This window comes from Paraburkholderia sp. RL17-368-BIF-A (assembly GCF_046054045.1).
Classification (GTDB): Bacteria; Pseudomonadota; Gammaproteobacteria; order Burkholderiales; family Burkholderiaceae; genus Paraburkholderia; species Paraburkholderia graminis.
Genome location: NZ_JARESN010000017.1, coordinates 57,672 through 115,342 on the forward strand (window position 1 = coordinate 57,672; position 57,671 = coordinate 115,342).

General features: G+C 62.7%; 53 protein-coding genes (2 of these 53 cut by a window edge). 36 read left to right on the top strand and 17 right to left on the bottom strand.

All coding sequences use genetic code 11. From position 1 onward, the window contains the following. A protein-coding gene (locus tag P0D87_RS25045; RefSeq protein WP_053857771.1) for a LysR substrate-binding domain-containing protein crosses the window boundary here: on the top strand, positions 1–116 show its 3' portion. It extends 859 nt beyond the left edge of the window; 116 of the gene's 975 nt are visible here — the last part of the coding sequence; the start codon falls outside the window, past its left edge; the stop codon is at positions 114–116. A gap of 32 nt (positions 117–148) precedes the next feature. On the opposite strand, the gene P0D87_RS25050 is transcribed toward P0D87_RS25045, so the two are convergent. After that, positions 149–889, bottom strand: coding sequence for an ABC transporter substrate-binding protein (locus P0D87_RS25050; protein ID WP_053857772.1), 741 nt, complete (start codon positions 887–889; stop codon positions 149–151). A 492-nt stretch (positions 890–1,381) separates the two neighbouring features. Here P0D87_RS25050 and P0D87_RS25055 point away from each other — a divergent pair, with 492 nt between their 5' ends. The 3 genes from P0D87_RS25055 (at position 1,382) to P0D87_RS25065 (ending at position 3,182) form a co-directional block, all read left to right on the top strand. After that, positions 1,382–1,969, top strand: a complete 588-nt coding sequence (locus P0D87_RS25055; protein ID WP_082367046.1) for a GNAT family N-acetyltransferase — start codon at positions 1,382–1,384, stop codon at positions 1,967–1,969. A gap of 106 nt (positions 1,970–2,075) precedes the next feature. Next, on the top strand, positions 2,076–2,693 hold the full coding sequence (locus P0D87_RS25060; protein WP_082366957.1) for a GNAT family N-acetyltransferase: 618 nt from the start codon (positions 2,076–2,078) through the stop codon (positions 2,691–2,693). Positions 2,694–2,894: 201 nt separating this feature from the next. After that, complete coding sequence (locus P0D87_RS25065; protein ID WP_029969905.1) at positions 2,895–3,182, top strand: DUF1330 domain-containing protein; 288 nt, start codon at positions 2,895–2,897, stop codon at positions 3,180–3,182. Positions 3,183–3,240: 58 nt separating this feature from the next. Here P0D87_RS25065 and P0D87_RS25070 read toward each other — a convergent pair whose 3' ends face one another. Continuing rightward, positions 3,241–4,008 carry a transposase gene (locus P0D87_RS25070; protein ID WP_053857773.1) on the bottom strand — a complete coding sequence of 256 codons (768 nt, stop codon included), beginning with the start codon at positions 4,006–4,008 and terminating at the stop codon, positions 3,241–3,243. A gap of 541 nt (positions 4,009–4,549) precedes the next feature. Between P0D87_RS25070 and P0D87_RS25075 the strand changes: the two genes are divergently transcribed. The 16 genes from P0D87_RS25075 (at position 4,550) to P0D87_RS25150 (ending at position 21,492) form a co-directional block, all read left to right on the top strand. Continuing rightward, on the top strand, positions 4,550–5,716 hold the full coding sequence (locus tag P0D87_RS25075; protein WP_321175793.1) for an MFS transporter: 1,167 nt from the start codon (positions 4,550–4,552) through the stop codon (positions 5,714–5,716). A gap of 316 nt (positions 5,717–6,032) precedes the next feature. After that, positions 6,033–6,758, top strand: a complete 726-nt coding sequence (locus tag P0D87_RS25080; protein ID WP_029969901.1) for an ABC transporter permease — start codon at positions 6,033–6,035, stop codon at positions 6,756–6,758. Positions 6,759–6,760: 2 nt separating this feature from the next. Further along, entirely contained in the window at positions 6,761–7,879 is a 1,119-nt protein-coding gene (locus P0D87_RS25085) for an ABC transporter ATP-binding protein (protein WP_006048304.1), read from the top strand. After that, on the top strand, positions 7,876–8,613 hold the full coding sequence (locus P0D87_RS25090; RefSeq protein WP_371026874.1) for an ABC transporter permease: 738 nt from the start codon (positions 7,876–7,878) through the stop codon (positions 8,611–8,613). Before P0D87_RS25085 ends, P0D87_RS25090 begins: the two co-directional genes overlap by 4 nt. Positions 8,614–8,648: 35 nt before the next feature. After that, positions 8,649–9,545 (top strand): glycine betaine ABC transporter substrate-binding protein, encoded by an 897-nt coding sequence (locus P0D87_RS25095; RefSeq protein ID WP_006048302.1) that lies wholly within the window; start codon positions 8,649–8,651, stop codon positions 9,543–9,545. 35 nt (positions 9,546–9,580) lie between these two features. Beyond that, on the top strand, positions 9,581–10,459 hold the full coding sequence (locus P0D87_RS25100) for a nitrilase-related carbon-nitrogen hydrolase (protein ID WP_053857775.1): 879 nt from the start codon (positions 9,581–9,583) through the stop codon (positions 10,457–10,459). A 13-nt stretch (positions 10,460–10,472) separates the two neighbouring features. Continuing rightward, positions 10,473–11,663 (top strand): acyl-CoA dehydrogenase family protein, encoded by a 1,191-nt coding sequence (locus P0D87_RS25105; RefSeq protein WP_053857776.1) that lies wholly within the window; start codon positions 10,473–10,475, stop codon positions 11,661–11,663. Between the two features lie 18 nt (positions 11,664–11,681). Continuing rightward, positions 11,682–13,283, top strand: a complete 1,602-nt coding sequence (locus tag P0D87_RS25110) for a class I adenylate-forming enzyme family protein (protein WP_053857777.1) — start codon at positions 11,682–11,684, stop codon at positions 13,281–13,283. Between the two features lie 2 nt (positions 13,284–13,285). Beyond that, a complete protein-coding gene (locus P0D87_RS25115) occupies positions 13,286–14,086 on the top strand; it encodes a crotonase/enoyl-CoA hydratase family protein (RefSeq protein ID WP_029969891.1) in 801 nt (266 codons plus the stop codon). A gap of 106 nt (positions 14,087–14,192) precedes the next feature. Further along, positions 14,193–15,275, top strand: a complete 1,083-nt coding sequence (locus tag P0D87_RS25120) for a GlxA family transcriptional regulator (RefSeq protein WP_307253051.1) — start codon at positions 14,193–14,195, stop codon at positions 15,273–15,275. 64 nt (positions 15,276–15,339) lie between these two features. Next, a complete protein-coding gene (locus tag P0D87_RS25125; RefSeq protein WP_053857779.1) occupies positions 15,340–15,741 on the top strand; it encodes a hypothetical protein in 402 nt (133 codons plus the stop codon). 140 nt (positions 15,742–15,881) lie between these two features. Then, on the top strand, positions 15,882–16,262 hold the full coding sequence (locus tag P0D87_RS25130; RefSeq protein ID WP_006048295.1) for a response regulator transcription factor: 381 nt from the start codon (positions 15,882–15,884) through the stop codon (positions 16,260–16,262). 228 nt (positions 16,263–16,490) lie between these two features. Then, the gene (locus P0D87_RS25135; RefSeq protein ID WP_053857780.1) at positions 16,491–18,692 is read left to right on the top strand and encodes a sensor histidine kinase; all 2,202 of its coding nucleotides are present in this window, start codon (positions 16,491–16,493) and stop codon (positions 18,690–18,692) included. Next, complete coding sequence (locus P0D87_RS25140) at positions 18,682–19,353, top strand: response regulator transcription factor (protein ID WP_006048293.1); 672 nt, start codon at positions 18,682–18,684, stop codon at positions 19,351–19,353. Before P0D87_RS25135 ends, P0D87_RS25140 begins: the two co-directional genes overlap by 11 nt. A 46-nt stretch (positions 19,354–19,399) precedes the next feature. Beyond that, complete coding sequence (locus P0D87_RS25145) at positions 19,400–20,077, top strand: heavy metal response regulator transcription factor (protein WP_029969886.1); 678 nt, start codon at positions 19,400–19,402, stop codon at positions 20,075–20,077. Continuing rightward, on the top strand, positions 20,077–21,492 hold the full coding sequence (locus tag P0D87_RS25150) for a heavy metal sensor histidine kinase (protein WP_053857781.1): 1,416 nt from the start codon (positions 20,077–20,079) through the stop codon (positions 21,490–21,492). The genes P0D87_RS25145 and P0D87_RS25150 overlap by 1 nt, the downstream gene beginning before the upstream one ends. On the opposite strand, the gene P0D87_RS25155 is transcribed toward P0D87_RS25150, so the two are convergent. The 3 genes from P0D87_RS25155 to P0D87_RS25165 are packed head-to-tail and all read right to left on the bottom strand — an operon-like array spanning position 21,467 to position 27,382. Further along, entirely contained in the window at positions 21,467–22,921 is a 1,455-nt protein-coding gene (locus P0D87_RS25155; RefSeq protein ID WP_053858983.1) for an efflux transporter outer membrane subunit, read from the bottom strand. The genes P0D87_RS25150 and P0D87_RS25155 overlap by 26 nt on opposite strands. 15 nt (positions 22,922–22,936) lie before the next feature. Then, positions 22,937–24,178: an efflux RND transporter periplasmic adaptor subunit gene (locus P0D87_RS25160; RefSeq protein ID WP_053857782.1), complete on the bottom strand. Its 1,242-nt coding sequence runs from the start codon at positions 24,176–24,178 to the stop codon at positions 22,937–22,939. Between the two features lie 9 nt (positions 24,179–24,187). Next, complete coding sequence (locus P0D87_RS25165) at positions 24,188–27,382, bottom strand: efflux RND transporter permease subunit (protein ID WP_053857783.1); 3,195 nt, start codon at positions 27,380–27,382, stop codon at positions 24,188–24,190. 345 nt (positions 27,383–27,727) lie between these two features. Here P0D87_RS25165 and P0D87_RS25170 point away from each other — a divergent pair, with 345 nt between their 5' ends. Continuing rightward, entirely contained in the window at positions 27,728–28,090 is a 363-nt protein-coding gene (locus P0D87_RS25170) for a DUF4148 domain-containing protein (protein WP_053857784.1), read from the top strand. Positions 28,091–28,149: 59 nt separating this feature from the next. On the opposite strand, the gene P0D87_RS25175 is transcribed toward P0D87_RS25170, so the two are convergent. The 6 genes from P0D87_RS25175 to P0D87_RS25200 all read right to left on the bottom strand — a co-directional run bounded on the left by P0D87_RS25175 (position 28,150) and on the right by P0D87_RS25200 (position 34,867). Then, a complete protein-coding gene (locus tag P0D87_RS25175) occupies positions 28,150–28,977 on the bottom strand; it encodes an ABC transporter permease (protein WP_006048286.1) in 828 nt (275 codons plus the stop codon). A 61-nt stretch (positions 28,978–29,038) separates the two neighbouring features. After that, complete coding sequence (locus P0D87_RS25180) at positions 29,039–30,292, bottom strand: ABC transporter permease (protein WP_053857785.1); 1,254 nt, start codon at positions 30,290–30,292, stop codon at positions 29,039–29,041. A 42-nt stretch (positions 30,293–30,334) separates the two neighbouring features. Beyond that, positions 30,335–31,381 (bottom strand): ABC transporter substrate-binding protein, encoded by a 1,047-nt coding sequence (locus P0D87_RS25185; protein WP_006048284.1) that lies wholly within the window; start codon positions 31,379–31,381, stop codon positions 30,335–30,337. 1 nt (position 31,382) lies between these two features. Beyond that, entirely contained in the window at positions 31,383–32,564 is a 1,182-nt protein-coding gene (locus P0D87_RS25190) for an ABC transporter ATP-binding protein (RefSeq protein WP_053858984.1), read from the bottom strand. Between the two features lie 32 nt (positions 32,565–32,596). Then, entirely contained in the window at positions 32,597–33,757 is a 1,161-nt protein-coding gene (locus P0D87_RS25195; RefSeq protein WP_006048281.1) for an SRPBCC family protein, read from the bottom strand. 183 nt (positions 33,758–33,940) lie between these two features. Continuing rightward, the gene (locus P0D87_RS25200) at positions 33,941–34,867 is read right to left on the bottom strand and encodes a LysR family transcriptional regulator (protein WP_029969870.1); all 927 of its coding nucleotides are present in this window, start codon (positions 34,865–34,867) and stop codon (positions 33,941–33,943) included. Positions 34,868–35,036: 169 nt separating this feature from the next. Between P0D87_RS25200 and P0D87_RS25205 the strand changes: the two genes are divergently transcribed. From P0D87_RS25205 to P0D87_RS25265, 13 genes are all read left to right on the top strand, one after another. After that, positions 35,037–36,395 (top strand): flavin-containing monooxygenase, encoded by a 1,359-nt coding sequence (locus P0D87_RS25205; protein WP_053857786.1) that lies wholly within the window; start codon positions 35,037–35,039, stop codon positions 36,393–36,395. Positions 36,396–36,460: 65 nt separating this feature from the next. Further along, positions 36,461–36,898, top strand: a complete 438-nt coding sequence (locus tag P0D87_RS25210; RefSeq protein WP_006048278.1) for a RidA family protein — start codon at positions 36,461–36,463, stop codon at positions 36,896–36,898. 10 nt (positions 36,899–36,908) lie between these two features. Next, positions 36,909–37,586 carry a DUF1028 domain-containing protein gene (locus P0D87_RS25215; protein ID WP_053857787.1) on the top strand — a complete coding sequence of 226 codons (678 nt, stop codon included), beginning with the start codon at positions 36,909–36,911 and terminating at the stop codon, positions 37,584–37,586. Beyond that, the gene (gene argE, locus P0D87_RS25220) at positions 37,579–38,739 is read left to right on the top strand and encodes an acetylornithine deacetylase (RefSeq protein ID WP_053857788.1); all 1,161 of its coding nucleotides are present in this window, start codon (positions 37,579–37,581) and stop codon (positions 38,737–38,739) included. Before P0D87_RS25215 ends, argE begins: the two co-directional genes overlap by 8 nt. 9 nt (positions 38,740–38,748) lie before the next feature. After that, on the top strand, positions 38,749–40,197 hold the full coding sequence (locus tag P0D87_RS25225; RefSeq protein ID WP_053857789.1) for a purine-cytosine permease family protein: 1,449 nt from the start codon (positions 38,749–38,751) through the stop codon (positions 40,195–40,197). 115 nt (positions 40,198–40,312) lie between these two features. Beyond that, positions 40,313–41,059 (top strand): GntR family transcriptional regulator, encoded by a 747-nt coding sequence (locus tag P0D87_RS25230; protein WP_053857790.1) that lies wholly within the window; start codon positions 40,313–40,315, stop codon positions 41,057–41,059. A 138-nt stretch (positions 41,060–41,197) separates the two neighbouring features. After that, positions 41,198–42,808: a gamma-glutamyltransferase family protein gene (locus P0D87_RS25235; RefSeq protein ID WP_053857791.1), complete on the top strand. Its 1,611-nt coding sequence runs from the start codon at positions 41,198–41,200 to the stop codon at positions 42,806–42,808. Between the two features lie 107 nt (positions 42,809–42,915). Further along, positions 42,916–44,211 carry an oxalate/formate MFS antiporter gene (gene oxlT / locus P0D87_RS25240; protein WP_053857792.1) on the top strand — a complete coding sequence of 432 codons (1,296 nt, stop codon included), beginning with the start codon at positions 42,916–42,918 and terminating at the stop codon, positions 44,209–44,211. 54 nt (positions 44,212–44,265) lie between these two features. Continuing rightward, positions 44,266–45,042 carry an ABC transporter ATP-binding protein gene (locus P0D87_RS25245; RefSeq protein ID WP_006048271.1) on the top strand — a complete coding sequence of 259 codons (777 nt, stop codon included), beginning with the start codon at positions 44,266–44,268 and terminating at the stop codon, positions 45,040–45,042. Then, the gene (locus P0D87_RS25250) at positions 45,039–45,896 is read left to right on the top strand and encodes an ABC transporter permease (RefSeq protein WP_006048270.1); all 858 of its coding nucleotides are present in this window, start codon (positions 45,039–45,041) and stop codon (positions 45,894–45,896) included. Before P0D87_RS25245 ends, P0D87_RS25250 begins: the two co-directional genes overlap by 4 nt. Positions 45,897–45,939: 43 nt before the next feature. Further along, a complete protein-coding gene (locus P0D87_RS25255; RefSeq protein ID WP_053857793.1) occupies positions 45,940–46,920 on the top strand; it encodes an ABC transporter substrate-binding protein in 981 nt (326 codons plus the stop codon). Positions 46,921–46,939: 19 nt separating this feature from the next. Next, the gene (locus tag P0D87_RS25260) at positions 46,940–48,265 is read left to right on the top strand and encodes an amidase (RefSeq protein ID WP_053857794.1); all 1,326 of its coding nucleotides are present in this window, start codon (positions 46,940–46,942) and stop codon (positions 48,263–48,265) included. Between the two features lie 123 nt (positions 48,266–48,388). Further along, positions 48,389–48,970 (top strand): c-type cytochrome, encoded by a 582-nt coding sequence (locus P0D87_RS25265; protein ID WP_053857795.1) that lies wholly within the window; start codon positions 48,389–48,391, stop codon positions 48,968–48,970. Positions 48,971–49,982: 1,012 nt separating this feature from the next. On the opposite strand, the gene P0D87_RS25270 is transcribed toward P0D87_RS25265, so the two are convergent. Both P0D87_RS25270 and P0D87_RS25275 read right to left on the bottom strand, forming a co-directional pair. After that, positions 49,983–50,300: a hypothetical protein gene (locus tag P0D87_RS25270; RefSeq protein WP_006048264.1), complete on the bottom strand. Its 318-nt coding sequence runs from the start codon at positions 50,298–50,300 to the stop codon at positions 49,983–49,985. A gap of 203 nt (positions 50,301–50,503) precedes the next feature. Further along, positions 50,504–51,418, bottom strand: coding sequence for a LysR family transcriptional regulator (locus P0D87_RS25275; protein ID WP_006048263.1), 915 nt, complete (start codon positions 51,416–51,418; stop codon positions 50,504–50,506). Between the two features lie 96 nt (positions 51,419–51,514). Here P0D87_RS25275 and P0D87_RS25280 point away from each other — a divergent pair, with 96 nt between their 5' ends. Then, the gene (locus tag P0D87_RS25280) at positions 51,515–52,273 is read left to right on the top strand and encodes an SDR family NAD(P)-dependent oxidoreductase (protein WP_053857796.1); all 759 of its coding nucleotides are present in this window, start codon (positions 51,515–51,517) and stop codon (positions 52,271–52,273) included. Between the two features lie 132 nt (positions 52,274–52,405). Here P0D87_RS25280 and P0D87_RS25285 read toward each other — a convergent pair whose 3' ends face one another. Continuing rightward, positions 52,406–53,695 (bottom strand): MFS transporter, encoded by a 1,290-nt coding sequence (locus P0D87_RS25285; protein WP_053857797.1) that lies wholly within the window; start codon positions 53,693–53,695, stop codon positions 52,406–52,408. Between the two features lie 79 nt (positions 53,696–53,774). Beyond that, positions 53,775–55,049 carry a glucarate dehydratase family protein gene (locus P0D87_RS25290; protein ID WP_053858985.1) on the bottom strand — a complete coding sequence of 425 codons (1,275 nt, stop codon included), beginning with the start codon at positions 55,047–55,049 and terminating at the stop codon, positions 53,775–53,777. 217 nt (positions 55,050–55,266) lie between these two features. Here P0D87_RS25290 and P0D87_RS25295 point away from each other — a divergent pair, with 217 nt between their 5' ends. Then, the gene (locus P0D87_RS25295; protein ID WP_029969844.1) at positions 55,267–55,971 is read left to right on the top strand and encodes a GntR family transcriptional regulator; all 705 of its coding nucleotides are present in this window, start codon (positions 55,267–55,269) and stop codon (positions 55,969–55,971) included. A gap of 122 nt (positions 55,972–56,093) precedes the next feature. Here P0D87_RS25295 and rng read toward each other — a convergent pair whose 3' ends face one another. Together rng and P0D87_RS25305 are read right to left on the bottom strand one after the other, a co-directional pair. Further along, a complete protein-coding gene (rng, locus tag P0D87_RS25300; protein ID WP_029969842.1) occupies positions 56,094–57,563 on the bottom strand; it encodes a ribonuclease G in 1,470 nt (489 codons plus the stop codon). 9 nt (positions 57,564–57,572) lie between these two features. Continuing rightward, on the bottom strand, positions 57,573–57,671 hold the final stretch of the coding sequence (locus P0D87_RS25305; protein WP_029969840.1) for a Maf family protein. Its footprint extends 531 nt past the window's final position; only the last 99 of its 630 coding nucleotides appear in the window; the start codon falls outside the window, past its right edge — the gene reads right to left on this strand; the stop codon is at positions 57,573–57,575.

A 57,671-nucleotide genomic window follows, 5' to 3' on the forward strand; every position in this document is an offset into this window, starting at 1 on the left:
ACCGGGCCCGCGACGACGCGGTCATCGCATTCGAGAAATGGATTCTCGCGGCCGCGGCGCGCAGTTCGGTGGTGCCGGCTCGACGCACATCGCGCAGGAAAGGGGCGCGGCGCTAGTTACTTCGCCACGCGACGCCCCGACTTATCGATCAATCCGGCGATGCCGGCGCGACCGACGCTCCCGCAATCCGATGTCGCGCCAGTGCTTCGGCGACGAACCCGGACGCTTTCATTTCCTCGACGAAGCTGCGCAGCGCGGCTGCGGCCGCTTCGCCGCGGCTTTTCGGCGTGCCCATCGCCTGTTGAATCACCATGAAGCGCTCGTCGAGCAGGCGCAGGCCGGAAGCGGCTCGCGCATCGGCTTCAAGTTGCTGCTTCACGCCCGCGGCGACTTCCAGCCCCTGTTCGAGGAACGTTTGCACGACCGTCGGCGACGTCGGCGCGCGAACGATTTGCGCGGCCTTCAACTCTCGCGTGAGAAAGAGATCGTAAGCGCTGCCTTTGCCGACCGCGACGCGGTTATGCTGCTGATCGACGTCCGCGTTGGTCCGCACAGGCGAGTCGTCGCGCACCAGATAGAAACCTTCGATCAGCACATACGGCGCCGTGAATGCGATGGTCTCGCCACGCAACGGATCGACGGCGAAAAAGCCGAAGTCGGCGCGCTCTTCGCTGACGGCCTGCACCGATTTGCCCGCGGCGTCGAACACCACCAGTTCGAGCTCGACGCCGAGCTGCCTCGCGAACGCTCGCGCGAGATCGACGGAAACGCCGAACGGCTCGCCGGTTTGCGGGTCCTTGTTGGCGAGGATCGGATTGCCTAGGTTGATCGACGCGCGTAGTTTGCCGGTTGGGGTGAATGCGGAAATGACGGGTTGGGTGAGGGTCATGGTGTTGTCTCGCGGGAAGATGAGCGCCGGCGTGAAGTCGTTCGGTTTGAACTACATCAGCACAATATCGTACTGTTTGGTTTTGGGCACTGTAGTCGCTGTCGGACGAAGGTTGGCGGGTGATTGTTGGAAGAGGGTCAGGTGGGTTGACGTCTTAGGCTGAGATCGGGCCAGTTGGAGACACTCGACCTTAGTGCCCAGATCGCTAACAATCTATTGGAGTGTGCGGCGCTTGTTCCGCTCCCCGAGAGTGAGCCTTGGCCGCCAAGACACGTCGATCGGTTCACAAATTAAATTTAATGTGCCAATATAAGCCGCATGGAACTCCGTAACGTCCCGAGCCAGTCTCATCACCATCACTGTCGCAAGCCATTGCGCCGTGGTTCGTTACGTCCATAGCATCGAATTCGACCTCACTGGTCCAACTCCATGTGCAAACGACCAAGGCGCCTAAGGCGCCTTTTTTTGTTTCTCCACCATCAAGAGCTGAAGATGACCGACCCGATAAGCTATCGACGCGCGACTATCGACGACATTTTGACGATCTGCGAACTGGGTCAAATCTTGAACGCGGTCCACCACCTGGCGCGCCCCGACATTTATGCCGATGCCACTACGGAGTTCGGTCGGGACAAACCACACTGGCTTTCTAGCCTTCAGGAAGAAGATCGAGCGACGTTTCTTGCCGAGCTTGGCAGCAAAGCGGTCGGCTTCATTACGGTTCAGGTGGTGAAGCCGATAAGCCCAATGTTGCAGCCGATGGTCGTTGGTCGCATAGGCTCCGTCGCTGTTTCGGAACAAATGAGGGGGCGCGGGGTCGGCAGCGCCCTCATGAAGCTCGCAGAAGAGTGGGCGCTGAAGCACGGTGCCGCCGACATGAGACTGGCCGTTTGGGAGTTCAACGAACAGGCCGTCGATTTGTACCAGGAACTTGGCTATGAGATTCGTGCGTTCGAGATGGGAAAGCGGGTTCAGACTTCGGCGGATATGGCCGCCAATGGATTTGGTGAGGCAACTGAAACGCCCTTAGCGCGCGCTTATCGTGCGACATCCAATGGTATCAATGGCCGCGTTCGCTGATCGGCCATGATCGGACCTTCGACAACCGCGCGGCAATCGTCGGCAGTCTCTTAAACTCTAATGCCACGTCTATGCAAACAGCATCGCAAACAAATTCACAATTCAAATGACCATCGAAAATCGATTTCCGACACTGGAAACTGCTAGATTGCTGTTGCGTGAGATAGTGCCGTCAGATTCAAACGCTCTATTTGCGATACATGGAGATGTTGAACACATGCGTTGGTTTGGCGCTGATGCCCCTGCTACTGTTGAAGATGCTGCCAAACTCATCGATATCTTTGCCGGGTGGAGAAATCTGCCGAACCCGGGCACACGCTGGGGCATTGAACGTCAATCAGACGGTGTATTTATTGGCACATGCGGGTTATTTAAGTGGAACAAAGGTTGGAGTAGTTGCACGATAGGCTACGAACTAGCCCCTACGGCGCAGGGATGTGGCTATATGCAAGAAGCATTACTCGCTGTCTTGGCTTATGGCTTTGATGAAATGGACTTACATCGTATCGATGCATCCGTTTCCCCAGAAAACGTTCGTTCAATCAATGTCCTGACCAGACTCGGTTTTTTGCAAGAGGGGCGATCCAGAGAAGCCGGGTATTGGGCTGGCAGCCATCATGACCTTTTGCAGTTCGGCCTACTGCGGCGCGACTTTACAAAACAATCTGATGAACCGGCTGTGCATGTTGAGCGACCGCTATCGGAAAACTTGACTGGCCGCTGAGGGTCGATATGCGTCCGCCGCCAGCACAGACATCGTATGACGCCTCACCTCTTACCGCCTCACGACCATCCGTCTACGAACCCCCGGCATCCCTCCACCCCAACCACCACCACCGCCACCACCCCCACCACCCCCCGAGCCCCGCCACAATTTCATGGCATCATCGTATCCGCCTCTATTCCACGCTCAGGAGCGTACGCCATGCCGACTTATATTGTCTTCACGAAGGAAAGCACGCAGGCTCAGGACGAGCTCGACATCTACCAAAGCAAGGTGGGCGAGACCTTCAAAGGTCATCCTGTGAAGATTCTCGCTGCATACGGACCTCAGCAGGTCCTCGAGGGTGACGCGCCGGAGGGCGTCGTGATTGTCGAGTTTCCGTCGACTGAGACCGCGCGTGCGTGGTACGACAGCCCTGCGTATCAGGAAGTCGCACAGCATCGATTCAAGGGCGCCAAGTATCGCGCCGTTCTCGTGGAAGGCGTGTAAGAAAGGGCGGCGACGCGCGGGTCGTGGACCTCAGCGGGCGATCACCACAATCGCGGCCTCACGTTGGCTGCGATAGTTCGACGCTCGCTCCTCGCTCCTGTTTCTTTTCATTCGTCCGATGCGCGACGGCGCGCGTCGCGCGCACCTTCGGCTGCCGGTCGCGTAGCAACAGCGGCATCAAACGCCGATTCGCGGTCTGCGCCGCCCACTCGCAGTACGCGGCGCCGCCGAGCACCCAGCCTTCGAGGGTCGACTGCATCAGGTTATCGACCTCGTGATCGTCAAGACACTGCTCGGCCAGATTGCGGTAAGCCTCGTGGCGCTCGATCGGCGTATCGCCGAGCGCCCGGTAGACCGGATGCTCCTTGATGAACCTGTCGATACGCAGCCCGACGTGGTGCGCATAGCTCGACCACGGGTATTGTCCTGGCTCAGTCACAAGGCACTTGCGCACCGGCGCATGATCGATGACGTGGCTCGCGAGCAGAAAGTATCGCTCGGGCTCGATCACTGTCGCCGAGTACCCGCCACGCCAGATCATGCCGCGGCGTCCGTGGCGTCGGTTGAAGGTCTCGGCATAGCGGCGGCTGACCGCTTGCATCGCCATGGCCAGGCTCGACTCATAGGAAGGCGTGACGAGCAGTTGTACCGCGTCGGGCATCAGGACCCACGCGTGGACGGCCAGACCGGCGACGCGCGCTGCGTCTGCGAGGCAGGCGATAAAGTACAGATAGTCGCCTTCGTCCAGGAACGCGTGCCCTGTGAACCCCTGCAAGATAACGTGCTGCGGTTGTTCTGGGACGTAGTGCCGTGCAAGCCGTGTCATGCTGAATTAACCGGAAATCCGATGTGAAAAAGCGATCCGACCGGAGTCGAACGTGTGGCGGTGTGTAACTGCCTATAGGACGAAATTCTATCGGCGGTGTGCGCGCGTTACGTGGCGAACAGGCCTTTTTTCCGGCCTCTTTTCATTGATTTGCCGATCGCAGCCAGTGTCCCTTTTGTGCCAACGTGCAAGAGCGGCGCCGCGTTTCACACCGCTTGACGCTCCGGTGTTTGGACCCGAAGGCGCGCAGCGCGATGAAGCGCGAAACATAATGTCGTTATGCTGCTAACCGACGTCGCATTCGCGATATGCCGGCGAGGCGGCGGACCGCTACATTCGGAACTCGAAAGCCCCAACGTCGCTAAACGGTGCCGCGCAGGACGAACGAGACTCAGCACGAATGAAACAGGCACCGGAACCGGCTGTGTGTCAACCAACGGGCACGTCCTCTTTAACGGACTTGCTACCGCTCGCCGATTGCGGAGAAAGGGCCGCGCCCCTTGCTGCCGCTGTCGAGTCACGCGAGCCGGCCTTTGGAAGCTTGCGCTCCACCGCGGTCCTGCTTCTCGGCTACGCTATTCTCATCACCGGGAACGGCCTGCTTGGCACGCTCATCTCGCTGCGCCTCTCGCAGCAGCAGGCGCCGTCGATCGTGATGGGCGTGGTGCAGTCGGCGTATTACGTTGGCTTCCTGTTCGGCGCCCTATACGGCGGCGCGCTCATCGCGCGGGTCGGTCATCATCGCGCGTTCGTGACATTGGCTGCGTCGTCGGCATGCTGCGCGCTCGGGTACGCGGTGTGGAGCGCGGCCTCGATGTGGGTGGCCTTGCGCTTCGTAACGGGCTTCTGTCTCGTCGGCATCTTTACGATCGTTGAAAGCTGGCTGCATCAGGTCGCGACGAACGCTCAACGCGGCCGCGTATTTTCGGCTTATCTGATCACCAATTATCTCGGCGTCGGCACCGGACAGTTCCTGATCGGGCTCGCGGACCCCGGCGGCTTCGAACTCTTCAGCGCGGTCGCCGCTTTGTTCGCGGCGTCCCTGATTCCCGTCGCGCTGGCAGGCACCGCGCCCGCACCCGGCCACGCGCTCGAGGCGGCCGCTGCGTCCTGCGGCTCTCGCCTCGCGCGCGGACTGTCGGGGCTGCAGACCATCTACCGTTGGGCGCCGCTCGGCGTGCTCGCGTGCCTGTCGGCGGGTGTGCTCAATAGCGCGTTCTATACGATGCAGCCGGTGTTCATGCGGCGCCTCGGCTATCCGGTGCCGGAGGTGTCGCATTTCATGGGCTTCGCGCTGCTGGCCGCGCTGGTGCCGCAATGGCCCGTCGCACGGCTCGCCGACCGCTTCGATCGACGCAAGGTGTTGTTGTGTCTCGCGGTCATCGCCGGATTGCTGAGCGTGCTGTTGTTTCTGCTGCGCGACGGCGCTCTGGTCCGGGCCTTCGGCTATCTCTATGTGGCGGTGGCTTTTTCCATGTACGGCGTCGTGACCTCGTACGTGAACGACTGCATTCCCGCCGATCAGCGCATCGCCGTGAGCGCCGGCCTTCTGCTGATCTTCTCCGTTGGCGCGAGCGCCGGCCCGACGCTCGCTTCCGCGATGATGGCGCTCGCGGGTCCGGCGGGGCTTTATCTGTTCACCGCGCTCGTCACAGGCGCGCTTGCCACGTTCACGCTACGCAGCGTCTTGCGCCGGCAGGAAAACTGACGCAAAGTCGCGACCTGATCGCAGGCGACCTTGCCAACCATGCGCTTAGTTGCCCGCCGGTTTGCCCGCCGCCAGCGCCTCTTCTCGCTTCTTCCTGATTCAGTCACCGCACCGACCTGTCGCTTAAAGGACGGGGATAACCCTTAGCGATGCATAGCCCGTTCCCCGTGCCGCAAGGGAAACGCACCACGGCTCAATCGCGATGTCGCTTCCGTGACAAACGACGTCGAATGCAGATGAAGGGTTCCGGGTTTTGTCCAGATATCTTTGCCCGGTGGCGAAGCACACGGACACGCAACAGCGGAACGGAGACAACGTGGATACCCTTGCTTTCATGATCGACAACCTTGCGTCGATCATCAGGCTCACCGTTGAGCACATCGAGATCGTCGGGGTGGGCGTCGGTTTTGCCATCCTCACCGGCGTGCCGCTCGGCATCGCGATCACGGCCAATGAGCGCGCCGCGAGAGTGGTCTTGTACCTCGCGGCGATTCTGATGACTATTCCGTCAGTCGCGCTATTCGGTCTGATGATTCCGGTCCTGTCGTTGATCGGCCAGGGCATCGGCTTTCTGCCGACGGTCATCGCGCTCTTCCTTTATTCGCAACTGCCGATCGTGCGCAACACGTACACGGCCATCACCAACATCGATCCGGCGCTGCGCGAAGCCGCGCGCGGCATCGGCATGACCACGCGCCAGCGTCTGTGGAAGGTCGAGATCCCGATTGCGCTGCCGATCATCATGGCGGGCGTGCGCATGGCCGTGGTGATCAACGTGGGCATTGCCGCCGTCGCCGCCTATATCGGCGCGGGCGGCCTCGGCAAGCTGATCAGCCGCGGCATCTCGCAGTCGGACCCGCGTCAGCTGATTGCCGGCGCGATTCTCGTGAGCGTTCTGGCGATCGCCGCCGACTATGGCCTCGGCTGGGTGCAGCGTCTGTTGACGCCGAAGGGCCTTCGCAGCCCGTCGCGTACCGGCAGGCTTGCAGTGCGTCTCGGCGCGTGGGCGTCGTTCCGTAAATCTCCTCATCACGCGCAATAACCATGATCAAGCTCTCCAGCATCTCGAAGCGCTATGAAGGCGCCAGCGCCCCGGTGGTCGACGGCATCGACATGGAAGTCGGCGCGGGTGAAATCTGCGTTTTGCTCGGCCCGTCGGGCTGCGGCAAGACGACCACGCTGAAAATGATCAACCGTCTGATCCAGCCGACTTCGGGAAAGATTTTCATCGACGGCCGCGATACGGACGAGTTCGAAGTCGTCGAATTGCGCCGCCAGATCGGCTATGTGATCCAGCAGATCGGTCTCTTTCCCAACATGACGGTCGAGGAAAACATCAGCGTCGTGCCGCGTCTGCTGGGCTGGGACAAGACGAAAGCGAAGCGCCGCGCGGCCGAATTGCTGGAGATCGTCGCACTCGATCCGTCGATCTATTTGTCGCGCTATCCGAAGGACCTGTCCGGCGGGCAGCAGCAGCGCGTCGGCGTCGCGCGCGCACTGGCAACCGATCCGCCCGTCATGCTGATGGACGAACCGTTCGGCGCGATCGACCCGATCAATCGGGAGCTGATCCAGGACGAGTTTCTGCGCATCCAGCAGCAGGTGAAGAAGACGATCATGTTCGTGAGCCACGACATCGACGAAGCCGTGAAGATGGCCGACCGCATCGCGATCTTTCGCGCAGGCCGGCTCGAACAGTTCGATACGCCGGACACGATTCTCGCGAGGCCCGCGAGTCCGTTCGTCGCCGGCTTCGTCGGCGCGGACCGGGCATTGAAGCGGCTGCGCCTCGTGCGTGCAAAAGACGCTTTGTCCGCCTGCGAGTGCGCCGCGCGGGTAGGCGACAGCAGCGTGCGAGCGCGGGCGCTGCTCGAGCGGCACGGCGTCGAGCAGATCGTGTTGCTCGATGCCGCGGGCAAGCCGCAAGGGTATTTCGGCGCGGCGGAACTCGCGGCAATAGACGGCACGCTGACGGCGGCGCATGCCAGGCCCATGCGCGGCGTGGCGCGCGATTGCGACGATCTGCGCAGCGTGATTTCGTCGATGTTCGCGCTCGGACAAGCATGGCTGCCCACCGTCGACGACGAGGGCCGCTTCGTCGGCTACGTGAACCAGGCGCACATCGTCGACATGTTGCGTTTGCCCGCGGAGGTCTGCGCATGAAAAACATGAGAACACTGCTTTCACGCTGCGCAGTCCTCTTCGCGTGCGCTGCGCCGCTGCAGGCCCGCGCGGAGAACTGGCACAACTGGCTCGCGTCGATCGCGCAATATCGCAGCGATATCGTCTACCAGTCCATCGCGCAGATGACGATGGTCGCCATCGCGGGCAGCCTCGCGATCGTCGTCGCAGTGCCGCTCGGCATCTATCTGAGCCGCGAGTCGGGCAAACAGGCTCGCGTCGCTCAGGCGCTGATGCAGACGCTGAACATGGGGCAGGCCGTGCCCAAACTCGCGCTGCTCGCGCTCGCCATGAGCGTGCTCGGCATTGGACGATGGCCGTCCATCTTCGCGCTGTGGGTGGCGACGTTGCTGCCCATCGTGCTCAACACGCTCGAAGGTCTGCGCGCGGTTCCGCGTGCGCTGATCGAAGCGGCCACCGGCATGGGCATGACGCCTGCGCAGGTTCTATGGCAGGTGGAATTGCCCAATGCGCTGTACGTGATCTTCGCGGGCATTCGCACCGCGCTCGCCATTACCGTCGGCACCGCGCCGCTCGCGTTTCTCGTCGGCGGCGGCGGGCTTGGTGAGCTGATCTTTACCGGCATCGACATGAACGACTTTTCGATGCTGCTGGCAGGCGCTATTCCAACCGCGGTCCTCGCGGTTCTCACAGACGTGCTCGTCGGACAGATGCAGGTGCATCTCGTGTCGCGAGGCGTCGCTTCCCAACGCTAGTTCCATCCCACGCATACGCGTTTTCCGAGGAAATCATGAAGACTACTTTTTTCAAGCGGGCCTGCGCGCTCGTCGCTCTCTCTTTTGCGTCCTCGTGGGCCATCAGTTGCGCGGCGGCCAGCGTGGTGGTCGGCGGCAAGAACTTCACCGAGCAGCAACTGCTCGCCGAAATGACCACGGAGCTACTGCAGGCAAAAGGCTTCACCGTCACGAAGAAGGATGGCCTGGGCAGCGCGGTGCTGCGCTCGGCGCAAGAGAATGGACAGGTCGACGTGTACTGGGAATACACGGGCACGTCGCTCATCACGTACAACAAGATCAATGACCGCCTGTCGCCGGAAGACACCTACAGGAAGGTCAAGGAACTCGATGCAGGCAAGGGCCTGGTATGGCTCGACCCTTCGCGTGCGAACAACACGTACTCGTTCGCGATGAATCAGGACGAAGCGAAGAAGCTGGGCATCGCGACCCTGAGCGATCTTGCAAGGGCGATTAAAGCAGGCAAGACGCTGACCTTCGCGTCCAATTCGGAGTTCTATGCGCGCCCCGACGGGTTGCGTCCGCTGCAAAAGCTGTACGGCTTCGAATTTTCGCAGGACGAGGTCAAGCGGATGGACTCCGGCCTCACGTATCAGGCGCTGAAGGATCGTCAGGTGGATATCGCGCTCGTCTTCGCGACCGATGGCCGCGTGCCCGCATTCAACTTCGTCATTCTGAAGGACGACAAGGGCTTCTTTCCGTCCTACGCGCTCACGCCGGTGATCCGCAAGGCGACGCTCGACGCCAATCCGAAGCTCGGGCCGATCCTCAACTCGCTGTCCGCAAAACTCGACGCACCGACGATGGCGCGCCTGAACGCATCCGTCGACGTGCAGAAGAAATCGTTCAGCGAAGTCTCGCATGATTTCCTGAAGCAAGCCGGTCTGCTGTAACGCACGCGACCCGATCAGATCAGAGAGACGAGAACATGCCTTCGCATTCCCCCGAAGCGCCGCGAGACGGCGCGCTAAAAGTCGCGGCCGCGCAGATCGACAGTTCGTATGGCGATCTCGACACCAACCTCCGCAAGCATCTGAGCATGATCGACGAAGCGCGCCGGCGCGGCGTCGCGATGCTGCTCTTTCCGGAATTGTCCCTATGCGGGCATAGCGCGGGCAAGGACGCGCTGCAGCTTGCAATGCGTGTCGATCACCCGGCCATTGCGGCGCTTGCGCAAGCGAGCGTTGGTCTGCATACGTCGTTTGGTTTTATCGAAGAAGCGCCTGGTGGCCAGTTCTACAACAGCCAGGCGAGCGTGACGGAAGGCGCAATCGTGCACGTGCATCGCAAGATTCAACTGGCGACGTACGGCAAGCTGCGCGACGGTCTTTATTACGCGCCGGGAGCGGATCTCGGCGCGTTCGGCATCGACCGCGACTGGCGCGTCGCCACGCCGATCTGCAACGACCTGTGGAACCCCGCGCTCGTTCACGACCTGATGTGCGACGGCGTCACGCTGCTCGCCGCGCCGATCAGTTCCGCGCGCGAAGCGGTGGGCGGCGGCTTCGACAATCCGTCCGCGTGGGAGCTGAACCTGCGCTTCTATGCGGTCACGTACGGGGTCGCCGTGGTCATGGCGAATCGCATCGGCACCGAAGGCATGCTGCGTTTCTGGGGCGGCTCGCGCATTCTCGATCCGTTCGGCAACACAGTCGCGATGGGCTCGACGACCGACGAAGAACTGGTGGTCGGCGAACTCGACTATGCGGCGCTGCGCGAAGCGCGCTTCCTGCTGCCGACCGTGCGCGATGCGCGCGTCTATGCGGCGCGGGGCATCCGCGCGGCTCATTCACCTGTCAATACCTGAAGTGTCGTCTGCCATGCAAGATTTTCTCCTTACCGACGAAGACCGCGCGTTTCGCGCCGAAGCGCGCGCGTTCCTGCAACGCGAACTCGCGCCGCGCGCCGCGGACATAGAAGAGCGCCGCGACTGGGACGCCGTCAAACGCGTGGTGCGCGCGCTGGGCGAAGCCGGCTATTTGCGGCTGATGTTCGCGGACCTGTATCGCGGCTCGCTGACAAAGCCCGGTCTCACGCACGCGACGATCCTCTCCGAGGAAGCGTCCGCCATCAACTATGCGTTTGAGACCACCATCGCCACCGCGCTGAGCTGCGCCTATCCGCTGCATCGTCATGCCAGCAGGGAAGTGCGCGAAGCGTATCTCGAACCGATTCTGGATGGCCGCGCGATCGGCGCGATCTGCGTGACCGAGCCCGGCACGGGCAGCGATTCCGCCGACATGCAAACGCGCGTCGAATACGACGCGCGCACCGACGAATGGGTCATCAACGGCTTCAAGCGCTATATCTCGAACGCGTCGGTTGCGGACGTCTATATCGCCTACGGCATCACGCCGCGCGATGGCCTGGAAAGGCCGGGCATCACCGCCGTGGCCGTGCCCAAAGACGCGCGCGGCATCAGCTTTCCGCGCAACTATACGTTCATGGGCCGGCACGGCTGCATCGTCGGCGAAGTGAAGTTCGACGATTGCCGGGTCGGCGCGGATCACCTGTTGGGCGTGGCCGGCGAGGGCTTCGCAATCATGCGCGGCATGTTCAATTTCGAGCGCGCGATTTTGGGCGGCTCGGGCCTCGGCGTCGCGCGCAGTGCGTTCGACATCGCCCGATCGCATGCGCAAAGCCGCAGGACGTTCGGGCAGCTCCTCGGCTGCAAGCAACTGATCTGGGACAAGATCGCGCAGATGAGCTGGCGGATCGACGCCGCCGAACTCCTCACGTACCGCGCCACGAAGATGTACGACGCGGGCGCCGACGGCAAGGCGCTGATGAAGGAAGCGGCCATGGCCAAGCTCGTCGCGACAGAGACGGCGAATTTCTGTGTCAACGAAACCGTGCAGATATTGGGCGGCGACGGCCTTACCAAAGAATACGGCCGGGCCGAACAGCTCTATCGCGACGCGCGCGCGCTGACGATTGTCGGCGGAACGTCGGAAATGGCGAAATACCTGATCGCCTCGCGCGATCTCCCCGATCTGAAGATCAACCTCTGAGCGCACTCCATTTCCATCATGCTGACCATTACCTCGCTGTTCGAAAACACGGTCGCGAAGTACCCCGACCGTCTCGCGCTGGTCTGCGCCGACGCGCGCTTGACCTACGCGCAATGGGACGTGCGCGTACGCGGACTCGCGCAGGCGCTGTTCGATCTGGGCGTGCGGCAAACGGATCGCGTGGCCATCTTCCAGAAGACATCCGACGCCACGGCCACCGCGTATCTCGCCTGTCAGTTGCTCGGCGCGATTGCAGTCCCGATGAACTACCGGATGTCCGCGAACGACGCGGCGTTCATTATTCGCGATGCCGGCGCGCGGGCACTGATTTACGACGATTCGATGCAGGCCGTCGTAGCGAAGGTCGAACAGGGCTTGCCCGATCTGCGCATCTATGTGCGTGTGACAGGACACGGCGGCCACGGCGATGAACTTCCCGGCGACGGCGATGCGCCATCGCATCATCACGACTTCGATTCGCTGATAGACGGCACGCGTCATCGCGATGCGCCGCTGCCTCCCGTCACGCCCGAGGACATCTCGGCGCTGGTGTACACGTCCGGCACGACGGGGCGTCCGAAAGGCGCGATCCACACGCATGGCAACGACGTCGCGATCGCCACGAACTGCGTGATGGAATACAGCCTGACGAGCAGCGATTCGGCGCTTCATATCGCGCCGCTGTACCACGTCGGCGGCATGCAGGCGTATTTCATGCCGCACCTGATGGTCGGTGCGGCCAACATCGTTCTGCCGCGCTACGATCCCGAGCGCACGCTCGCCGCGATCGGCGAACATCGCATTACGACGCTCTTTGCCGTGCCGACGCAGATCCAGGACATGCTGTTCCATCCATCGTTCGCGCGGACCGATCACAGCAGCCTGCGGATGATCACCACGGGCGGCGCGGCCATTCCCGCTGCAGCGATGCAACGCGTCATCGACGAGTTCTGTCCGAATGTCTACAACGGCTACGGCATGACCGAAGCGAGCCTGACGCTGCTGCTGCATCCACGCGATGCACTGTCGCGCCTCGGGTCGTGCGGCAAGCCGACGCTGATCAGCACCTGCCGCGTCGTGACGAACGATACGGAGCGCGTCGTGCCATCCACGGAAAGCGTGGCGCCTGGCGAAGTCGGTCAACTGATCGTACGCGGCCCGCAACTGGCGCGCGCGTACTGGAACAATCCCGTCGAAACGGCAAAGAAGTTTCGCGACGGCTGGCTCTACACGGGCGATCTTTTCAGCGTCGACGCAGGCGGCTATTTCCACTTTCACGGCCGCGCCGACGACATGATTGTCTCGGGCGGCGAAAACATCTATCCGCGGGAAGTCGAAGAGGTGCTGTATCACTGCCCCGGCGTGCAGGAGGCCGCGGTGATCGGCGTGCCCGATCCGAAGTGGGGCCAGGCGGTCACGGCGTTTGTCGTGCGCAGCGACGCACAGTTGACGGAAGACGCCGTCATCGCGTTTTGCAAGGCGAGCGACGACCTCGCGCCATACAAGCGGCCAAAGAAAATACTGTTCGTGGACCGCTTGCCGCTGAACCCGAGCGGCAAGGTGCTGCGCCGCGAACTGGCTGCATCGGTCGCCGAAGAACTTCTGCGCACGGGAACCTGAACATGAACGAACCGGTACTTTACGAACTGGACGGTGGCGTCGCTACGATCACGCTGAACCGTCCTGCAACGCGCAATGCACTCACCGAAATGGAAGTGGTCGACGCGCTGGTAGCGAGCCTCGCGCGCGCGCAAGCCGATCTGAGCGTCCGCGCGATCGTGCTGACGGGCGCGGGCCCGGCATTCTCCTCAGGCGGCAACATCAAACACATGCGCGACGAGCTCGGCACGTTCGCCGGCAACGCGGCACGAATACGCGAGAACTATCGGCGCGGCATTCAACGCATTCCGCGCGCGTTTCATGAACTGGACGTGCCTTGCATCGCCGCGGTGAACGGACCCGCGCATGGCGCGGGCTGCGATCTCGCGCTGATGTGCGATATCCGTATCGCCGCAGAAAGCGCGCTGTTCGCGGAGAGCTTCGCCAAGGTCGGCATCATTCCTGGCGACGGCGGCGCGTGGCTGCTGCCGCGTGCAATCGGTCTTTCGCGCGCCGCGGAAATGATTTTCACGGGCACGCCTATCGATGCCCAATGCGCGCTCGCGTGGGGGCTCGTCTCGCGGGTGGTGCCGGACGCGGAACTGCTGTCCGCGGCGAAGGAACTGGCGGCGCGAATCGCCGTCAATCCGCCCAACGTGCTGCGCATGAGCAAGCGCCTCATCCGCGAAGGACAGCGGATGGACCTGCCGAGCCTGCTGGAACTCTCGGCGGCTTTTCAGGGCATCGCGCATCGCACCGAGGATCATCGCGAGGCGCTCGCCGCGACTTTCGAGAAGCGTCCGCCGAACTACACCGGCGATTGAGGCGGGCCCGATAGCGCTTGCGCACTCATGCGGCGATGGACCGGCGCGGCCCGATATGCGACAGTTTCCTCACCTTGGCCAATCCAGCATGGACATGCGCAGGAAAATGAACGATGAGGGTCCGCAACCGGCTTCCGCCCGCAGTCAAAAGTGGCCGGTGGCGGGAGAGGGCGCACTGGCCGCCGCACTCGCCGCCGCGCCCACGGAAAGCACGGCGGATTCGAGCCGGGAGCGACGGCCCGACACGGAACGCATCGGCTTTTTCCTCGTACCCAACTTCTCGATGATGGCGCTCAGCTCCGCGAGCGAGCCGCTGCGCGCGGCTAACCGGGTGAGCGGCAAGCCGCTGTATAGCTGGCATCTCATCAGCGCCGACGGCGAGCCCGTGTCGTCGAGTTCCGGATTTTCGCTGCAGCCTGAATCCGCAATGACCTCGTCGATTGCCGTGGACCAGTTGTTCGTGGTGGCGAGCATCGGTGTGGAGAACTACCGCAACGAGCGGGTGTTCGACTTTTTGCGCCGCTATGCCGCGACAGGCAAACCGCTCGGCGGCGTGAGCCTCGGCACGATGATCCTCGCGCGCGCCGGGCTGCTCGACAAGCGGCGTTGCACGATTCATTGGGAAGCGTTGAAGGCGCTCGCCGACGAGTTTCCTTCGCTCGCGGTCACGCGCGACCTCTATTGCATCGACGGCGACCGGCTGACATGCGGCGGCGGCACCGCGGCGATCGATCTGATGCTGGACGTGATCGCGCGCGCGCATAACCACCGGCTCGCCGCCGATGTCGCCGATCAGTTTCTGCATACGCGGATTCGCGCGTCGCAGGAAAGCCAGAAAATGGCGATCCAGTGGCGCTACGGTATCGAGGACCGACGCATCGTCAATGCGATCACGCTGATGGAGCAGAACATAGAGCGCCCCGTTCCTGTGCAGACGCTCGCCTCGCTGGTCGGTATCTCGCCTCGCCAGTTCGAGCGCATGTGGCTCAAGCATTTCGACATGGGACCGTCGCAGTTCTATCTGGGCGTGCGCCTGAAGGCGGCGCAAAAGCTCCTGCATGAATCGACCGCTTCGATCTTCGACATTGCGATGCAGTGCGGGTTTGCCAGCGCTTCGCATCTGGGGCGGTGTTATCGGAAGGTCTTTGACGTCACACCGGGACAGGAACGTAACGTCAAGGGGAAGTGAAGCTGCCGTTGCGAGTGTAGTATTCCACCGTATATTGGCGTCGGCCGTGACAAGGGCATCGATCATGTCAAGCGAGTGGAAGCGCCGCATCAGGCTGTTTATCCAGCGTTTCTGGCAGCCGACAAGCGCATGCATGACGTGCATGCCGGGTAGCTGGGGCAATATCATGAGCCTTGTCCACTGGACGATTGCATTCCGCACCGGTTTGCTCACCGGGCTCCTGGCCATACTTCTGACTTTCACGCCCGCGGCGAAACTCTACGGGCATCGCTACGGCAATGCGCTTGTCGTCGGCGTGCTGACAACGGTAGGCGACGCCTACTCGCACGCGAGTCACTACCCAATCCCCTACGTCGAGCACATCCTGACGGGGGCTATTTCAGGTCTTCTGGCGCTGGTTGCGTCATATCTTTTCGAAGACCGCGCGCGTCGTGTGCGGCAGGTGTGGGCGCGGCTTTTCGGATAGCAACGCCGACTCCACGCACCCACCCTATACACACATATAATTTTCCCGGCAGGCTTTTCTCCCTAAGATGGGAACACCTGAACGGCGGGCGAAGCAACAGCGTGCCGCCGTAACCGCATGTATGGCAGAGGATCAGTCGCTTGCATTCCCATCCGATAGCTTCGATTATCGACGACGACGAATCCGTCCGTATCGCCACATCGAGTCTGGTTCGTTCGCTGGGTTGGGACGTGCGGCTCTATGCGTCGGCCGAAGATTTTCTCGCCTCCGGCCAGATCGCGGATGTCGCGTGCGTCATCTCCGATGTCCAGATGCCGGGCATGAGCGGGCTTCAGTTGCAACGCCGTCTGATCGACGACGGGATCACGCTGCCGGTCATCTTTATCTCCGCGTTCGCGTCGGACGCGGTGCGCCGCCAGGCGCTGGACGATGGCGCGCTGTGCGTGCTGAGCAAACCTGTCGATGGCGCGGCCATATTGCGTTGCCTCGAAACGCTGCAGGCGGAACGCGGCGAGCCTTGATTAAGGCTTCGTCGGGAAGGGACTTAACGGTTGGATAACGAAAAACTCAGATAAGATAACTGCCGGATTAAATGGGTCGGCGTCCCGCGTGTCTGACTTCGATGCGCCGTTATGGCGGCGCGAGACAGGGTCCCCGGTACTCGTCAACGAACGTTTACCTCGAATGCCTATGCCAGCATCGCCTCGTTTCGTCTCCCTCCTTCTCGCGCGGCGCGCTCAATCGCCGACATGATATTCCGCTCACGCGCCGACGAACCGATGCGGCATGACCCACGCGTGTTGTACGTTCTCGCGGCGGTAGTCGCGCTCGTCGTATTCCTGATCGACGCATTCACGCCACTCGATATCGCGATCGCCGTGCTGTACGTGGTCGTGGTGTTGCTCGTCGCCTCGACGAGTTCGCGGCCCGCTGCGATTCTCACGTCATGGGGTTGCGTGGCGCTCACGGTGATCGCCTTTGCAATGTCCCACGACGAGCACTACTCGGGCGGCCCCGTTGCGCGCTGTCTTGTGAGCCTGCTCGCGATCGCGACGGCGTCGGTGCTCGCGCTGCGCAATCAGAAGAGCACGGCGACGCTGCAGGAGCAGTTGCAGTTACTCGATCTGACGCATGACGCGATTGTCGTCTACGACATGAACGATCTGATCACGTTCTGGAATCAGGGCGCGGAACAACTCTATGGATGGACCACGCAACAGGCGATCGGCCAGCCGGTGCATGAGCTGACGCAAACGCGCTCGTCGGTCTCGCTCGACGAAATCCGCCGCGAGTTGTTGCGTTCCGGGCGCTGGCAAGGCGAACTGCAGCATGTGCGCAATGACGGCACAACGGTCGTCATTTCGAGCCGCTGGGCGCTGTGGCGCGATGCGAAGGGCAAGCCGCGCGCCGTGCTCGCCACCAACAACGACATTACCGTTCGCAAGCAGATGGAAGGCGAGTTGCGGCGCCAGAAGGACGAATTGCGCGCGACCATCGACGCGATTCCAGGCATGGTCTGGAGTTCGTCGAGCGATGGGCGGCTCGTCTTCATCAACCGTCGCTGGAACGAACTGGGCGTGACGTGCGTTGAGAACGACGGCGACATCTGGCGCTCGATCGTTCATCCCGACGACTGCGGCGCGATGCAGCACGCGTGGCACGAAGCCATTGCAACGGGCGCGCCGTTCGAAAGCGTGTCCCGCATCCGGCACAGCGACGGCGTCTACCGGTGGATGCATATCGGCGCCGAACCGCTGCGCGACAACGCCGGCAAAATCTTGCGCTGGTACGGCGTGAACACCGATATCGAAGAACGCAAACAGGCCGAGCAGGCGCTCGCGCGCAGCGAGGCGTTTCTGTCCGACGCGCAGCGTTTGAGCCGCACCGGCAGCATCGCGACGAAACTGCCCGGCGGCGAGATGTGGTGGTCCGACGAAACGTATCGAATCTTCGACTATTCGAAAGACGTCGCGCCCAGCTTCCAACTGATCCTCGCGCGCGCGCATCCGGAAGACATCGCGCTGATGAGGCAGGCTTATCAGCAGAGTCTCGCGGGCGTGCCGTTGATCGACCTCGAACATCGCCTCGCGATGCCCGACGGAAGCGTCAAGCACGTGCACTACGTCGCGCGTCTCGCCGCACCGCAATCGGCGAATCCCGAATACGTCGGCGCGCTGATGGACGTGACCGAACGGCGGGCGGCGCAGGAAGCGCTCGACCGCTCGACGGCCGAACTCGCGCACGTCACGCGTGTGACGATGCTCGGCGAACTGGCCGCGTCGATTGCGCACGAGGTCACGCAGCCGCTCGCGGCGATCGCCACGTGCGGCGACGCCGCGCTGCGCTGGCTAAACCGTCCGCAGCCCGATCTGAAGGAAGTCGGCCAGTCGATTAACCAGATGATTCACGACGCGCGGCGCGCGAGCGATGTGATCCGCCAGATACGGTCGATGGCGCAAAAGCGCGATCCGAGCCACGCGGTACTCGATCTGAACGCTATAGTGAGAGAATCCATCGAACTCGTGCGGCGTGAACTGGATGCGCACCGCGTCGAAGTGGATGCCGATTACGCGAGTCCCGCGCCGTCGGTGTGCGCCGACCGCGTGCAGTTGCAGCAGGTCGTGATCAACCTCGTGATGAACGGCGTGCAGGCGATGTCGGGCATCACGGCACGGCCGCGGGAATTGCGGATTCGCACGCGCTCTTTCGACGCGCGGCACGCATTGGTGGTCGTGGAAGACTCCGGCACGGGCATCAGCGAAGAGAACGCCGGGCGGCTTTTCAACGCATTTTTCACGACGAAGGCGGAAGGCATGGGAATGGGACTGTCGATCTGCCGCTCGATTGTCGAGGCGCACGGCGGCCGGATCTGGGCGGAATCTCAAGAGGGAAAGGGTGCCGTGATGCAGTTCGTTCTGCCGCTCGATGAGGCAAAGCGCAATGAGCACTGAACCGGTCAACGCGACTAGCGCGATGGTCTATGTCGTCGACGACGACGCGTCGATGCGCGAAGCCGTCAGCATGTTGCTGCGCTCCGTCGGCTTGCGCGTTGAACTGTTCGCGTCCGCGCAGGAATTCCTTGCGTTCCCGAGACCGGACGTGCCGAGCTGTCTGATTCTCGATGTACGGCTCAAAGGGCAAAGCGGCCTCGCCGTGCAGGAACAGATTGCCGCGGGCGAATTGCGCGTGCCGATTATCTTCATGACCGCGCACGGCGATATCGCGATGTCGGTCAAGGCAATGAAGGCCGGCGCGATGGACTTTCTTGCGAAGCCGTTTCGCGATCAGGACATGCTGGACGCCGTGGCGAGTGCGCTCGGCAAGGACGAGGAACGGCGCGAAGCGGACCGCTCGGTCGCGGACCTGCGCCGCCGCTACGCATCGCTCACGCCGCGCGAGCGCGAAGTGATGGCCTTCGTCGCGAGCGGCCTGATGAACAAGCAGATTGCCGCCGAAATGAACCTGAGTGAGATCACCGTCAAGATTCACCGCGGTCAGGCGATGAAGAAGATGGAGTCGCGCTCGCTTGCCGATTTCGTGCTGAAGGCCGAAGCGCTCGGCGTCAAACCGCCACAAGGCACGACTACGCCACCGCGCATTCAGCGCGGTTAAAGCGCGTCCAAGTGCGTTGAAGTGCGTTAAAGCGCCGGAGGCTGTCATGCGAATACTGATTATCGAAGACGAACCGAAAACGGGCGCCTACCTGAAAAAGGGCCTTGAAGAATCGGGCTATTCCGTCGACGTCGCCAACGACGGCGCCGATGGTCTGCTGCTCGCGCAGGAGCAGGACTACGACGTGATCGTGCTCGACGTGATGCTGCCGACCATGGACGGCTGGGCCGTGCTGAAAGTCCTGCGCGCCACGCGCACCACGCCCGTGCTGTTCCTCACCGCGCGCGACGACGTGAGCGACCGCGTGCGCGGTCTCGAACTCGGCGGCGACGACTATCTCGTGAAGCCGTTCGCGTTCGTCGAACTGCTCGCACGCGTGCGCACACTGGCGCGACGCGGCCCGCCGCGCGAAAGCGAACTGCTGAAAGTGGGCGATCTGGAAATCGACGTGAACCGTCGGCGCGTGCGCCGCGGCAACACGCGCATCGATCTGACGCCGCGTGAATTCTCGCTGCTGCAACTGCTCGCGCGCCGTCAGGGCGAAGTGCTGAGCCGCACGCAGATCGCGTCGTATGTGTGGGACATGAACTTCGACAGCGACACGAACGTGGTCGAAGTGGCGATTCGCCGGCTGCGCGCGAAGATCGACGACGACTTCCCGATCAAGCTGATACAAACGGTGCGCGGCGTCGGCTACGTGATCGAATTGAAAGAGACCGATTGATGGCGGCGCGCTCGCTGACCACCACGCTTGCGCTTGCCTTCGCTGGAACGACGTTGATGGTGTTTGCGCTGGTCGGCAGCGTGTTGTATTTCGCGCTCGACCGCGAGGTCAAGCAGCAGGACGATCTCGACATCGTGCTGATCGCGCGCCATACGCGGCGTCTCGCGCAGGAAATCGCGACGCTTGCCGATTTGCGCGCCCATGAAGACCGGCTGACGAGCCAGGTGCTGGGCAATCTCGCGATGTCGATGGAAGTGCGCGGCCCCGACCGCAAGCTCGTGTTCGAGCACAACACGGCGGGCATCGCCGATCCGGCCGTGCCGTCGCCGACCCTGGCGAATCCGCTTGGCGCGTCGCAGCGTATCGCTGAGACCAGCATCGTGGAATGGCACAACGCGCGCGGCGTGCCTGTGCGCGGGCTCGCAGCGGATGCGGTGCTGGGCGACGGCACGCCCGTCACGCTGGTCATCGCGCGCAATATGACGGACCGCTGGCGTCTGCTCGATTACTATCGCGAGCGTCTTTATGGCGCGGGCCTGGCCGGCATGCTGCTCGCGTTCCTGATGAGCTGGATGCTGGTGCGCGAGTCGCTGAAGCCTTTGCGCGAGATGGCGGGCAAGGCCGCGACGATCACCGTCGACAAGCTCGACACGCGCATAAAAGTCGATAACGTACCGAGCGAACTCGCCACGCTGGTCGTCTCGCTGAACGCGATGCTCGACCGGCTGCATGGCGGCTTTCAACGCATGTCGCAATACACGGCCGATCTCGCGCACGATTTGCGCACGCCGCTCGGCAATCTGCGCGGCTCGACCGAAGTCGCGCTCGCACGTCCGCGCTCCGCCGACGAATATCAGTCGCTGCTCGCATCGAATCTCGAGGAATGCGAGCGGATCTCGCGCATGATCGAAAGCGTGCTGTTTCTCGCGCGCGCCGAGCATCCGCAGTTCGTCACGACGTTGAGCGAACTGGATGCCGCGAAGGAACTCGCGCGCATCGCCGAGTACTTTGAAGGCGTCGCCGACGATGCCGGCGTGCATCTGCAAGTGACGGGCGGCGGCCGCGTTCATGCCGACGCCGAGCTGTTCCGCCGCGCGGTCAGCAATCTGCTCGCCAACGCGATCCGCTATACGCCGCGTGACGGCACGATCACACTCGGCGCGCAGGGTACGCCGCACGGCTTGCGCGTGACCGTCGCCAATCAGGGTGCGCCGATCGACCCTTCGTTGCTCGAACGCATCTTCGACCGTTTCTATCGCGTCGATCCTTCGCGCAAGAGCGATCCCGAGTCGACGGGTTCGACCGGACTCGGGCTCGCCATCGTCCGCACCATCATGGAGTTACATGGCGGTTCGGCGCACGCCGAAAGCGACGCACAGAGCACGCGCTTCATTCTGACCTTTGCGCATCGGTAAGCGTCGCGCGATCCCAGCCGCCGCCTAGCGCCTTCAGCAACTGCACGCTCGCATCGATGCGGCGCGCGTCGATCTGCTCGGCCGTGCGCTCGTTGGTGAGCGCGATGGTCTGCGCCGTGACGACATCGAGATAGCTGACGGCGCCGGCCTGATAGCGGTTCGTCGTGAGCTTCAGCGCGAGTTCCGCCGCTGATGTCGCACGCTGCTCGCTATCCGCTTCACTGGCGAGCGTGGTCAGCGCCGAGAGGTTGTCCTCCACTTGCTGAAACGCAACCAGCACCGTTTGACGGTAATCGGCGACCGCGCCGTCATACTGTGCGTTCGCGCCTTTGAGCGCGGCATCGCGGCGGCCGCCGTCGAATAGCGTGCCGGCGAGTTGCGAGCCGATCGACCAGAAGAGGCTCGGCGCGGTAAGCCACGGCGCGAAGAACGTGCTTTCGAGTCCCGCTGTGGCCGAAAGCGTCAGGTCCGGATAGAAGGCCGCATGCGCCTCGCCGATCTGCGCATTGGCCGCGGCGACGCGCCGCTCGGCGGCGGCGATGTCGGGTCTGCGTTCGAGCAATTGCGACGGCAGGCCCGCAGGAATCTGCGGCAGCGCAATGTCGCGCACCTGTTGCGGCAGCGCGAACGACGAAGCGGGCACGCCGATCAGCGTCGCAATCGCGTGTTGCAACTGCGCGCGTTGCACGTCGATATCGCTGTCCATCGTGCGCGTGCTTTCGAGTTGGGTCTGAGCTTGCGCGACGGCGGAGGCGTCGATGGCTCCGTCGTTCAACTGCTGCTGCACGATCTTCAATGCAGCGGTGTACGCCGTGACGGAATCGTCCAGCAGTTTCTTTTGCCGGTCGAGCGAGCGTAGATCGAAGTAGTCGAGCGCGAGATCGCTTGCGATGGAGAGGCGCACCGATTCCAGATCGGCCTCGCTTGCCTGCGCATTGTCGCGTGCGTTGACCGTTGCATCCTTCACGCGGCCGAACAGGTCCGGCTCCCAGCTCGCCGACACGCCCACCGAATAATCGGGCACCGTCTTGCCCGCGAGCGAATGGCCGAGGACGTTCTGCGACAAACGCGCGCGCGATTGTGCGGCGCCGGCGGTGATCGTCGGCGCGTAGCCTGCGCGTTGATAGTCGATCATCGCGCGCGCTGCCTGCAACTGCGCCACTGCCTTGGCCACGGTCTGATTGGACACATCGACGCGGGCTTCGAGACGGTTCAATTCGTCGTCGTTGAAGAGCGTCCACCAGGGGCCGCGCGGCTGTGCATCGGCCGGAGCCGCGACAGCCCAGCCGGGCGCGGCCGTGCCTGCATAGTGATCGGGCACATCGACAGAGGGATGCGTATAAGAAGGCAGCGTCGAGCACGCAGTCAGCGCGCACGCAACGCCGATTGCGAGATTCCTGCGAATGGATGCGACGGGTACGTTGAGCATGATCATGCGCCTCGCTTAGCCGTGGAGCGCAGCGGATGCCACGACGCGTACCGCTTCACCGCTGCTGACGGCGTCGCCGGGATTGTTGATCACGCGATCCGTTGCTTCGACGCCCGTAGCGATTTCCACATAGGTGCCGAAATCGCGGCCGATCGTTACCGTCTTTAGCTGCACCGTATTGCTCTTGCCGATCACCGCGACGGTCACGCCGTCGGGCCTGAACAGCAATGCGCTGACGGGCAGTTCGAGCGCGGGATGCGCGGTCTGCAACGCGAGATGCACCTGCGCATACGCACCCGGCAATAACGCGCCGTCGTGATTGTCGACATCGACTTCGACACGCAGCGTGCGGCTCACGGGATCGATCGCATTCGCCGAGCGCGCGACGGTGGCTGCAAAGCGGCGTCCGGGATATTGCTGCGTCGTCAGATAAAGCAGCGTGCCCGTTGAGATGCTGCTCGCGTCGTCCTGCGGCACGTTGACGAAGATACGCAGGCGGTCGGTCTGTTCGATATGAAAGAGTTCGCCAGGCATCCCCGCGAGCCCCGGCGATCCGCCCGACGTCACCAATGCGCCCACATCGACGTTGCGTACGGTGACCACGCCGTCGAACGGCGCGGTGACTTTTTCATACGACACCAGTTCGGTGAGCCGAGCGACGTTCGCCTGCGCGGATTGCAACGCCGCGAGTTTGGCTTCGCTGTCGCTCGTCTTCGCGTCGGTGTCCTGCTGCGAAACGGACTGCGTTTTCAGCATCATTTGCCAGCGCTGAGCGGTGCTGTTCGCGAACGCGTAATTTGCTTTTGCCGTGGCTTCGTCGGCGCGCGCCTGTTTTAGTTGCGCGTCGAGTTCCGGCGTCTGGATGTCTGCGAGCGTCTGCCCGGCTTTGACTTTCGTGCCAATGTCCGCGTACCAGTGCTGGACGTAGCCGCTCGTGCGTGCATAGATCGACGCGTCGGCGTACGGCGTCACGGAGCCCGGTAACAACAGTTCCTGCGATGCCGGTGCGCGCGTCGGCGCGACTGTTTCGACGGGCACTTCGCGCTGCGCGTCGACCTGCTCGGTGAGCGCGGTGCTTGCATGCAAACGCGGCACGATGCCGAGTGCCAGCAATGCGGCGGCGACTGCGGCGAGCGCAACGGGCAATATCAAGCGACGGCGCTTCACGGCTTCGTTATTCGCAGCGGCGCGCGAAACGGGCAGGGCGTTGGTGCGCGTGGCCGCATCGGGCGTCGGCGGCAGATCGGACGTAGTCATGGCGGTTCCTTATTGAGCGTGTGGTGTCAGCGACGCATCGGCGGCACGGTGCGCGCGGCGCTTGGCGAGCCACGCATGCACCATCCCGAACACGACGGGAACGAACATGAGCGTGGACAGCGTGCCGATCGCGAGGCCGCCGATCACCGCACGTCCGAGCGGCGCGTTCTGTTCGCCGCCGTCGCCGAGACCGAGCGCCATCGGCAGCATGCCGATCAGCATCGCGAGCGCCGTCATCAACACAGGACGAAAGCGGTTGAAGCCCGCATCGAGCGCGGCCGCAAGCGGCTCCATGCCGTTTTGCAACGACTCGCGCGCGGTGTTGATCACCAGAATGCTGTTCGCCGTCGCGATGCCGATACAAAGAATGGTTCCTGTCAGCGCGGGTACGCTCAAGGTCGTGTGCGTCGCGAACAGCATCCATGCAATGCCGGCCAGGGACCCAGGCAGACCGCTGATGATGATCAACGGATCGAGCCACGACTGAAAATTCACGACCATCAGCAGATAAACGAGCGCGATCGCGAACACGAGTCCTGCGCCGAGGCCCGCGAACGATTCGTTCATCGACTGCACCTGGCCGCGGATCACGATGGACGAGCCGGGCGGCAATTGCGCGCGCGCTTCATCGACGAGCTTCGTGACGTCCGCAGCGACGCCGCCGAGATCACGTCCTTGCGTCGACGCGAAAATGTCGAGCACCGGTTGCACGTTGTAGTGCGAGACGACGGCCTGTTGCGAGCCGCGCGACATCGTGCCGAGCGTGCCGAGCTGGTTTTGCGGATCGACGCCGATCTGATTCGTCGTCAACGGAATGTTCGACAGCGTTTGCAGCGAATGAATGTCGTATTGCGGCACTTCGGCCAGCAGCGGATAGCTGACGCCGTTCTTCGGGTCGAGCCAGAAGTTCGGCGTGGTCTGCGAACTGCCGGACAGCGCGATCAACAGGTTCTGCGCGACATCGCGCTGCGTGAGGCCCGCCTGCATCGCTTTCGTGCGATCCACGTCGACGTTGATGGCCGGCGCGTCGCCGGGCTGCTGGATACGCGCGTCGACGAGTCCGCGCACGCCGCGCAGTTGCGCCAACAGATGGTCGGCGACGACACGATTCGCCGCGAGCTTGTTGCCGACAATCTGCACGTCGATCGGCGCGGGCAAACCGAAGTTCAGAATCTGGCTGACGATGTCGGCGGGCAGGAACGCGAATGTCACGCCGGGAAAGGCCGTGTTCAGTACGTCGCGCAGTTGCGCGACATATTGCGCGGTGGGTTTGTGATCCGGCTTCAGCGTGACCATGATGTCCGCGTCTTCGGAGCCGATCGGGTCCGACGAGTCGTACGTCAGGTTGATGCCGCTCACCGGCACGCCGATGTTGTCGAGCACGGCAGCCTGCTGCGACTGCGGAATCACGGTTCGAATCTTTGCTTCGACCTCATCGGTCAGGCGCGCGGTTTCCTCGATGCGCGTGCCTGTCGGCGCACGCAGATGCAGACGGATTTCTCCGGTATCGACAGCGGGAAAAAAGTCACGTCCCGCGAATGGAATCAGCGCGAGCGAAGCGAGACAGAGCGCGAGATAAATAGGGAGAAAGCGGCGGCGGTTTGCGATCGCGCGTTGCAGCACGGAGCGATAGCGATTGCGCAGCGCTTCAAAGCGCTGCTCGAAGCGCACTTGAAAACGGGCAAACACGTTCTTGCGGCGCTGCGCGGAATCACCTGCTTTCGAAGGCGCGCGCATCAGATACATGGCAAGCGTCGGGATCAGCGTGCGCGAGAAAAAGTACGACGCGCACATCGCGAAGACGACGGCCTCGGCCATCGGCACGAACAGGTAACGGGCGACACCGGATAACAGAAACATCGGCACGAACACGATGCAGATCGACAGCGTCGACACGAACGTGGGCACCGCGATTTCGCCGGAGCCGTTCAGAATCGCGTCATGCAGCGGCGCGCCCTTTTCAAGGTGATGCGTGATGTTTTCGATCGCGACGGTTGCGTCGTCGACGAGAATGCCGACCGCGAGCGCGAGTCCGCCGAGCGTCATGATGTTGATGGTTTGCCCGAGCGCGGCCAGTGCGATCAGCGACGTCAATACCGCGAGCGGAATCGACACGGCGATGATGAGCGTCGCGCGCCAGCTGCCGAGAAACAGCAGGATCATCGCGGCTGTGAGACACGCGGCGATCAGACCTTCGCGCACAACGCCGGAAATCGCGGCCTTCACGAATACCGACTGATCGGACAGCGGCACGATGTTCAAGGCCTTCGGCAGACCCGCGGCGATCCTGGGCAGCATCGCCTTGACCTGCTGGATGATCGTCAGCGTCGACGCGCTTCCGGTTTTTTCGACTTGCAGCAAGGCGGCACGCTTGCCGTCGCTGCGCACCATGTTGGTTTGCGGCGCATAGCCGTCGATCACATGCGCGACGTCGCGCACATACACGACGCCGCCTTTTACCGTCTTGATCGGCAGATCGTTGAGCTTCGCGACCGTGTCGGTGCTGCCGTTCATCTCGACGTTATATTCGCGCGAGCCGATCTTCGCTGTGCCGCCCGGCAGTATCAGGTTCTGCGCGTTGACTGCGTTGACCACGTCGATCGGTGCGAGTCCTTTTGCCTGTAGCGCTCGCGGATCGAGTTCGACCATGATCTGGCGAATCTTGCCGCCGAATGGCAGCGGCACCGCGGCGCCCTGAACCGTGGCGAGTTGTGTGCGGATGAAACTGTTGCCGAGGTCATAAAGAGACTGCTCTGGCAGCGTATCGCTGGAAAGGCCAAGCTGCAGCACTGGCACCGTCGATGCGTTGTACGTGATGATGTTCGGCGGCAACGTGCCGGGCGGCAGCACGCGCAGAATCGACGCCGAGTTCGACGCTGCTTCCGCGATCGCGCGATTGATGTCGGCGCCAGGGTGAAAGAAGATCTTCACGACCGACACGCCGTTCAACGACTGCGATTCGATGTGCTCGATGTCGTCCACGTCGGAAGTCAGCGCGCGCTCGTAGTTCGACGTGATTCGACGCGCCATGTCTTCGGCGGAGAAGCCGTTATACGACCAGACAATGCTGACGACGGGAATGTCGATGTTCGGAAAGATGTCCGTGGGCGTGCGAATGATCGCAAGCGGCCCGAGTATAAATAGCAGCACGGCCAGAACAATGAAGGTGTACGGCCGCTGCAGCGCGAGTCTGACGATCCACATAACGTTTTCCTGGACGATGGCGGTCGGAATGCCCTGTGCGAAAGCGACGCAAACGGGGCTTCGTAATGGGAGGCAGTGTGCCGGGCAGGCACTTACTCGCGAGTGACGGACACATTACAAGTCCGTCATCTATGCAGATGAGAGCGCCGTAACGGATGGATCGGCGTTGGGATAACCGTATGAACCCGATAAAGGGCTAAAGATGACAAGCATGTAATGCGGGAGTCACCATTGAGTCAGCAGCGGTTGCGCAGAATGCAACCACTCCTTCACGACTAGCGGTGAAGGTTTCAAAGGCTCCGTTTCTCGTGAACGCAGCCGCTACTCAACGATAGGTGAACCATCATGAAAGCACTTCTGAACGCTGTCCTCGTCTCCTGCGCATTGGCCGCACCCGCTCTTGCATTTGCGCAAACCACCAATGGTCCCGTCACACGCGCCGAAGTGCGGGCCGATCTCACGCGTGTCGAACAGGCAGGCTACCAGCCAGTCGCTTCGGATGCGTCGTATCCTGCCGACATTCAGGCTGCCGATGCGAAAGTGGCCGCAGCGGATTCGGCGCTCAGCATGACGTCGAAGGGCGGCGTTGCAATGGAGGGCTCGTCGCAGTCGGGCGCGACGACCGCGCGCGCTTCATCGGGCCATTCGTCGGACCATTCGTCGGGCCATTCATCGGGCAACGGCAAGTCGATCTTCTTCGGCCATTGATGGCGGCGGGGCGCAGCTGACCTGCGGTATCGCGTGTCATGCTGAAAAGGAAAGCTGCATCACGAGAGCCCTTCGCCGGCTGCGGCATGACGCCCGCGCAACCAGCCGATACTCGCGAGCAGCAGCACGGCGAACACGATCAGCATGGTCGCGACCGCGAGAATCGACGGGTCGATGGAATCGCGAATGCCGCTCCACATGCGCCGGGGCACTGTCGTTTGATCCGGGCCGCCGATGAACAGAATGACGATCACTTCATCGAACGAGGTCGCGAAAGCGAACACGCTGCCGGTCGCAACCGCCGGCGTGATGAGCGGCAAGGTCACGCGTCTGAACGCGACCCAGGGGCGCGCGCCGAGCCCGGAAGCCGCGCGCAACAGGCTGTGATCGAACGAAAGCAATGAGGCGGTCACCGTGATCACGACGAATGGCGTGCCGAGCGCCGCATGCGCGAGCACCACGCCTGGATATGAATTCACCAGGCCGAGCGGCGCGAAGATCAGATAGAAGCCGGCGGCGACAACCACGATAGGCACGATCATCGGCGAGATGATGAGCGGCATGATCAGCGAGCGCAGTGGAAACTGCGCGCGCGAAAGACCGAGCGCCGCGAGCGTGCCGAGACAGGTGGCAATCAGCGTGGAAGCCGCGCCGATGCCGATGCTGTTAAGCAGCGCCCGCTGCCAGTCCGGGCTTGTCAGCGCCTGCTCGTACCAGCGCAGCGAGAAGCCCTGCATCGGATACGAGAAGTACGAACCGGAATTGAACGAGAGCGGAATGATCGCGAGAATCGGCGCGACGAGAAAGAGCAGCACGAGCGCGGTATGCACCCGTACCCAGCGCGCGGCGATGCGTTCGGTCAGCATCTTGTTGCGTTGATCTTGCATGTCGTTCCTTCGTCGTGTGCCTGTTTTTTCGATCGACTCGTCGATTGTTCGACTCATCGACTCAACCGAAGCGCAGGCGGTCGATACCGACAATGCGGTTGAACAGGAAATAAAAGATCGCCGTGAAGATCACGAGATAAGCCGACAGCGCACCGGCAAGGCCCCAGTTCAACTGCGTATTGGTCTGCATCGCGATGAGCTGACTGATCATCTCGTCGCCCGCGCCGCCGAGCAGCGCCGGCGTGATGTAGTAGCCGAGCGCAAGCACGAACACGAGGAAGCAGCCGGCGCCGACGCCCGGCAGCGTCTGCGGCACATAGATCCGCATGAACGCGGTGAACGGATGCGCGCCGAGCGATTGCGCCGCTCGCATATACACCGGCGACACGCCCTTCATCACGGAGTAAATCGCGAGGATCAGGTAAGGCAGCAGCACATGCGTCATGCCAATGAGGACACCCGTGCGATTGAAGATGAGCGGCAGCGGATGCGTCGCGAGCCCGAGACTCATCACCAGGCTATTGATCACGCCGCCCGGTTGGAGCAACACATACCACGCGGTCGTGCGCACAAGCAGCGAAGTCCAGAACGGCACGATCACGAACAGCATCAGCCGGTTGCTGCTTTTCTCGGGCAGATTCGCGAGCAGCCACGCGACCGGATAACCGAGCACGAGACATAGCAGCGTGACCGTCGCGCTGATCGAAACCGTTCGCACGAACGCCGCCCGATAGACGGACGCATTGTCCGGCACGAACGCGACGGCGCCTTGCGGCGTCACCTGCGCATCGACGGCGGCGAGCAGATAGTCGGGCGTCGGCGACGCGGCGGCTCGCTTCAGCAAACGCCACGTCTCCGGCGAATTCCAGCGTTCGTCAAGTTCGACGAGCGCGGGCTTCCACGCGGGCGGGGCGTCCGTTGGCAGTTGCCGGGCGGTGCGCATCAACAGGCTGCGAAACTCGGGCATCGAGAAGTTCAGCCGCCGCGCGACGGTGCCGATCTGTCCGCTTTGCCGCGCCTCGGCGAGCCCCGCGGCGAGCAGCGCGAACATGTGTTCGTCCGGCACGCCGTTACCGTCCCACGCATTCAGCGCACGCGTGAGCGCGGGCATGCTGTCGGGCACTTCGCGATTCTGAACGCTGCGTGCAAGCAGCAGCGTGATCGGCGCGATGAACGTCGACAGCAGAAAGACGAGCAGCGGCAACGCAAGCAGCAGCGCCTGCATGGATGCGCGGCGGCGCGCCTTGTTAAACGACGCGCGGCCGTCGCCTTTCGTCGGAGAGCCTGGGGCCGTGGCTCGGGCGGCAGTGGGCATGCTGGTGGTCACGTTGGGCTCTCGTCGGACGATGCGATGGTGTTACTGCGTCAGCCACACCTGGAAGCGCTTGTTGATCTGGTCGGCGTTGTCGGCCCAGAAGTTCGCGTTGATCTGCAATGCGCGCTTGAAGTTATCGGGCGCGGTCGGCAGATCGGCAAGACGCTGCTTGTCGACGAGCGCGATCGCGTCCTTGCGCGGCGGCGCATACGCGATGTACTTCGACAGGTCCGCATAGGCCTTCGGCTGCGAAGCCGACGCGATGAACTTTGCCGCCAGATCCGCATGCTTCGCGCCGGTCGGAACGCCCCACCAGTCGAAGTCGTAAACCTGCGCGTCCCACACGGTCTTGAAGGGCTTGTTGTCCTTCTGCGCGGCATCGGAAATGCGGCCGTTGTAGGCCTGCGTCATCACGACCGCGCCGTCCGCGAGCAACTGCGGCGCCTGCGCGCCCGACTCCCACCACACAATGTTCTTCTTGATGGTGTCGAGCTTCTTGAACGCACGGTCGACGCCCGCGGGCGTGGCCAGCACCTTGTACACATCTTTCGGCGCGACGCCGTCCGCGATCAACGCCCATTCCATCGATACCTTCGGCGACTTGCGCAGGCCGCGCTTGCCCGGGAATTTCTGCAGATCGAAGAAGTCGTTGACCGTGCTCGGCGCGGTCTTCATCTTGCTCGCGTCGTACGCATAGACCGTGGACCACACCATGCTCGCGACCGCGCAATCGCTGATCGAGCCGGGGATGAAGTCGCTCGTCTTGCCGATCGTCTTCTTGTCGAACTTCTGCAGCAGGCCTTCGTCGCAGGCGGTGATCGCGTCGTTGGTCTCGAGGTCGATCAGGTCCCACGTGGTGTTCTTCGCCTGCTCCATCGCGGAGAGTTTCGCGAGACCGCCGTCATACGATTCGGTCGAGAAGCCGACGCCCGTCGCCTGCGTGAACGGCTCGAAATAGGCTTTCTTCGCCGCTGCTTCGTACGCGCCGCCGAAGGTCACGACGGAGAGCGTCTCCGCTGCCTGCGTGGTCACGGTGGCGAACGCGAGTACGGCGAGTGCGGCGCATTGTGCTTTGATGATAGTGCGCATGTCAGTTGGCTCCTGCTGGTGCGGTCGTGATGATGGAAGGGGAGGGCGGTGTGGATACGTGAATCGCCGGCGCGCTGCTGCGCGCGCTCATCGCGAGAATCTTGCAGTCGTCATGGCGCCAGGCGACGTCGATCTCGCTGCCGGGTGTCGGCAACGCGTGACGCTGCGTATTGGGCACTTTCACGACGATCGAATCGCGCGAGCCGAGCGTCAGATGTACGCGATGGTGATCGCCGCAATACACCAGTTCATCGACGCGCGCGCGCACGACGTTGTCATGTCCGGTCGGCTGCGTGCCTTCGGCGCCCGGAATATGCGCGCGTTCGGGGCGCAGCGCGAGCATCGCTTCGTCGCCGGCGTGCAGGCCGTTTTCGCAACGGCCGCGAATCATGCTGCCGTTCGACAATGCAAGCGTGGCCCAGCCTTCGTGCGCATTCACGACGCGCCCGGTCAAGCCATTGTTCTCGCCGACGAAGTTTGCGACGAACGCGTTCTGCGCGTTCTCATACAGTTCGCTCGGTGTGGCGGCCTGCTGGATGCGTCCATCGGAGAACACGGCGACGCGGTCGGACATGGTTAGCGCCTCGGCCTGATCGTGCGTCACGTAGACGATCGTGAGCGACAGCTCGCGATGCAGCCGCATGATTTCGTATTGCATGGTTTCGCGCAGGCGCTTGTCGAGTGCGCCGAGCGGCTCGTCCATCAGCACCACGCTCGGCTCGAACACGAGTGCGCGTGCAAGCGCGACGCGCTGCTGCTGCCCGCCGGAAAGCTGCGCCGGACGACGGTTCGCCAGATGCGGCAATTCGATCATCTCGAGCGCGCGCTTCACGCGCGCCTTCTGCTCCGCGCGGCCTACGTGCCGCACGGAAAGCGGAAATGCGACGTTCTCCGCAATCGTCAGATGCGGAAACAGCGCGTAGTTCTGAAACACCATGCCGATGTCGCGTTGATGCGGCGGCTTGTCGTCGAGCCGGCGGCCGTCGAGACGAATCTCGCCGTGAGTGGGCGACTCGAAGCCCGCCAGCATCATCAGCGTGGTCGTCTTGCCCGACCCCGAAGGCCCGAGCAGCGACACGAATTCTCCCTTGCTCACGTCGAGATTCAGGTCGTCCACGACAAGCTGAACGCCGTCATACGTTTTGCTCACGCGCGAGAGCGAGATGAAGGAAGGGTTTGACATCGTGATCGCGTCCTGTCTTTGTTGCGTCGTCATCAAGGTGCGAGCTTCGCCGCGGCGATCCGGCCGGCGAGGTAGCGCGCGAAGTCATAGTTGGGGCGCTCGAGATGGCTCAGGTGGCCCGGCTTCGCGAGCGGCGCATGCACGCCGCGAAAGACCGCTTCGACGCCGCGTTTGTCTTCCGCATTGACTTCGTCGAGCAGTTTTTTCAGCGTGCTCATGTGCGCGTTCGCTTCGGGGTCCGCGATGAACTCCGGCGCGAGGCCGCCGCCGAAGCGGATATGCACGCGCCCCACGCCTTGCGGTTGCAGCACGAGATACCAGAAGTAACCGGGCGTCAGCGTGACGAGGTGCGTCGGGTAGATCGCGAGCAGCGCCGTCGTCTTGCGCCAATGTCCGGTGAGACGCGTGTTGTCCGGATGCGCGTTGCCGATGGGCAAGGACGCTTCCTTGGTGATCCAGTGATAGTTGAAAGCGGGACTGCCGGGCGGGCACTCCATTTCGTCCAGCCGCGAATGCGGACCCACCGTCGCGCGATGCAGCATCGGCAGGTGATAACTCTCCATGAAGTTTTCCGCGAGGATCTTCCAGTTCGTGTCCCACACGTGCTCTTCATGGAAGGTTTCGATGTAGTCCGACATGCCGTATGCGCCGATCAGCTCGTTCAGGCCGGCGAGTTGCGTGTGCACGGGCGGCGCGTTGGCATCGAGCGTTACATAGAGCCAGCCTTGCCATTCCTCGCAACGCACGGACGGAAGCCGGTAGCTCTCCTTGCAGAAGCCCTGTTGCCGGTCCATTAGCGGTGCGCCTTGCAGCGCGCCGTCGAGCGAATAATTCCACGCGTGATAAGGGCAGACGATTCGGCGCACATTGCCGCGTCCTTCGAGCAGCACCGACATGCGGTGCAGGCACACATTCGACATCGCCTTGAGCTGCATCTGATCGTCGCGCAATACGACGACAGGTTGTGCGCCAAGACGCGCCGTCAGGTAATCGCCTGGCGCTTTGAGCGAACTCGCGCGGCCGACGCATTGCCATTCGCGCTGGAAGATCGCGCGCTCTTCAAGCGCGAGAAATTCGGGCGACGTGTAGACGCCGGGCGGCATCGAATGCGCATCGCCGAAGGGCCTTTCGCAACCGGCTTGCAGGTCGTCGACCAGCGCTTGCACTGCGATCGTCGTTGCCGGGTCGGTCATGGTGTTCCCCTCGGTTTGTCACGATAAGAGCGCGCCGGTGCGGGTTCCGGCGGTGTTGCGCTCGACATGGACATCAATCTATCAAGCCAATTTACAAGCCGAAATATTGTTTTCAGATACAAAGCAAAGGTTTTGACTATGCAGCGCGCGCCGTACTGGAAGGCGGCGATTGCGTGCTTCAAATCATGCGTCGATGTGCAGCCGGCGAATGTAGTTTTCGCAGAACGATGCGAAGCGATGCACGACCTGGCGCGGCTTCATCGTGCGCGATTGCGCGATGCCGAGCATGGTTGCGTTGACGTTGTCCTTGAAGCGCTTGATGACAAACTCTTCGCCATCCACGGTGCGATTCGATTTGAGCGGAAAGTTGAGCAGGCTGTAGCCAAGACCGTTGGCCACCATGCCGCGCACCACTTCCGGCTGCGACGAGCGGAACGCGGGCACCGGGCGGCTGCCCACCGCGTCGAAGAGGGCGGCGAAATACTCGCGGCTGTGCGGCAGATCGAGCATCACATAGGGTTCGGGCAGCAGGTCGGCGAGCGACACCTTGCGTGCGCGTGCAAGACGATGCGTCCGCGGCAGGATCGCGTAGGGCGGCAGCGAGAGCAGCGGCGTGAAGGCGATGTCTTCGGTCAGATCCAGGCTATAGGTGAGGGCGATATCGAGCGAACCGTCGTGCAGTCCCCGCAAGAGCCCGTCCTGATGCGCCTCCACCGTGCGAAACGAAATGCCCGCATGCTCGCCGGTAAAGCGGCTGATAAGCCCCGGCATGAGCGGCGGCGCAAGCGACACGAGACAGCCGAGCGCGATGGCGCCGGTCATGCCGCCGTCCATTTCCTTCGCGGTGGTTTGCAGTTCTTCCGCGATCTTCAGAAGATTGCGCGCTTGCCCGAGCAGGTCGCGCCCCGCTTGCGTGAGCGACAAACCGCTCGCGTGATGCCGTATGAAAAGTTGCACGCCGAACGACACTTCCAGGTCCGCGAGCGCCGTCGAGATCGACGGCTGCGAGATGTGCAGACGCTTCGCGGCCGCCGTGAAAGACAGCGCTTCCGCCGTGACGACGAAGTAGCGCAACTGGCGCAATGAGTAGCGCAACGGGTGACTCTCCATCGACAACACTCCCTCTCTTCAAGGTTCTCAATCGTCCAATTGTGAGGTCGTCAAAAAGTGCTGCATAGGGAAAACCGATGCGCTGCATTTTTTTAATATGTTTTTCAGATTCTGATCCGACGAGTAGATTTTCACGAAAGTATTTCGGCCTCTTCAGAAGGACACAGTCATGACAGTGGAAACAACGTCAATCGATACGCTGGTGGTCGGCGCCGGCCAGGCCGGCGTCGCGATGAGCGAACATCTGAGCAAGCTCGGCGTGCCGCACCTCGTGCTTGAACGTGCGCGTATCGCCGAGCGCTGGCGCACGGGGCGCTGGGATTCGCTGGTTGCCAACGGTCCCGCGTGGCACGATCGTTTCCCTAATATGGAGTTCGCCGACGTCGACCCCGACGCGTTCGCGGGCAAGGAGCAGGTCGCGGACTATTTCGTTGCATATGCAAAGAAGTTCGACGCGCCGATCCGCACCGGCGTCGAAGTGAAGCAGGTCGTGCGCAATGCGGGGCGGCCTGGCTTCACCGTGGAAACGTCGGACGGAACCATTCAGGCCAATCGCGTGGTGGTCGCCACCGGCCCGTTTCAGCGCCCCGTCATTCCGCCGATTGCGCCGCAAGACGCTGCGCTCACGCAGATTCATTCCGCCGACTATCGCAATCCCGCGCAATTGCCTGAAGGCGGCGTGCTGGTGGTGGGCGCGGGATCGTCGGGCGTGCAGATCGCGGACGAATTGCAGCGTGCGGGCCGGCGCGTCTATTTGTCGGTCGGCGCGCATGATCGTCCGCCGCGCGCCTATCGCGGCCGCGACTTCTGCTGGTGGCTGGGCGTGCTCGGCGAATGGGACGCCGAAGTGATGAAGCCCGGCCGGGAACACGTCACGATTGCGGTGAGCGGATCGCGCGGCGGTCATACCGTCGACTTCCGGCGTCTCGCGCATCAGGGCGTCACACTGGTTGGTCTGACGAAGTCGTTCAACGACGGCGTCGTGACCTTCGAAGACGATCTCGCAGCAAACATCAGACGTGGCGACGAAAACTATCTGTCGCTGCTCGACGCCGCCGACGCGTACGCCGAGCGCAACGGTCTCGATCTTCCGCAAGAACCGGAGGCGCGCATCATTCCGGCCGACCCGGAGTGCGTCACGCATCCGCTGCACGATCTGGCTCTGGCTGAAGCGGGCGTCACGTCGATTGTGTGGGCGACCGGCTATGCAGTGGACTTCAATTGGCTGAAGGTCAACGCGTTCGATGAAAAGGGCAAGCCGACGCATCAGCGCGGCGTATCGAAAGAGCCGGGCATCTATTTTCTCGGCTTGCCGTGGTTGTCGCGCCGCGGCTCGGCGTTTATCTGGGGCGTGTGGCACGACGCGAAGCACATTGCCGATCACATCGCCACGCAGCGCAAATATCTGGCGTATTACGATGGGCCGCAACCTCAGGCTTCGATCGGCAACGCGGATGATGCGGATAGTTCGAACGATGCATCCGCCGCTTCACGCGTCCATAAAGTCAGCGAGATCGGCGTGAGCTGATCGCTACGCCAACGCCGACCCGCGATCCATTTCTCCCTGCATTTCCAGCATTCAAAGGTGCATTGATGAGCCAACCGACGCATACCCGTATCCGCATGTTCAACACGAAGGACACGTATCCGAACCAGACGCTCGATAACGATCTTTGCCAGGCTGTGCGCGCCGGCAACACCGTCTATGTGCGCGGCCAGGTCGGCACGGATTTCGAAGGGCGCCTCGTCGGACTCGGCGATCCGCGCGCGCAAGCCGAGCAGGCGATGAAGAACCTCAAGCAATTGCTGGAAGAAGCCGGCAGCGATCTCTCTCACGTCGTCAAGACGACGACGTATCTAACCGACGTCCGCTATCGCGAGCCGGTTTATCAGGAAGTCGGGAAGTGGCTCAAAGGCGTGTTTCCCATTTCGACAGGCCTCGTCGTGGTCGCGTTGGGGCAACCGCAATGGCTGATGGAAATCGACGTCATCGCCGTGATTCCGGATGGATGGACGCGGCCGCAAGCGTAAGGAGCGGGACATGACATTCTCTATTGTCGGACGTTGTCAGCAAACGGGGCAACTCGGTATCGCGATCAGTTCTTCGAGCATCGCGGTAGGCGCGCGCTGCCCGTGGGTGCGGGCCGGCGTCGGCGCGGTGGCGACGCAGAACGTCACGCTGCCCGCGCTCGGCCCGCAGGTTCTCGATCTTCTCGCGAGCGGACAATTCGATCCCGCCGCCGCGCTCGACCGCGCGCTCGGCGCGAGCGAGTGGAGCGAATACCGGCAGGTGACGGTGGTCGATAGCCAGGGCCGCGTCGCATTCTTCAGCGGCAAGGAAGCGTTGGGCACGTATCACGCCGTCGCGGGAATGCAATGCGTCGCCGCGGGCAACATGCTCGCCGGCGTCGACGTGATTGAGGCGATGGTCCCGGCGTTCGAGCAGACCTCCGGCGCGCTTGCCGACAGATTGCTCGCCGCGATGCGTGCTGCGATGGCCGCCGGCGGCGAGGCGGGGCCCGTGCATTCGGCGGCGCTCAAGATAGTGGGCGACGTGAGCTGGCCGATGGTCGACTTGCGTGTCGATTGGGCCGACGACGATCCTATCGGTCAACTCGACGGTTTGTGGCGCGCATATCGACCGCAAATGCAGGACTACCTGACGCGGGCGTTGAACCCGACCGCCGCGCCGAGCTACGGAGTGCCCGGCAATGAATGACAGATCCAGCCGCGCGCTGCTCGCCGAGCTGATCGGCTTTGACACGGTCAGCCGCGAATCGAATCTGGACATGATCGAGTTCGTTCGACAATACCTCGCTGAACTCGGCGTCGAAAGCGAGCTTTTCTACAACACCGAGCGCACCAAGGCCAATCTGTTCGCGACCATCGGACCGCGCGAGCGAGGCGGCATCGTGCTGTCCGGCCACACTGACGTCGTACCCGTGGAAGGCCAGGCGTGGACCGTGGAGGCCTTCCGTCTCACCGAGCGCGATGGACGGCTGTATGGTCGCGGCACGGCCGACATGAAGGGTTTTATCGCGTCGGTACTGGCGGCAGTGCCCACGTTTCTCGAACGCGAATTGACGCTGCCCGTACACCTCGCCTTTTCGTACGACGAGGAAGTCGGATGCCTCGGCGTGCGGCCGATGCTCGCGGAACTCGAACGGCGTACGCCCAAGCCGGCCTTGTGTTTGATCGGTGAGCCAACGGAACTCAAGCCCGTGCTCGGCCATAAAGGCAAGCTCGCAATGCGCTGCCATGTAAAGGGCGCACCGTGCCATTCGGCGTATGCGCCCTACGGCGTCAATGCCATTCAGTACGCGGCGCGCATGATCGGCCGTCTCGAGGAAATTGGCGAACAACTGGCGCAGCCCGAGCATCACGACGAGCGCTTTGATCCGCCGTTTTCAACCGTGCAGACAGGCGTGATCAAAGGCGGCCGCGCGCTGAACATCGTGCCGGCGGAGTGCGAATTCGATTTCGAAGTGCGCGCGCTGCCGGGCTTCAATGCTCACCAGGTAGCCGACGAATTGCAGACCTACGCCGAAGGCGAACTGCTGCCGAAAATGCGTGCCGTGAAGTCAGACGCGGACATCCGCTTTCATTCGCTGTCCGCTTATCCGGGCCTCGCTACTTCGCCCGATAGCGAAGCGGCGCGTCTTCTCGCATTGATTAGCGGATCGAACGAATTCGGCACGGTCGCGTTCGGCACCGAAGGCGGACTTTTCGACGAGGCGGGCATTCCGACCGTGGTCTGCGGACCCGGCAGCATGGACCAGGGACACAAGCCCGATGAATTCATCACGAGCGAGCAACTGAGCGCCTGCGACGCAATGTTGACCCGCCTCGCGGACCATCTTTCCGCCGCTTAGGAGACAAACTTGAATACTTCGCAAGCGAACGCATCACCGTTGATTGAAAAGCACACCATTGGTTATGTGCCGCCTGAAGAACGTCATGGCAAGGTGCGCGATCTCTTCACGCTATGGTTCGGCGGCAACATTGCTCCGTTGCCGATCGTGACCGGCGCGCTCGGCGTGCAGATATTCCACTTGAACCTGGTGTGGGGCATCGTGGCGATTATCGTCGGCCAGGCGGTGGGCGGCGTGCTGATGGCGCTGCATTCCGCGCAAGGTCCGCAAATGGGCATTCCGCAGATGATCCAGAGCCGCGCGCAATTCGGTTCATGGGGCGCGCTGCTCGTCACTGTGATTGCAGGCGTGATGTACGTCGGCTTCTTCGCATCCAATATCGTGCTTGCCGGAAAGTCCCTGCATGGCATTGAAGCCGGCGTGCCGGTGCCCATCGGCATTGTGATTGGCGCGGTGGGTTCGGGGCTGATCGGAATCATCGGCTATCGGTTCATTCATATCCTGAACCGCATTGGAACGTGGGTGCTCGGCGTCGGCATTGTTATCGGTTTCGGCTATATCTTCACGCATATTTCGACCGTCGACTTTCTGACTCGCGGCGGATTCAATTTCGCCGGCTGGCTCGCGACTGTGTCGCTATCGGCTCTTTGGCAAATTGCTTTTGCTCCGTACGTGTCCGACTATTCGCGCTATTTGCCGGCGAACGTGCGAGTCGCGTCGACGTTCTGGGCGACCTACCTCGGCTGCACGATCGGCTCGACGCTCGCGTTTGCATTCGGCGCGGTAGCGGTGCTCGCGGTGCCGCCCGGCGTCGACGCAATGGACGCGGTCAGGCAGGCCACCGGCCCGCTCGGCTTGCCGATGCTCGTGCTGTTCCTGTTGAGCGTGATCAGCCACAACGCACTCAATCTGTACGGCGCCGTGCTGGCTACGATTACGTCGATGCAGACGTTTGCCTATCGCTGGGTTCCCACGGCGAAGGCGCGCGCGGTGTTGTCCATTGTGATTCTGCTTGGATGCTGCTACGGCGCGATTGGCGCTTCGACGAACTTCGTCGGCAACCTGGTCGACCTCGTGCTCGCGCTGCTGGTCGTGCTGGTGCCGTGGACGGCAATCAACCTGATCGACTTCTATGTCATTCACAAAGGCAAATACGACATTCAGTCGATCTTCCAGGTGGACGGCGGCATCTACGGCCGCTTCAATCCGCAGGCGCTGATTGCGTACGCGGTCGGCATCGTCGTGCAGATTCCGTTCATGAATACGCCGATGTATGCGGGCCCGGTGCCGAAGTACCTGGACGGCGCGGATCTGTCCTGGCTGATCGGTTTGTTGCTGACGTCGCCGCTGTATTATTGGCTCGCTTCGCGCGACAGCCACTATCGGCGCAGACAGGCGGGCGCGAGTGTCGTGCGTCGAACGGCGCCGACGATGAGCGTATCCAAAGCCGATTCGTAAGATCTACTGGAGCATGACGATCACGCCGGCGCCCGATTTTATTTTCTATTGACGAATCTTTCCCCGCTGACCGATAGTCGGGGCCCAAAAGATCCGTTAATTCCAGGCTCCGTGCGTGAACGACACAACCCGCTCTTCCTCATCGCGCGCTGACCACGTCTACTACAGCGTGCGCGACGATATCTTCGAGATGCGTCTGTTGCCGGGCGACCGGCTCACGGAAGGCAGCATCGCCGAACGCTTCGGCGTATCGCGCACACCCGCGCGTGAGGCGCTGCAGCGTCTGCAAAGCGACGGCCTGATGCGCGGCTATGTGCGTGGCGGCTGGGAAGTCGTGCCGATCGATCTCAAGCGCTTCGAAGACCTGTACGAGATGCGCAAGCTGATCGAAACCTTCGCGGTGGGCCGGCTGGTTGCCGCCGATTCGTCGTTGTCGGACAGCGTGCAGCAAGTGCTCGATCGGCTCGATGCAATCTGGAAAGTGCCTCATGCACAGCGTATCCGCGACGGACGCGAGATGGTCGCGCTCGACGAAGCCTTCCATCAGGCGCTTGTGACCGCCGCCGACAACGCGGAACTGAGCGCCGCGATGCAGCGCGTAACGGATCGTATCCGCGTGATGCGGCGGCTCGATCTCGTCTATGGCGACTGCATCGACGAAACTTACGACGAACACATTGCGATTCTCGACGCGATCCGCAATCGCGAGACCGAGCAGAGCGTCGCGTTGGTCGGCCGTCATATAGAAGGCAGCCGCTCGGAAGTGCGCGGCCTGACCGCCGAACGCCTGCAACATGCGCGCACCGCAATGGAGCCGCACGGCGCTCCGTATGCACCACCCAGGTCGCGCCGCACTACCTAGGGTCATCACCTAGTCATCACCTACTGAGCGCCGATTCGCCGGAAGCCTTATGTAGCGGACGTTTCACTCAGCGGCGCTTATTGGCATGGTTCTCGCATATCTGATCTGCATGTATACAAGCAAATCTGCCGGGAAAACATGTCGTCCGAACAACTGAATTCAACGCGCGCGACTCGCGGCATGGCGGTCGCGCCGCACGCGCTCGCCGCCCAAAGCGCGCTCGCGGTCCTGCGCGACGGCGGCAACGCGGTCGAGGCGATGATCTGCGCCGCCGCGACGATCGCCGTGGTCTATCCGCACATGAACAGCATCGGCGGCGACGGTTTCTGGCTGATCTCGCGCCCAGGCGCGGCGCCGGTCGCGATCGAGGCGTGCGGTGCGGCGGCGCTTGCCGCGACCATCGACGAATACCGTTCGCGCGGGCTCGCAGCGATTCCGACGCGCGGACCGCTCGCGGCCAATACCGTGGCAGGCACCGTGTCGGGTTGGCAACTCGCGCATCGCTGGTCGGCGGACACGCTCGGCGGCAAGATGCCGATCAAGCGTCTGCTCGAAGACGCGATCCATTACGCGCGACACGGCGTGCCGGTCACGCGCAGCCAGTCGCAGTGCGTCGCGAGCCGGCTCGATGAATTGCGTCCGGTTGCCGGCTTCGCCGAAACGTTTTTGCATGGCGAGCGCGTGCCGGCCACCGGTGAGCTGTTCATTGCGCCGCGCCTTGCCGCGACCTTGCAGCATCTCGCCGATGCCGGCCTCGACGATTTTTATCGCGGCGATCTCGCCCGCAGCATGGCGGGCGATCTGCAATCGGCCGGCTCGCTGCTCACGCTCGCGGATCTCGAACGGCACGAGGCGCGGTTTCGTACGCCGCTTGCGCTCAAGCACTCGCTCGGAACGATCTACAACATGCCGCCGCCCACGCAAGGGCTCGTGTCGCTGCTGATTCTCGGCATGCTCGACCGCGTGCTGACGAACGACATGGACCCGCTCGGTCCCGAGTTCGTGCATGCGTGCGTCGAGGCGACCAAGCTGGCCTTCGCCGTGCGCGACACCGCGATCACCGATCCGGACCACATGCGCGCCGATCCGCGCGCGTTTCTCGAACCCACCGCGCTCGACGCAATGGCCGCGCGCATCTCGCCGACGCAGGCCGCGCCGTGGGGCGCCGGCCGCGGGCCGGGCGACACGGTGTGGCTCGGCGTCACCGATAACAACGGCGTGTCGGTGAGCTTCATCCAGAGCATTTATCACGAGTTCGGCAGCGGCATCGTGCTGCCAGAATCGGGCGTCAACTGGCAGAACCGCGGCTGCAGTTTCTCGCTCGACGAAGGCGCGCTCAATCCGCTGATGCCGTTGCGCAGACCTTTCCATACGTTGAACCCGGCGCTCGCGCGTTTCGACGACGGCCGCACGATGGTCTACGGAAATATGGGCGGCGACGGTCAGCCGCAATCGCAGAGCGCGGTGTTCTCCCGCATCGCCAACTTCGGCTGGAATCCGCAGGCCGCGATCGACGCGCCGCGCTGGCTGCTCGGCCGCACATGGGGCCAGTCGACTGACACGCTCAAGCTGGAGGCGCGCTTCGCACCGGGCACCGTGGCGCGGCTTCAAGCGCTGGGCCACGAGGTCGAGACGATGCAGCCTTACGACGAAGCAATGGGACATGCCGGCGCAATCGTTCGGTATCCCAATGGATTGATCGAAGCGGGCCACGATCCGCGCAGTGACGGCGCCGCCGCGGGCTGGTAAGCCTACAGGCGTTTTTTCAATCGAACCGCAGGTCCGGCCTATCGGCCCGGAGGACGCTGCACGTCCGCCGATTACCGGCGGGCATTCGCTCAGTAACCGGAGTCACGATGAACACACGCTCTCAACCCATGACATCCGCGGAAATCGGGAACGTCTCGACGTCCGCCGCGCACAACCGCTGGCTACAGCTTGGACTCGGTCTCGTCTGCATGATGGCGATCTCGAGCCCGCAATACGTCTGGACGCTGATGACCAAACCGCTCGCCGCGAAACTGGGCGTTGCGCTGCCCGAACTGCAGGTGACGTTCTCGCTGCTCATCATTCTGCAAACTTTCTTCTCGCCGTTCCAGGGCAAGCTGATCGACCGCTTCGGTCCGCGTGTGCTGATCTCCATCGGCACGGTGATGTCGGGTTTGAGCTGGGTGCTCGCTTCGCAGGTGCACAGCGCGCCGATGCTTTACCTGACGTATGGCGTGGTCGGCGGATTGGGAACCGGCATCGTCTATGTCGGCGTGGTGGGTCTGATGGTGCGCTGGTTCCCGAAGCAGCGCGGCTTCGCGGCGGGCGCGGTGGCGGCCGGCTACGGCATGGGCGCGATCGTCACGACGTTTCCGATTGCGACGTCGTTGCAGGCTCGCGGCATCGACGCCACGTTGTGGATGTTCGGCATTGCGTTCGCGCTGGTCGGCTTGCTGGCCTCGCAAGGGTTGCGCGTGCCGCCTTCGCACGAAAGCGTCGCTGCGAGCGCAGCCGGCTCCGGCGTTTCGGCGGTCGCGAATCTGCGTCCGTCGCAAACGCTGAAGACGCCCGTCTTCTGGCTGATGTTCGCGATGATGACGATGATGTCCACCTCGGGCCTGATGGTCACCTCGCAAATGGCCACCTTCGCCGCCGACTTCGGCGTGACCCAGGTGCTTGTATTCGGCATGGCGGCGCTGCCGCTCGCGCTGACCATCGACCGCTTCACGAACGGCCTCACGCGGCCGCTGTTCGGCTGGGTGTCCGACAAGCTGGGCCGCGAAAACACGATGTTCATCGCATTCGCGCTCGAAGGCGTCGCGATGGCGCTGTGGCTTTTCACGCGCGATAACGCGGTGCTGTTCGTGCTGCTGTCGGGCGTGGTGTTCTTCGGCTGGGGCGAGATTTTTTCGCTGTTCCCGTCGACGCTGACCGACACCTTCGGCACCCGTCATGCCACCGAGAACTACGGCTGGCTGTACATCTCGCAGGGCATCGGCTCGATCTTCGGCGGGCCGCTCGCGGCACTGATGCATCAACACGCGGGAAGCTGGGTGCCGGTGTTCTCGACGGCGATCACGCTCGACATCGTGACCGCGCTGCTCGCGATTGCCGTGCTCAAACCGATGCGCCGCCGTTTTCTTGCCGCGCCGCAGGGTGTGTGACGCGACGGCCGCGGCTTCTGCCGACGCACCATGAATCGTGATCGAGGAGCATGCATGTCAGTTCAACTCGCGTTACGCAATATCCGTAAATCGTTTTCGAACAAACTGGGTTCGGTCGACGTACTCGGCGGTCTCACGTTCGACATCCACGAACGCGATTTCGTCAGCATCATCGGACCGTCGGGCTGCGGCAAGACGACGGTGTTCAATGTGATCGCCGGGCTGCTCGAGGCGGACAGCGGCGAGATCGTCTATCGAGGGCAAGCCGTGGACGGATTGCGCGGCAAGGTCGGCTACATGATGCAGCGCGATTTGTTGTTGCCGTGGCGCACCGTGCTGCAAAACGTGCTGATCGGCCCCGAGCTTTCCGGCATGCCGGCGGCCGAAGCGCATGAAATGGCGATGGAGTATCTCAACACGTATGGCCTTGCCGGCTTCGAGAACGCTTATCCGCGCATGTTGTCGGGCGGCATGCGCCAACGCGTGGCGTTGATCCGCACGCTGATCAACGATCCCGACATCATTCTGCTCGATGAGCCGTTCTCGGCGCTCGACTATCAAACGCGCCTGTATCTGGAGGGCGTGCTGATGGAAGCGGTCGAGACGTTCCACAAGACCGTGGTGCTGGTCACGCACGATATCGACGAAGCCGTCGCGTTGTCCAAGCGCGTGGTCGTGCTCGGCGGGCGGCCTTCGCAGGTGAAGAAGGTCTACGACATCGACATTGCCGCGCGTTCGCCGATCGGCGCGCGCAGCGATCCGAACTTCGCGGGCTATTTCCACGCGTTGTGCGGCGAACTGGACATCCAGACCGAGGTGAGGGCGGCATGACGCAATCCGTTTCCATCGATAAAAGCGCTGCGGCGCGGCGCGCGCCCCGCGCACGCGCGCGGCGGCTCGTGCTCGACAGCGGCTGGGGCCGCTCGCTGCTGCAACTCGCGGCGGTGGTCGCTTTCTTCGCGATCTGGGAAGGGGCGGCGCGCCTTGGCTGGGTCTCGAACTTTCTGGTCGGCTCGCCAGCGAAAATTTTCGACGCGCTGCTGCGCGACATCCGCTCTTATCAGTTGTTCGTCGACACGGGCTATACGCTCTTCGAAGCCATTCTTGGCTTCGTGTTCGGCACGGCGGTCGGCTCCGTGTGCGGGCTCGCGCTCTGGTACTCGCCGTTCGTCGCGCGGCTGATCGAGCCGTTCATCGTCGCGATCAATAGCGTGCCGAAGATCGCGTTCGCGCCCATCGTGATCTTGTGGTTCGGCACCGGTCTGATATCGAAAGTCGCGCTGGCGATTTCGCTGACTGCGATCGTCGCATTGATTGCGGCCTACGAGGCCGCCAAAGACGCCGACCCCGATCTGCAGGCGCTGCTCGTCACGCTCGGCGCCGACAAGAACGACGTGTTCATGAAAGTCGTCGTGCCGTTCACGCTGCCGTATGTGATCTCCACGTTTCGCATCAACGTCGGCTTCGGTCTGGTCGGCGCCGTGGTGGGGGAATTCATTTCGTCGGAGAAAGGGCTCGGGCACATGATCTTCACCGCGTCGAGCCTGTACGACCTCAACACCGTATGGGAAGGGCTCTTCGTGCTGATGGCGATCGGCTTCGTGCTGTACTTCCTGATCGATCTCGTCGAGCGCAAGTTGCTGCCCTGGCGGCAGGCGTCGAATACGAGCACGCTGAAGGTTTAAACGCATTCCCGCAGTCCAATCACTTTTATCCCAGGACAGGACGATGGCATTCACAGCAAAAAAAGCGCTCGCCGCGCTGACCACGGTTTTCGCGCTGAGCGTTGCATCCGTTTCATTGCCGGCATTTGCCGCCGACAAGAAAGTGACGATTTCGCAGGCGTTCCAGTCGATGCTTTATCTGCCGCTCTATGTCGCGATCGACGGCGGCTTCTTCACGAAGGAAGGGCTCGACGTCACCAAGCAAACGGCGGGCAGCCCGAGCGCGGCGCTGTCGGCCGTGCTGTCGGGTAGCGCCGATTTCTCGCTGCACGGACCGGAGTGGACGGCGGTCGCCGCGGAGAAGGGCGCCGATGTCGACATCATCGCCAACGTCGTGAACGGCGCGGCGGTATGGATTGCCACCGCGCCCGGCGTCAAATTCGACAGCATCAAGGACGTGAAGGATCAGGTTGTCGTGTCCGGACAGATGCCGACCACCAGCACCTCTTTGTTCTTCAAGCTGCTGAAGGAAAACGGCATGTCGCAGAGCGACGTCAAGCTGATCCAGGTGCCGCTCGGTTCGGAGATTGGACCGCTCGTGGCCGGGCAGTCGAAGATCGCGGTGATGTATGAGCCGGGCCTCGACCAGGCCGTGGCAAAAGGCATGAAAGTCGTGCTCGGCTTTCCGAAGCTCTATGGCGAGTACGCGTTTTCGTCGATTTCGGCGAAGCGCGGCGTCGATCCCGATGCGGCCGCACGCTTCGTGAAGGGCCTGCAAAACGCGCTGCGCTACATGCAAAGCAATCCGGCGGAAACGCAGGCGATCGCGCGCAAGGAATTCCCGACGCTCGATGCGGCCGTGGTGGATGCGGCCGTCAAGCGCATGCTGACCGAAGGCGTGTATCCGAAGAGCGTCGACATCACGCCGAAAGCGCTGGCCGTTGCAATGGATACGCAAATCGCGCTCGGCAACCTGAAGCAGCAGCCGAAGTACGATGCGTTCGTCGTCCACAGTTATATCCAGCCCGCGCTTGCCGCGAAATAAACAGCTTTTCGACGCTCTCATGACCCTATTCAATCAAGCACCGACCATCGGCGAAATACGCGCGGCGCTCGCCGCCGGTGACGCCACGCCTGCGCAATACGTTTCGGACGCTTACGAGGCCGCGCGACATTCGCAAGCGACGTTGCACGCGTTCTGTTATCTGCCCGACGCACCGCCGGATACGTTCGTCGATGCGACGGCGCCGCTTGCCGGCGTGCCGGTTGCGGTGAAGGATGTCATCGATACCGCCGACATGCCCACCGAATTCAACTCGGCGGCGTACAAGGGGCGGCGCCCCGAGCGCGATGCATGGGTGGTGGCGCGCTTGCGGGCCGCCGACGCGACGGTTATCGGCAAGACGGTGACGACCGAGTTCGCGTGGCGCCATCCGGGGCCGACGGTTAATCCGTGGAATGGCGCGTTTACGCCGGGCGGATCGTCCAGCGGTTCGGCGGCGGCGGTGGCGGCCGGTATCGTGCCGCTCGCGCTCGGCACGCAGACGCAGGGCTCGGTGATCCGGCCGGCGGCTTATTGCGGCATCGTCGGATACAAGCCTACGTACGGCACGATTGCGCGAACCGGGGTGTTGCCGCTGGCGTGGTCGCTCGATCACGTTGGACTGTTCGCGCGACGCGTTGCCGACGTGGCGTATGTGCTGAAGCTCGTCGCGGGCGTCGACGTCGCGGACCCGCACGCGTCGCATGTGGCCGCCGTCGCGCATAGCGCAGGCAAGCGGCGCATCGGCGTGTTGTCGAAGCAGGCCGGCGGCGCGATAGAGCCGGCCCAGCAAGCCGCGCTCGACGTGCTGGCGGCGCAACTCGCGCGCGACGGCGCGGAGATCGTCGCGGTGGATTTGCCGGAGGAAGTCTTCGCGACGCCCGCTTACGCGCTGCAACTGATGGCGGTGGAAGCCGCGATCACGCATGGCGAACTGGTCGAGCGCACGCCCGAACTCGTGAGTCCGGCGATGCGCGGTCTCGTCGATGAAGGGCGCAAGTTGCCGGCCACCACCTACGCGCGGATCAAGGCCGCGCAGATGCCGATGGCGCAGCGCTTTCATGCGTGGCTGACGCAAACCATGACGCTCGACGCGCTGCTGGTCGCGCCCGCCACGGGCGAGCCGCCGCGCGGCCTCGACTATACGGGCGACGCCTCGTTCTGCGCGCCGTGGACTTTCCTCGGCGTGCCCGCTGTGACGGTGCCGATGCGATTTGGGCCGTCGGGCTTGCCGCTCGGCGCGCAACTGGTGGGCGCCGCGCAGGACGACGCCGGCTTGCTGGCGTTGGCGGAGTGGGTCGAGGCGCGCACGGGTTGGGAAGACGCGGTGACGCAGCGGCGCGCGTGACGACGCGGAGTGCCTAGGCCGGTCGCGCTGGTTTGATGACAAATCGGTAATACAGACGACGGCGTCCGGCAAGCAACGCTGCCGATAATGAGAGGTCTTCGAACCTTTATCGGCAGACACGTCATGCGTTTTCTTCATTCCACGCTTGCAAAGATTGTTGCCACCGCCGTCGGTCTGCTCGTGCTGATCGGCGGCGGCGCGCTTGCATTCGTCCGTTCGGGAATTTACGACGTATCGGCGAGTTCGAAAGACAATCCGTACCTGGCCGCGACGCTGCATGCGACCTACGAAGCGTCTCTGCACCGGCATGGGGGACGCGACATCGCACCTGGCGATCTACTGTCGCTCGAAAACGTTCGGGCCGGTGCGCGCATGTACGACGCCAACTGTGCGACCTGTCACGGTGCGCCGGACCGTCCGCTGAGCGCGGTGGGTCAAGGCATTCAGCCGGCCGCGCCCTCGCTGCTTGCTGCGCAACGCCGCAATAAGCCGGAGCTGATGTTCTGGGTCATCAAGCATGGCGTCAACATGACGGCGATGCCGTCGTTCGGCAAGACGCAGTCTGACCAGACGCTCTGGCAGGTGGCGGCGTTTATCTACGCCGAGCGCGGGGTATCCAAGGAACAGTATGACGGGATGGTGCAGGGCGTGCCGGGCACCGCCGCGCCGTCAGCCCGCATTGCGTCGGGCGCTCACGCTCAATAAGAGCCCCAAGTTAACGAACACGAGATGAAGCGCTTCCTGATCACGCTGCAATGCGTAGTGATCCTGACTGGTTGAGCGGCACAGGATGTGAGGCACCCGGCGACGCGCGATGCGGTTACTCGCGGACAGATCGTCGATTACGACGGCAATGTCTGTCACGAACAAAACATGCACGTGAAAATGCCAGCGTGTCCTTTGCCTCACATGTCGACCACATGCTATTCAGACGGTCCGCGGCATCGGCTATGTGATTAACAGCAAGCGATGAATTTCCGCGGTGCTGCTGCACCGGTTACATCAGCGAGTACTATGGAAAGCGGAACTGGCAAACGGTCGTCAGCGGGCAGGCGCGGTTCATGCGCGGCATTCCTGATGAATACGCTGGCGATTGCCGTTCGATGGGAGACGTCGATGACTACGATACTTAAATCACGAGTGACGATGGGACTGCTCGTCGCGAGCTGCATGGCCGCTACGGCCACTGCGCACGCGGACGACCGCCTCTTGAAGCTGCTGCAACTGCAAACCTTGAACCGCACGGCCCCGACTGCTGCGCCAAACAAAAAGAATAATGCCGCCGATAACAGCACGCGCAAGGACGAAGGAGCGGACGGCCGATCGTCCCAACCACAGCCCTACAATCGCGGCTCGCAGAGTGGCAGTACACCGCCCAGGCGACCGTAACGGCTGCTGCCGTTTTTACCGTCGCGGCACCAATGCTGGCAGGAGCGCCGCTCAACCCGCCGTGAGTGTGAGTTCAGCGGTGCTCCTGACATAGTCATACTTATTGACGCTTCGAAGCCTCCTTCTTCAGCTTCTTCGCGTCTTTCTTTTCCTTCGGCGTTTTGGTTGCGACTTTCTTTTCCGTCTTTTTCGCGTCGTGGGCTTTGCTCATGATGACTTCCTTTTTTATGTAAGACTTTCACAGTGTTCGACTCGACGCGTGCAGATATGCAGGCATCTGTCGATTCACCAATTTAATTGCCACGCGCATTACCGGCGTGAGCCAGGATCAGTGCCTCGGGCCTTTCATTCCCTCCGCTTCCATAGCGGCATTGCGCTCCTCGCTTGCTTCAATCGGATCCATTGTCTCGTCGGAAAAGGTTGTCGCGCGTTCGGCGGCGGATCTCACTTCGTCCACCGTCGCGCCGGCTTCTGTGTCTTCGTCTAACGGCGGCACAAGCATGTCTTTGAGTAGAAGCTCCAGCTCCGGCGTGTCCCACGGCTCGCCTCGCCGGCTTTTCGTCTTTATATAGTGCCTGACTTCCGCGTCCTGCTCGGGAGTCAATGGGAGACCGCGAAAGGTGCCTCGAGAGGTAGAGTCGTCCATTGCGCTGCTCCCGGAATTCAGTACCTCAAGTGTAGTCCTGTTGGCTTCGGAAATCGCGAACTATTGGTCGGGCGGAGCTACATCAGCACGATATCGTACTGTTCAGTTTTAGATGCGACCTGCGCATCTCCGCAATATCTCGGGCGATATGGCGAGCCCGATTCGGTCGCCGCGTTCGCGGTTCATCGAACCATCAACTACATTCATGCGCGCTCGCATTCGGCCTTGACGAAGTCGACGAACGCGCGCAGCGGCGCGGGCAGGTAGCGGCGTCCCGGATAGTAAAGATAGGGCCCGGGAAAGCGCAACCACCACGGCTCCAACACCGGTTCGAGGGCGCCGCTTTCAAAGTGCGGACGGAGCCAGTCGTCGAATAACTGCACGATGCCGTTGCCCGCGAGCGCGACGTCGACCGACAGTTCTGCGGAGCTCCCCGTGCGCACGATCAACGGCCCCTGCGGCTCGATCCGCACGGTTTTGCCGTCGCGTTCGAAGAGCCATTCGGCTATTGCGCCGCTTGAGAAGCGGTGCCGCAGACAGGCATGCCGCACAAGATCGTCGGGATGTTCGGGCCGTCCGTGCCGTGCCAGATACGCCGGTGAGGCGCCGAGCGCCATGCGCTGCTCGCGCGGGCCGATAGGCACCGCGATCATGTCCTGCTGGAGGCTTTCACCGTACCGGATGCCCGCGTCGCAGCCTGCGGACAACAGATCGACGAAGCTGTCGTCAGCGACGACTTCCAGTTCGATCTCCGGATACATCGACAGGAACGCCGGCAGTATCCGCGGCAGGATGAGCCGCGCGGCGACCACCGGTACGTTCAGCTTGAGCTTGCCGAACGGCTTGTCGCGGAATTGATTGACCACGTCGAGCGCCGCTTCCAGTCCGTCGAGCGCTGGCTTGAGCTGAGACAGCAGGCGCGTGCCCGCTTCAGTCGCAGCGACGCTGCGCGTCGTGCGATGCAGCAGCCGCACGCCGGTGCGCGTTTCGAGGCGGCGCACCGCTTCGCTGACGGCGGACGGACTGCTGCCGATTGCGCGCGCAGCGTCGCGGAAACCGCCAGCTTCTATCACGGCGACGAACGCCGTCAAATCCTTGATGTTCGGTGCAATGGTCATTGTTCGTCTATTCCGCACAGCCCGTGCGGTGTGCGCAGGCTTATCGTCCGGCATGCCGGTCATTACGATCGACGCATGTTCAATGGAGGAATCGCCATGCCAGCAAGTAAGATCGCAATCGTCACCGGCGGCAGCCGGGGTCTAGGCCGCAACACGGTGCTGAGGCTCGCGGAGCGCGGCATCGACACTGTCTTTACGTATCACGTGAATCGCGAGGCCGCCGACGAAGTGCTCGCCAAAGCCCGCGCCACAGGGAGCAGGTCGGAGGCCTTGCAGCTCGATACGGGCGACGCCGGTGCGTTCGACGCATTCGTCACGACGCTGCGCGACACGCTGAGGGAATGGGGCGCCGACCGCTTCGACTACCTCGTCAACAATGCAGGGAACTCGCATCATAACCGCATCGAAAACACGACTGAAGCCGAGCTCGACGCACTCTACAACATCCACTTCAAGGGCGTGTTCTTTCTGACGCAGAAGCTGCTGCCGCTGATTCGCGATGGAGGCAGAATCGTCAACGTTTCGAGCGGACTCACGCGCATCATCGTACCGGAGAGCGGGGCTTACGGTTCGATGAAGGCCGCCGTCGAAACGCTGACCAGGTATCTGGCGAAGGAACTCGGGCCGCGCCGCATCGCGGTCAATGTGGTCGCGCCGGGCGCTGTCGAGACGGATTTCAGCGGCGGCATCGTGCGTGACAACCCGGAGATGAACCGGCGCATCGGGGAGATGACCGCGCTCGGCCGCCCCGGCGTGCCCGACGACATCGGCCCGATGATTGCCTCGCTTCTGTCGGAGGACAATCGCTGGATCAACGCTCAACGCATCGAGGTGTCAGGCGGGCTCGCGATCTGACGCTGCCATTCATTCATTCAGGCGACGGCGCGCACGCTCGATATGCGCGCCGCTTGCCGACCAGTCGCGAAATGGAACCAGTGCGGGAATCGACATGCCGCACAGGCTCCGCGTTTTACTGCAAAGGGTTTTTCAATCGCGCAATTTCACCGGCGCCATGCGTGGCATGAGCAGATGGATGATGCCGAGCGCGACCAGATAGGCCGATGCGCCAACCGCGAAGAGCGCCCAATACTGGCCGGTGCGCTGCAGCGTCTCGCCGATCACGCCCGAGTAGAAGAACGAGCCGACCATGCCCGCGACGCCGCCGATGCCGACCACCGTGCCCACCAGGCGGCGCGGGAACACATCACCTACCAGCGTGACGAGGTTCGCCGACCATCCCTGGTGCGCCGCGGCGGCCAGACCCACTGCGAAGACCGCGTACCAAAGGCTTTGGAAATGTGAGAGGGTGGCAATCGGCACGACGCACACCGCGCAGATTCCCATCGAGATCTTGCGCGCAAAGTTGGGCTTGTTATATCGCGCCATCAGGTGCGACGAGAGCCACCCGCCGGCCACGCTGCCGACCGACGCCATCGTGTAGATCGCGATCAGCGGCAAGCCCAGATTGCGGATGTCGATGTGCCTCGATTCATTGAGCCACTTGGGCAGCCAGAACAGATAAAACCACCACACGGGATCGGTCAGCAGCTTGCCGACGATAAAAGCCCACGTCTCCCGATACTTCAGCACGGAAAGCCAATTGACCGATTGTTCGACGGCTTCGTCGCGGTCCGAATTGATGTAATCGAGTTCGCTCTTCGACACCGACGGATGCTGCGCAGGCTGCCGGTACACGAACAGCCACACCGCGAGCCAGATGAAACCCGTGGCGCCGCCCGCGATGAAGGTCGCGCGCCAGCCCCACATTACCGCGGCGATCGGCACGAAAGCCGGCGCGACGATTCCGCCGATGGTGGCGCCCATGTTCCAGAGGCCCGTCGCCAACGCGCGCTCTTTCTTCGGAAACCACGTGGCCGTGGTGCGGATCGCGACCGGAAAGTTGGCCGCTTCGCCAAAACCGAGCAGACCTCGCACAGCCGCAAAGCCCGGTACGCTCGACGCCACCGCGTGCAGCATTGCGGCGAGACTCCACATTGCCATTGCGCTGCCGTACACGGCCTTCGTGCTGAAGCGGTCCGCGATCCGGCCAAAAATCGCGAGGCCGACCGCATAGGCGACAGTGAACACCATGACGGTCTGCGCATACTGAACCTGATTCCAGCCGATGTCCTTCTGCAGCAGCGGCGCGAGCAGGCCGAGCATCTGACGATCCATGTAGTTGATCGTCGTCGCAAAGAAGATCAGCGCGCAGATCGTCCATCTATAGCGGCCGACCGCGCTTTGCGCGCCGGCGGCTTGGGCTTCCATTATTTTCATTGTGTCTCCGGAGGTCTTGAGGATGGTTGCGCCGGCGCGCGGTCGGGAAAGCCGCTTAACGCGCGGTGCGAACGGTCCTTTAAAAGCGCGGGTTCTTGCCGCTAAAGGCCGGGTCGTACTTTCGCATCTGCGCCAGGTCGTCGCGATTGCGCACGCCGCACGATAGGTACTGCGCGTGCAACTCCGCGAGCCGCTCGCGGTCGAGTTCGACGCCAAGGCCCGGCGTGTCCGGTATGCGGACCGTGCCGTTATCGAACTTCACGCGGCCGCCCTTGATGACTTCTTCTTCCTGCCACGGATAGTGCGTATCGCACGCGTAGGTCAGGTTCGGGATGCTGGCGGCGACATGCGTCATCGCCATCAGGCTGATGCCGAGATGCGAGTTCGAGTGCATCGACATGCCGAGATCCCACAGCTTGCACATGCGCGCGAGCGTCTGGGTTGCGCGCAGCCCGCCCCAGTAGTGATGGTCCGACAGCAGCACCTTGACCGAGCCCATTTCGGCGCCGCGCCGGAAATCTTCCATGGTCGTGATCACCATGTTGGTCGCGAGCGGCAGGCGCGTGTGCCTGGCGAGTTCCGCCATGCCGGCGAGGCCGGGGCACGGATCTTCGTAATACTCGAGCAGGTCGTCGAGTTCAGGCGCGGCCGCGATACTGGTTTCGAGCGTCCAGTTCGCATTCGGGTCGAGCCGCAGCGGCATGCCGGGGAACGCGTCGTGCAGCGCGCGCATGCATGCTATTTCGTGCTTCGGCTCGAATACGCCGCCCTTCAGCTTGATGCTCTGAAAACCGTACAGGCCGATCATGCGGCGCGCCTGCGCGACGATCTGCTCCGGGCTCAGGCCTTCGCCCCAGGCGTCGGGCGCATAGGGTTTATCGACGTGCTCCGCGTACTTGAAGAAGAGGTAGGCGCTGTAGGGGACGGCATCGCGAACCTTGCCTCCCAGCAGATCCACGACCGGCGCGCCGACAATCTGCCCTTGCAGGTCGAGCATGGCGACTTCGAGCGCGCTGATTACTTTTGGCGCGTTCTTCGCCGAATGGGAGCCGGGCGCCAGTTCGAACTCAACCGCGCCGGGACTCGCCTTGATCGCGCCTCGCACGCGTTCTTCCATGCGGTTCAGGTCGAACGGCGAGAGGCCGGTCACGAGCGCCCTGGCCTCTTCGAGCACGCGCAGCATGGGCTCGTCGCCGTAAGTTTCGGAGATGCCGACGCGGCCGTCGCTCGTTTCCAGTTCCAGAATGGCGCGCAACGCCCAAGGTTCGTGAATCCCGGCGGCGTTCAGCAGCGGGCCGTCGCGAAAGGCGATCGGAGTGATTCGAACCTGCGTGATGGTGATGTCGCGAGTCATGGCGTGAAGGTCTTCAATGAAGAAAGCGAACAAGGTGACGCGATGGTAAAGCACTAATGTATTAGTGCGTCAGTAGGGTAACTACTCAGGCGCGGCCGGCGCGGCAACGCGCCGAGGCCTTACTGGAAGGGGCGGGCGTCGGCTATAGTACTAATGTCTTAGCCAGTGTCCTTTGCCGGCTGCGCCCGCTTTCCCGCTTTTAGCGCTTCGGTTTGCCATGAAAAACAACGCCAGCTCTTCCGTGGTGACCCGGCTCGACCGGTCCCGCCATGCCGCGCCGCAAGTATTCGAACGACTGCGCGAAATGATCCTTTCACTCGAACTGACACCGGGCACGGTGCTCTCGCGCGCTGAGCTCGCAAACCGCTATGGTTTGAGCCAGACGCCGGTGCGCGACGCGCTGATGAAGCTCGGTGAAGAAGGCCTCGTCGACATCTTTCCCCAGCACGCGACCGTCGTCAGTCAGATCAACGTGAGCTCCGCGTTGCAGGCGCATTTCCTGCGCCGTTCGATAGAACTGGAAGTGGTGCGGACCCTCGCTGAGCAGCACGATGCCGCGCTTATCGCGGAGTTGCGCGCCACCATCGCGAGGCAAACGGAACTACTGGACCTGAACAACTACGAGCGGTTCGCGTTGTTCGACCAGACGTTTCATCGTCAGATGTACGAGGCCGCGGGCGTGCCGCAGTTGTGGGACCTGGTGCGCAGGCTGAGCGGCCACATCGACCGGTTGCGTCGTTTGCATTTGCCCGTCGAGGGCAAGACGATGGCGGTGGTGCAGGAACACACAGAAATTGTCGATGCTATCGAACGCGGCGACGCGACCGCTGCGCAGGCGGCGCTGCGCGGGCATCTGTCGGGAACCCTGCATCAGATCGAGCAGATTCGCACCAGTCATCCGGACTTTCTGACCGACGATTGAAACGCGGCACAGTGTGTCTGTGTGAAGGCTCGCGAGCGGGCAGCCTTGCTGGAACTGCTGCGCTGGCCGCAGTGCGCGCAGTTTTTCGATGTCTGCGCGGAACGCCTCGGCCTTAGGCGAAGCTACATCAGCACGATATCGTACTGCTCCTGACTCAGATTCGACTCCACCTGTAACGACACCGGCTTGCCGATAAAGTCGATCAGCATCGCCAGATGCTGCGACTCTTCCTCGAGGAAAAGATCGATCACCTGCTGCGACGCCACCACGCGAAACTCGCGCGGATTGAACTGCCGCGACTCGCGCAAAATCTCGCGCAGCACGTCGTAGCAGACCGTGCGCGGCGTCTTCACCTGGCCCTTGCCCTGGCAAACGGGGCAGGGCTCGCACAGCACATGCGCGAGCGACTCGCGCGTGCGCTTGCGCGTCATCTCGACAAGCCCGAGTTGCGAAAAACCGTTCACCGTCACGCGCGTACGGTCGCGCGACAACGCTCGCTTCAGTTCGCTCAGCACCTGGTCGCGATGCTCGACGTTTTCCATGTCGATGAAGTCGATGATGATCACGCCGCCCAGATTGCGCAGCCGCAATTGGCGCGCAATGGTATGCGCCGCTTCGAGGTTGGTCTTGAAGATCGTGTCGTCGAAATTGCGCGCGCCGACGTAGCCGCCCGTATTCACGTCGATGGTGGTCATCGCCTCGGTCTGGTCGATCACCAGGTAGCCGCCCGACTTCAGGTCGACACGGCGCGATAGCGCGCGCTGAATCTCCGCCTCGATGTTGTACAGATCGAAGAGCGGCCGCTCGCCCGTGTAGTGGTGCAGTTTCGAGGACACGGCAGGCGTGAATTCGGCAGCGAAATCGGCCAGCATCTGATACGTCTCGCGCGAATCCACCTGGATGCGCGACGTCTCGTCGTTGACGAAATCGCGCAGCACGCGTTGCGCGAGATTCAGATCCTGATAGAGCAAACTGGTTGGCGGCATGCGCTGACCTTGCGACAGAATCGTCGCCCACGTCTTGCGCAGATACGCGACGTCTGCGGCAAGCTCTTCGCTCGTCGCATCTTCGGCAATGGTGCGAACGATGTAGCCGCCTTTCTCATCGGCGGGCAGCACGGCGGTCAAACGCGCGCGCACCGCTTCGCGCTCGGCTTCGCTCTCGATCTTTTGCGAAATGCCGATATGCGGTTCCTGCGGCAGATAAACGAGCGTGCGGCCGGCAATGCTCACTTGCGTGGAAAGCCGCGCGCCCTTGGTGCCGATCGGGTCCTTCACCACCTGGACCATCAGCGTCTGACCTTCGAACACGATCTTTTCGATGGGCTGATGCGGCGTTTGATGTTGCGGCTCACCGGCAATGCGCGGATGCCATATATCCGCGACATGCAAAAACGCGGCACGTTCGAGACCGATGTCGATAAACGCCGATTGCATGCCCGGCAACACGCGCACGACCTTGCCGAGATAGACGTTGCCGACGCGGCCCCGCGACAGCGTTCGTTCGACGTGAAGTTCCTGGACGGCGCCTTGCTGGACGAGCGCGACGCGCGTTTCCTGCGGCGTGACATTAATCAGGATTTCTTCATTCATGGTGTTGTTCTAGAAGTCGATGCGCGCTGCACGCAGAAGGGCAGCGGTTTCAAAAAGCGGCAAACCCATGATACCTGAATAGGACCCGTCGATATGCTCGATAAACTC

Excerpts from the sequence above, each read along its gene's own strand:
- P0D87_RS25050 (WP_053857772.1), bottom strand. The coding sequence starts at position 889 with ATGACCCTCACCCAACCCGTCATTTCCGCATTCACCCCAACCGGCAAA.
- P0D87_RS25055 (WP_082367046.1), top strand. The coding sequence starts at position 1,382 with ATGACCGACCCGATAAGCTATCGACGCGCGACTATCGACGACATTTTG.
- P0D87_RS25060 (WP_082366957.1), top strand. The coding sequence starts at position 2,076 with ATGACCATCGAAAATCGATTTCCGACACTGGAAACTGCTAGATTGCTG.
- P0D87_RS25065 (WP_029969905.1), top strand. The coding sequence starts at position 2,895 with ATGCCGACTTATATTGTCTTCACGAAGGAAAGCACGCAGGCTCAGGAC.
- P0D87_RS25070 (WP_053857773.1), bottom strand. The coding sequence starts at position 4,008 with ATGACACGGCTTGCACGGCACTACGTCCCAGAACAACCGCAGCACGTT.
- P0D87_RS25085 (WP_006048304.1), top strand. The coding sequence starts at position 6,761 with ATGATCAAGCTCTCCAGCATCTCGAAGCGCTATGAAGGCGCCAGCGCC.
- P0D87_RS25090 (WP_371026874.1), top strand. The coding sequence starts at position 7,876 with ATGAAAAACATGAGAACACTGCTTTCACGCTGCGCAGTCCTCTTCGCG.
- P0D87_RS25095 (WP_006048302.1), top strand. The coding sequence starts at position 8,649 with ATGAAGACTACTTTTTTCAAGCGGGCCTGCGCGCTCGTCGCTCTCTCT.
- P0D87_RS25100 (WP_053857775.1), top strand. The coding sequence starts at position 9,581 with ATGCCTTCGCATTCCCCCGAAGCGCCGCGAGACGGCGCGCTAAAAGTC.
- P0D87_RS25105 (WP_053857776.1), top strand. The coding sequence starts at position 10,473 with ATGCAAGATTTTCTCCTTACCGACGAAGACCGCGCGTTTCGCGCCGAA.
- P0D87_RS25110 (WP_053857777.1), top strand. The coding sequence starts at position 11,682 with ATGCTGACCATTACCTCGCTGTTCGAAAACACGGTCGCGAAGTACCCC.
- P0D87_RS25115 (WP_029969891.1), top strand. The coding sequence starts at position 13,286 with ATGAACGAACCGGTACTTTACGAACTGGACGGTGGCGTCGCTACGATC.
- P0D87_RS25120 (WP_307253051.1), top strand. The coding sequence starts at position 14,193 with ATGAACGATGAGGGTCCGCAACCGGCTTCCGCCCGCAGTCAAAAGTGG.
- P0D87_RS25125 (WP_053857779.1), top strand. The coding sequence starts at position 15,340 with ATGTCAAGCGAGTGGAAGCGCCGCATCAGGCTGTTTATCCAGCGTTTC.
- P0D87_RS25135 (WP_053857780.1), top strand. The coding sequence starts at position 16,491 with ATGATATTCCGCTCACGCGCCGACGAACCGATGCGGCATGACCCACGC.
- P0D87_RS25140 (WP_006048293.1), top strand. The coding sequence starts at position 18,682 with ATGAGCACTGAACCGGTCAACGCGACTAGCGCGATGGTCTATGTCGTC.
- P0D87_RS25145 (WP_029969886.1), top strand. The coding sequence starts at position 19,400 with ATGCGAATACTGATTATCGAAGACGAACCGAAAACGGGCGCCTACCTG.
- P0D87_RS25150 (WP_053857781.1), top strand. The coding sequence starts at position 20,077 with ATGGCGGCGCGCTCGCTGACCACCACGCTTGCGCTTGCCTTCGCTGGA.
- P0D87_RS25155 (WP_053858983.1), bottom strand. The coding sequence starts at position 22,921 with ATGCTCAACGTACCCGTCGCATCCATTCGCAGGAATCTCGCAATCGGC.
- P0D87_RS25160 (WP_053857782.1), bottom strand. The coding sequence starts at position 24,178 with ATGACTACGTCCGATCTGCCGCCGACGCCCGATGCGGCCACGCGCACC.
- P0D87_RS25165 (WP_053857783.1), bottom strand. The coding sequence starts at position 27,382 with ATGTGGATCGTCAGACTCGCGCTGCAGCGGCCGTACACCTTCATTGTT.
- P0D87_RS25170 (WP_053857784.1), top strand. The coding sequence starts at position 27,728 with ATGAAAGCACTTCTGAACGCTGTCCTCGTCTCCTGCGCATTGGCCGCA.
- P0D87_RS25175 (WP_006048286.1), bottom strand. The coding sequence starts at position 28,977 with ATGCAAGATCAACGCAACAAGATGCTGACCGAACGCATCGCCGCGCGC.
- P0D87_RS25180 (WP_053857785.1), bottom strand. The coding sequence starts at position 30,292 with ATGCCCACTGCCGCCCGAGCCACGGCCCCAGGCTCTCCGACGAAAGGC.
- P0D87_RS25185 (WP_006048284.1), bottom strand. The coding sequence starts at position 31,381 with ATGCGCACTATCATCAAAGCACAATGCGCCGCACTCGCCGTACTCGCG.
- P0D87_RS25190 (WP_053858984.1), bottom strand. The coding sequence starts at position 32,564 with ATGTCAAACCCTTCCTTCATCTCGCTCTCGCGCGTGAGCAAAACGTAT.
- P0D87_RS25195 (WP_006048281.1), bottom strand. The coding sequence starts at position 33,757 with ATGACCGACCCGGCAACGACGATCGCAGTGCAAGCGCTGGTCGACGAC.
- P0D87_RS25200 (WP_029969870.1), bottom strand. The coding sequence starts at position 34,867 with ATGGAGAGTCACCCGTTGCGCTACTCATTGCGCCAGTTGCGCTACTTC.
- P0D87_RS25205 (WP_053857786.1), top strand. The coding sequence starts at position 35,037 with ATGACAGTGGAAACAACGTCAATCGATACGCTGGTGGTCGGCGCCGGC.
- P0D87_RS25210 (WP_006048278.1), top strand. The coding sequence starts at position 36,461 with ATGAGCCAACCGACGCATACCCGTATCCGCATGTTCAACACGAAGGAC.
- P0D87_RS25215 (WP_053857787.1), top strand. The coding sequence starts at position 36,909 with ATGACATTCTCTATTGTCGGACGTTGTCAGCAAACGGGGCAACTCGGT.
- argE (WP_053857788.1), top strand. The coding sequence starts at position 37,579 with ATGAATGACAGATCCAGCCGCGCGCTGCTCGCCGAGCTGATCGGCTTT.
- P0D87_RS25235 (WP_053857791.1), top strand. The coding sequence starts at position 41,198 with ATGTCGTCCGAACAACTGAATTCAACGCGCGCGACTCGCGGCATGGCG.
- oxlT (WP_053857792.1), top strand. The coding sequence starts at position 42,916 with ATGAACACACGCTCTCAACCCATGACATCCGCGGAAATCGGGAACGTC.
- P0D87_RS25245 (WP_006048271.1), top strand. The coding sequence starts at position 44,266 with ATGTCAGTTCAACTCGCGTTACGCAATATCCGTAAATCGTTTTCGAAC.
- P0D87_RS25250 (WP_006048270.1), top strand. The coding sequence starts at position 45,039 with ATGACGCAATCCGTTTCCATCGATAAAAGCGCTGCGGCGCGGCGCGCG.
- P0D87_RS25255 (WP_053857793.1), top strand. The coding sequence starts at position 45,940 with ATGGCATTCACAGCAAAAAAAGCGCTCGCCGCGCTGACCACGGTTTTC.
- P0D87_RS25260 (WP_053857794.1), top strand. The coding sequence starts at position 46,940 with ATGACCCTATTCAATCAAGCACCGACCATCGGCGAAATACGCGCGGCG.
- P0D87_RS25265 (WP_053857795.1), top strand. The coding sequence starts at position 48,389 with ATGCGTTTTCTTCATTCCACGCTTGCAAAGATTGTTGCCACCGCCGTC.
- P0D87_RS25270 (WP_006048264.1), bottom strand. The coding sequence starts at position 50,300 with ATGGACGACTCTACCTCTCGAGGCACCTTTCGCGGTCTCCCATTGACT.
- P0D87_RS25275 (WP_006048263.1), bottom strand. The coding sequence starts at position 51,418 with ATGACCATTGCACCGAACATCAAGGATTTGACGGCGTTCGTCGCCGTG.
- P0D87_RS25280 (WP_053857796.1), top strand. The coding sequence starts at position 51,515 with ATGCCAGCAAGTAAGATCGCAATCGTCACCGGCGGCAGCCGGGGTCTA.
- P0D87_RS25285 (WP_053857797.1), bottom strand. The coding sequence starts at position 53,695 with ATGAAAATAATGGAAGCCCAAGCCGCCGGCGCGCAAAGCGCGGTCGGC.
- P0D87_RS25290 (WP_053858985.1), bottom strand. The coding sequence starts at position 55,049 with ATGACTCGCGACATCACCATCACGCAGGTTCGAATCACTCCGATCGCC.
- P0D87_RS25295 (WP_029969844.1), top strand. The coding sequence starts at position 55,267 with ATGAAAAACAACGCCAGCTCTTCCGTGGTGACCCGGCTCGACCGGTCC.
- rng (WP_029969842.1), bottom strand. The coding sequence starts at position 57,563 with ATGAATGAAGAAATCCTGATTAATGTCACGCCGCAGGAAACGCGCGTC.